Origin of the sequence: Aeromonas sp. PrichA-15, from assembly GCF_017939245.1 — a bacterium.
GTDB classification, from domain to species: Bacteria; Pseudomonadota; Gammaproteobacteria; order Enterobacterales; family Aeromonadaceae; genus Aeromonas; species Aeromonas caviae.
The window spans coordinates 18,549-75,366 of sequence record NZ_JAGKRH010000320.1; the positions used below are offsets into that span (position 1 = coordinate 18,549).

The following is a 56,818-nucleotide window of genomic DNA, read 5'->3' on the forward strand; positions in this document are numbered from 1 at the left end:
CCGGATAGGGTTGAACCATTGGCTAAATATGCACTATCATAAACAACCATCAGTAACTTACTGATGTCACCGGAAATATTTGAGCCAGGACTGTTAATGTAGCTAGCCGATCCCATATCGAGATTTTTAACAAATATACGAACCGGGCCATCAACAATGATCGATGTATCATTATTCATCTTCAATGTTTCGATCCAGTAATCGCCAGCGGCCAACTTCACCGTATAATCTCTACCACCACGCCCACTTCCCAAGTCAAGAACTTTAATGCTAATACCCGAGTTCTCGATATTTATTTGTGACTGATGAGCTGTGCTAATTGTCCCAAACTGATTGCCCTCTACGGCAGTGAGAAAACGCGTTTCGGCAAAACCAACGGAAATGTTACTACCTGCACTTAATGGGAACCGGGAAGAGGGAGCGCCAGACCAGCCATTTACCATACCTGCAGCAACACAAGCGCTATTATCACAGTTTAGACCAGATGTACCTTTTATCTGACCATTAGGACCGTATCCAAGGCGACCCCCTTGAGAACCAAATAACTGCCCTGCCGTATAATTCGTATTCCCTGAGAAGTCAATTCTGTCGCTACTTTCTCGACCTTGGGCTGGATAAGGAAAAACCTGTGTACATAAATCATCAAGTACAGGAATATCATTTTTAGGCGTGTAACGCAGGATCATATCATCCCAGCTTATATCATCCCTATCTCTGGCATTTACTGTTTCGATCCATAATTCGTAATTACCAGCAGCAAGCTCATAGTTTATATTCCAATTGACATCCCCATTGCTATTGAAGTAATAAACCAATGGTGTATATGCACTACCAACTGGACGGATGAACATGCGTGAACCGTTATTCACCCCCCAATCACGCAAGTTATATAACGTGAGTGCATTCAATTGTGACCGCTTATTAAGCGTGAATTGATACAATATATAAGTACCGTTTGGCACGGGGGGATACCAGCGAGTAGCATCAGTATTCTCACCTATATGGGAACGTTCAATAAAATGGAACGCTGTCGTAGCACCATTGGTTACCAACCTTATATCTTTGAATGAAAAGTCATCCCAGTCTCTACAATAAGGGTCATACGCCCCCCAATAGTACCCATTTGAAAAACAACCACCCCAAACAGCCATCTTGTACTCACCGGGGTTTAGCAACCATCCGCCATAACGAGATACCCTATCCCGTGAATAGTCATTAGCCCTCTCATTCAGCACTACATTTCCTAGGCTGTCCCAAATAACAAAATTAGCTCCTGCATCCAAACCAGTAGCGCTCTCCAGCCGGAGCTCGGATAAGGTCACAGGGTGACTAATATAAAAATGGATAGGGTTGACAGGTATGTAAGCCGAAAATCGAGTCGAAACCAAGGTAGTTGGACGAAGGGCATTACTTGTATTATCACCAATCAAAAACTGTCCAGGTAAAACAATATCTGCTCGAGCCAACTGAGAGACCAAAAGCAGCAGCCATAGCAAAAAACACTTCATTTTTTGGCTCATATCTGGCCTCCATCATAAGCTTCGACCATCAGGGTTCGGCTCACGGCAAAATCAGGGTTGGCACTGTTAAGGTCGGAGCTGCCACAGGTTCCGACACTCTCGAGACGATAGCCATTGGTCACAGACCCGTTATAAGTCACCGGCACCGTGGCGCAACGAACCACAGCCAGACAGTTGCTCAGCCCTGGATTGCTGGCAAAGCTCAGTGGGCTGCTTGCCAGGCAGACCGCTGGGGGAGTCGGTTGGGCAAGCGTGCGCTTGGGGAACAATCGATAGAGTGCTACTTCCAACCCGCTCTGGGCGGCCAGCAGGGCACGCACGCTGCGCACCTCCACAGTATTTTTCTCGCCGCTATCGACCAGAAAACGGCCCATGGCAGCCGCCAGCAGTGCCATCACCACAATCACAAACAGGGCGATCATCAAGGCGCTGCCTCGCATCCGTCCGAAAGCCTGTGGATCAGGGTACATTGAACACCTCTATCTTGTGGTTGAAGGTGACCGACTCCCCCTTGCGTTCGAACACAAAGCGCATACCAAACTCCCCTTCGGCGTTAAACGCCGAGGTTTCCCGATAGAAGGTGCCAATACGAAGGGAATCCGCCATCAACACGCCCTGTGCAGGTAAGGATGCACCAATGGGGGCAGTGGCACGGGTCAGCGTGTTTCCTTCCACACAGTAGCGAACCTGCTGGTTGGCAAAGTAGACACGGCTGCCTGGAGAGAGGCCCGTCAGACTCTCGGTGCTGGTATAGCGGATGGTTTGCGCTCCGGATACGGGCGTCAGCACATCCGTGACCTTGGCTACGCAGCGGCCATAATCGCAGCCTGCCGTGAGCGAACCGACTTTTTTGTCCGGCACGGGAAAGACGATCAGCTGATCATCTTTTTTGACGGCGGCGGCATCCACATCCAGCGGATTGGCAGCAGAAGCCGGGGTCGCCATCACCAGCTCAAGGGTGGACGTGCTCCCAGACATGACGCGGTTAAGCGCCAGATAGCGGCTCGAGGTGCTGATGGGCCAGAACCGCAAACAGGCACCGGTGTCGTCCCATGTCCCGCCAGTCGTCTCGATCCGCTCCGAGCCCGGCACCGCATCACGCAGTTCGCGGTTAAGTCGCTCCATGGCGAAACGGGCATCACTCATCAACTGTTCACGGCTACTGGCATCGCCATAAATCTGGGTGCCGATTCCGATAAACTGGCTGGTAAAGGTCGCCATAATCCCGAGCAGCAGGATGACCATCACCAGCTCGACCAGAGTAAAGCCACGGTTACCCCGAGGTTTGCGGTCGGTTCGATTGGCCGCCAGGCTTAATCTGGCGCCGGAGTTGGCTAGGGGCGCGGATATTCTGGTAGAGAGGCAACCCCCAACAGCAGAGCGATCCATCAGTAGTTCCCCCGATAGAAGGAGAAGTCGAGCACGCTCTGATCCGGTAGCTTGATCTGCAGATCAATACGCTTGCCCACAGAGCAGGGTGCGGCACAACTCTTGAAGGTGCCGTCGCTGAAATCGGCTCCGCTCACCGCAATTTTCACCTGATAGTTGCGATACTCCTCGCTGCTGACTCCCGTCGCAGTCTGAGTCAGGGTGTTGGCATCCACCCAGTTACCTGCGGTATCGAAATCATCCACATCGTTATAGGCATAGGATGCGGGCTCGCCATCAGGGCCATAACTGGTGGAGCAGGAAGAGATGGTCACCCCAGCCACCTGCTCGCCACAACGATAACGACCACCGTTATGATCCGAATGTTCATCAAACGACTTTTGCAAGATCTCGCCGGAGAGGCGCTGGGCCAGCTGGGCAGCGCGTACCTGCTGCACCGGGTCTACCGCCTGCGGCGCCTGATTGATAAGCAACCCCAATATGCCGGTCAAGGCCACCGCCAGCAGCACTATGCCAACGATCAGCTCAATCAGGGTGAAACCGCGTTTAAGGGATCTCATGGATAAACCCCTCGGATTCAATGTTGATACGGCTACTCTCGCGACCATCGGTGATTTGCAGCTCGCAGCCACCGACGCAGCTACCGAGCGGGCGGCCCATTTGATCAAAGCGGATAACAAAAGGAGGCGTGCCCTTGTTCGAGGAGAGGGAGATCCCGACAGACAGGGTCACCGGACGACCACGGGTGAGCTGATTAGCGTTCCAGCTCGATATAGCCGCAGGATCGCCACAAGGGGAGAGCGTGCTGTGGCCAAACTGGCCCGCGTCAACCCGCAGTGAGGTACAATGATTGGCCGGTTCGTGCATATTGACGGTCTGTACCAGCCGCAGGCGGGTCAGCAGCTCGTCACGCACGGTTTGAGTTTCAAAGCCGCCTTTGCCCAGCCATTTGGGCACGGCAAAGGCGGCCAGAATCCCGAGTAACAGGATCACGATCACCAGTTCAATCAGGGTAAAGCCCTTGGTTGCAGGCATGGGACTTCTCATCAGGGAAAAGAGAAAGCGAGGCCGAAGCCTCGCTCATCATTCAAAGTCTTAGGGCTGCACACACGTACCATTATCAGCACTCAACTTGCCAACGATGGTAGTTGCAGTTGCGGTACTTGTAGCCTGAGTATAAAGAACACACTTTGCATCTTTTTTCAGGTCGCTATCAGCTTTGAACTGATACGAGCTACCTGTTGTAGCCTCACTCCCCTTCCAGGAGCCATCGATCGTTACTGCATTTCTGATCCCAGCATCACTCGCCTTTGGATAACCATAGGCAGTATCAATCGATGTACCATCAGAACCAGTCACCGCAGCACTACTAACGCGCTCTTCGCCTTCCAATGCTGATTTGCTATAAACCAGCTGTGCAGAACTGCTAACAGCCGCCTGCACACCTTGAGCGGCAGACTTCTTGGCATTCTCCTGCAGATTCAGGAACTTGGGTGCGGCGGTGACCGCCAGAATGCCCAGAATGATGATCACGATGACCAGTTCGATCAGGGTAAAGCCCGATTGCTTTTTCATTACGTCTTTCCTCGGTTTATCAATTGATATGGGTGGTCACCTGGCCGGAGGCCGGGCGATAACTGAAACTCATGAACGCATCCGTGCTCCCTTGCGGGTCCTGATAACGTCCATCACTTCCCTTGCTCAGGCTGTTGACCAGATAGTAACGGCAGACCGAATCCAGTCCATTGTTGCTCACCGTGGCATAGAACTTCAGGTCATTGCCGCTACCGCGCACCTCGTCAAAGCGGGCAGTAGCCTTGGGAGGATTCTGCAACAACCCCTCCCAAATATTGAGGCAGCGGGCCGCCGTCAGGCTGGCCGGATCCACATCGGGCGTGCCACTTGCTGCCGTGTCCATGGGATACCCGGGAGAGAGCTCGCCATTGCTGACCTGGCTGTCGGTCGGCGTGGTCAGATAGAAACGCGAGCCGTCATAGAGCACGGTGTTGAGCCCATCCTGCCTGGCACGCCCTTCGGCCTCCCACTGGGCCCGCACCAGGGACACTCCGGTGGCGAAACCGCCGGACACCCCTTCCACGCTCGCCTTCTTCGCCTCGTCGGTCACATCGAGAAAACGGGGCAAGGCGGTGACGGCCAGGATCCCAAGGATCACGATGACGATCACCAGCTCAATCAGGGAAAAACCGGCCATCCGGCCAAGCGCCCTAACGGGTCTCACTCTCTTTGCTGCCATGCTGCCTCCGTAATGGTCCGCATTATTTCATGCGGATAGAAAAAAATCATGTCAATGAAATACTTGAAGCACCCAATCAGGGGCGGGCCACCACCCGGCCATCGGTGAAGCTGTAGTGCAGCCAGTGTCCTTCCTGGCCGAATTCACACCCGTCGCCTCCTTCGCTGACAAGGGCCTGCCAGGATGAAAGCCCCTCATCGTGCCCCAGCAGGGCGAGCCAGAGCTGACGGCAATCGGCCGATGGCGACTGGCGCGGCAGCACCGCCAGAGGCCAGCCCCGCTCATCGAACTGCCAGGCTGTGCCCTCGGCATGGAGCACCGACGGACGCCGCTCGTCGAGCCAGCGTCCGTGCAGGCGCTGGGCCCGCTGTGCGAACTGCTCACCGAGCAGGCTGGCGCTGATGGCCAGCGCCTCTTCCCTGTGATTGCGATAGCTCATGACCAGGGCCGTGACGATGACCGCCAGCAGGATAAAGACGACGACCCGCCGATACCCCCCCAGCCAGTGCTCATCCCGCTCGGACTCTCTGCTCATGCTCTTTCATACCCTGTTCTCTGTGCCCGGCACGGGCGGCATCCGGATGACCGTGAAGATACTGCCTACTGGCCGCGCACCGCTCTCATCATGTCCCACATGGGAGTGAAGATACCCAGCGCCAGCACCAGCACCATGACCGCCACTATGCCGATGAGGATGGGTTCGATGCGGGCGGTGAGGCTCTTGAGGTCATAATCCACCTCACGCTCGTAATACTCGGCCGCTTCGTGCAGCAGCTCGTCCACCTGGCCGGTCTCTTCCCCCACCGCGATCATCTGCATCACCAGAGGGGTGAAGAGGCCGCTGGCCCCGGCGGTGCGCAGCAGGCTCTCCCCCCGTTCGATACCGCCCCGCATGTCGCGGATCTGCCCCGCCATCCAGGCGTTGTCCACCGCATCGGCCACCAGGGTCAGCGCTGTGTTGAGCGGCACGCCGGCCTTGAGCATCATGGAGAAGCTGCGGGCAAAACGGGCAAGCAGGGAGCGCTCTATGATGGAGCCGACGATGGGCAGCCGCAGCTGCCATCTGTGCCAGGTCAGCCTGCCTTTGGTGGTGGCGACCCAGCGTCGCCAGCCGACGACGGCGCCCACCAGGATGGCGAGCAGCAGCCACCAGTAGTGAACGAAGAAGTGGGAGGTGGCCAGCAGGATACGGGTCGCCAGCGGCAGCTCCACCCCGAACTTGGCAAACATCCCGGCAAAGACGGGGATCACCATGATGTTGAGGATCACCATGGCGACGGCGATGGCAATCAGCACGAAGGTGGGGTAGCGCATGGCGGTCTTGATCCGCTTGCGGGTCTCCAGCTCCAGATCGAAATAGTTGGCGAGCTGCAGGAAAGCCTCCTCTAGCTGACCCGTGTTCTCCCCCACGTGGATGATGGCCACGAAGAGGCTGCTGAATACCTTCGGGTGCGACTGCATCGCGCTCGACAGCGGCCGGCCGTTGGCCAGATCCTCCCCTAGGGCGTGAAGCGCCCGCTTGAGGGGCTTGCTGTGGGCGCTCTCCTCCAGCCCCGCGATGGCGCGCAGGATAGGGATGCCTGCACGGGTCAGGGCATACATCTGGCGGCTGAAGACCACCAGCTCCTCCAGCTTGACGCTCCCTTCCAGCAGCAGCGACCAGTCGATGCTGGCAGACCTGGCCTTGCCGGCCTTCAGCTCGGTGGGCATCACCCCGCGGCGCATCAGCTGCTCGGCGGCGGCCAGCTCGCTGACCGCTTCCACCACTCCGCTGACGGCCTGGCCCTGGCTGTCACGCCCCTTGTAGGCAAAACGGTTCATGGGCGACCCCGGCAGAGTGATTCCGTACGATCCAGATGCCTCATGCGTTACCCCAGGTCCTCGGCCAGCCGAAGCACCTCGTCCACCGAGGTGATCCCCTCGCGGGCATAGTCGAGCGCCGTCAGGGCCAGGGGGCGGTAGTGCTCGTGCGCCCGTGCCGCCCGGGCAAACCCCTCGGCATCATTGCGGCGCAGGGCATCCATCATGGGTTGATCCAGCTCCAGCAACTCGTAGACTCCGATCCGGCCCGCGTAGCCGGTGAAGTTGCAGCTCTGGCAACCCCGCCCCTTGCGATAGCGATGCTGCCCCTGCGCTTCACCGGAGAGCACCGAGAGCCAGGTGGCCTGCCCCTCGTCCGGCGCCGTCTCGCAGGCGCAGTGTTCACACACCCGCCGCACCAGGCGCTGGGCCACCACGGCCCGCAGGGCGCTCGCCACCAGATAGCCGGGCGCCCCCATGTCGATGAGACGCAGGGCGCTGGTCACGGCGTCGTTGGTGTGCAAGGTGGTCAGCACCAGGTGGCCCGTGATGGCGCCGCGCAGGCCGATCTCCACCGTCTCGTTGTCCCGCATCTCCCCCACCAGCAGGATGTCCGGATCCTGGCGCAGGGTGGAGCGCAGCACCTGGGAGAACGTGAGCCCTATCTTGGGATTGACCTGCACCTGGCTGATGCGGGGCAGACGGTACTCCACCGGGTCTTCCACCGTGATGATCTTGTGGCTGGCCTGGTTGAGCTCGGAGAGGGCGCCGTAGAGCGTCGTGGTCTTGCCGCTACCGGTCGGGCCCGTCACCAGGATCATGCCGTGAGGGCGTTTGAGCTGACGGCGGAAGCGGGTCAGGATGGCGGGCGGCATCCCGGTCTCGGCGAGCGACAAGATGCCGGAGGATTGATCCAGCAGCCGCATCACCACGGATTCCCCGTACTGCACCGGCATGGTGGACATCCGCACATCCACGTCGCGGCCGCGCACCTTCATGTTGAAGCGGCCATCCTGGGGCAGACGCTTCTCAGAGATGTCGAGCCCGGCCACCAGCTTGAGGCGCAGCACCAGCGCCTGGGCAATGCGCACCTCGTTGAGGATGTTCTCATGCAGCACGCCGTCGATACGCTGGCGAATGCGCAGCACCTTCTCGTCCGGTTCGATATGGATGTCGGAGGCACCCACCTGTACCGCGTCCTCGAACAGGGAGCGCAGCAGCTTGGCCACCGTCGCCTCCCCCTCGTCAGCTGCGGCATTGAGGCTGCCGGCCCCCAGCTCGAAGCCGGTCTCCTGGTGCTCTTCGTGCAGTTGCACCGCGAAGTTCTCTATCTCCCGGGTGCGGCGATAGAGGCGGTCGAAATACTCCAGCAGCTGGCCTTCCCGGGCCACGGCCAGCACCAGCTCCCGCGGGCTGAGCAGGGCAGCGATGGCGTCGAGGGCGCTCAGATCCGCCGGATCCGACATCACCACGGTGACCTTGTCGTCGCTCAGGTTGACGGCCAGCGCCCGGTAGCGGCGCGCCTGCACCTCGGGCAACAGCGCCACGGCCGAGACGTCGATGGTGAGGTTGTTGAGATCGAAGAAGGGCACATCCAGCTGACGGGCGAGGAAGGTCAGCAGTTGCACCTCGCTGATGAAGCCGAGATCGATGAGGGTGGTCCCCAGCTTGCGGCCGGTCTGGCGCTGCTGCTGCAGGGCGAGCTGCAGCTGATCATCCGAGATGATCTGTTCCTGTACCAGCAGGTCGCCTAGGCGCATTTTCAGTCTGGGTTGTGCCATTGTTGCTCCGATCTCTGTTGCTTCACGCCCGCTGCCTGGTCCGATGGCATGGGCTCATCGAACTGCCGCTTTAATCAATGGGTCAGTTGGCCAATTCGTTGTTCGAGCCATTGGGTGGAGGCCTCCCCCAGATTGCCGTGCAACTGGGCATTGCGATAGGCATCCAGTGCCCGCTGACGGTGTCCCTGACCATCCTCCGCCACCCCCAGTCCCAGCCACCAGCGCCCCTGATCCGGCTGCTGGCGCAGCAGCCTGACGTACATCTCGGACGCCTGGACAGGCTGTCCCAGCTCCTGGGCAAGACCGGCCCAGGTGGCGTAATAATCCAGATTGCTGGCAATATCGGGCTGATAGCCGGTGAGCCAGTCCAGCGCCTTCTGCCGATCCCCACCGCTGATGGCCACTCGGGCCAGCAGCAGACGCAGGTCCGCCTGCGCGGGAGCCAGCCTCAGCCCCTCTTCCAGCACCTGGGCGGCCTCGGTCAGCCGTCCGGCGCCATAGAGCAGGCCCGCCAGCTGTTCCCGCGCCCCCTGGTTGTGGGGATCGTGGGCCAGCACTTCGTAGTAGCCATCCTGCGCCTCCTGCATCCGTCCCTTGGCCATGGCCGTGGTCGCCTTGCGCTCGGCCAGGGTGGCCAGCTCGGCGTCGGAGAGTTCCACCGTCTCGATCTTCAGGATCCCGGGTTTGCGCGGCGCGGCGGGTGCAGGCGCCTCTTCGGCGCCCTGCTCAGCAGCCAGCTCGGCATAGAGGTCCGGCTGCAGCTCCTCGTCGCTCGGGATCGTCTCGTCCCCCAGCGCTTCCTGCGGATTACCCTCATCGGCGAGCACGGCCTCATCGGCCGGAACCTGCTCGGCTACGGAGGGGGCCACTCTCGCGGCGGTCGACTCGGCACTGGCGGCGGGCACCTTTGCCACTGGCGCGGCAGAGGAGACCGCCTGCGTGGTGGCCACCACGGCCAGGGGCGAGGATGGCGCCGCCGCAGGGGCAGTGTGGAGGGCCTCGACCTGCGCCACTGGCAGGGAGGCTCGCTGGCTCTGCTGCCAGAAGATCCAGGTGCGCCAGCCGAGGATCCCCAGGGCCAGGGTACACAGCAGGGTCAGCACCAGCATCCACCAGCCTTGCTGGCGCACCGGCGCCACATAGACGGCGGCGCCCTCGGCCTCTTGCTGACGCCTATCCAGATCTTTCAGCATCTGATTGATCACGCTCATGACCAGACTCCATACGCCAAGGCGGTGCCCAGTAACAACAACAGGGGCCACCAGAGGGTGAGACGGCCACGGCGGGCATCATCGGTATCCCGGATGGCGAGCCGGACCAGGGCGCTGTCGATCCGCCGCACACCGCGGCCATAGGCCAGCATCAGGCACTTCTGCGCCAGTATGTTGATGAGGCGGGGAATGCCGCGGGATGCGCGCCACAGCCTGCGCAGGGCGCGGCCATCGAACAGGGCGGCTCCGCGATAACCGGACACCTGCAGCCGGTACTCCAGATAGGCCCGGGTCTCGTCGAGCCGCAGCGGCCGCAGGCGGTAGGAAAAACCGATGCGCTGGCGCAACTGGCGAAGACGGGGCTGCCCGAGCCTGGCATCCAGCTCGGGCTGGCCGAACAGCACGATTTGCAGCAGCTTGCTGGATTCGGTTTCCAGGTTGCCAAACAGCCGGATCGCCTCCAGGGTCTCGTCCGGCAGGGCTTGCGCCTCGTCGATCAGCACCACCACCCGGCTCCCCTGCCGATGCAGGGAGATCAGATGGCGGTGAATGCGATCCGTGAGATCCAGCTCGCTCTCCCCCGCCAGCGTCAACCCCAGCTCCAGGGCCAGGGCCGTGCGCAGCTCCCCCGGAGTGAGATGGGGGTTGGGCAGCCAGGCCAGGCGCACCGGGCAGGCCTCGGAGCCGAGCTCGCTCAGCAGCTTGCGACAGAGCAGGGTCTTGCCGGTGCCGACCTCGCCGGTCACCTTGATGAACCCCTCCCCCTGGGAAAGCGCCCAGTTGAGCACCTGCATGGCCTCCTCGTGGGGGGGCAGGCCGTAATAGAAACCGGTGTTCGGGGTCAGGCCGAAGGGGGCCTCCCGCAGTCCGAAGTGACTCAGATACATGCACCCTCCCGGCCAGAGTCCCGGGCGCGCAGCCGCAGACAGCCCCGGATCAGCGACATGGCGCCTCCGCCGTCGGGCAGGGCACAGTGGCGACAGCCGGGAGGCGCCGCCACATGGGAGAAGGAGTGCTCAACAGGCGCGTCATCCCGGATCAGCCCTTGGGGGGATACCATTTGTCGAGCAGCTCGGAGGAGCGTTGCAGCTCTTTCTGCCAGGTGTCCTTTTCCACCACGGTGGGCTTGAGCAGGATCACCAGCTCCACCTTGCGGTTGCTCTCCCGGCGATTGGTGAAGGCCTCGCCGACCCAGGGGATGTCACCCAGCAGGGGTACCTTGCTGACAATCTCCTGCCTGTCGGTCTTCATCAGACCACCGATGACGATGATGTCCCCATTGTTGGCCTGCACCACGGTATCGGACTCGCGGATGGAGCTCTTGGCCAGCGGCAACACCAGGGGATCGGCGGTGCCGACGCTGATGGTCTTGCTCTGCTCCTCGGTGTCGATGACGGAGGGGTGGATATGCAGCAATACCTTGCCCTGCTCGTCGATCTGGGGCGTCACGTCCAGGGCTATCCCCGAGAAGAAGGGGGTCAGCTCCACGTTCGGGGTGACGATGGGGGCCGAAGTCCCCGAGGTGGTGGTGGTGGTCGAGGCGTTGGTGACGAAGTATTCGTCCGTCCCCACCTTGATCACCGCTTTCTGGTTGTTGGTGGCCGTCACGCGCGGGCTGGAGAGGGTGTTCACGTCCCCCTGGGTCTTGAGCAGGCTGACCGCGACGTTGAAGTTGCCATCGGAGATGGTGAAGCCGGCGCCGCCCCCCAGAGCCCGGAAGATCTGGTTGGGGGTCGAAGCGATGGGGCTGTCCAGCAGGGAGCCGCCCCCCGTGATGCCCTTGCCGCCGTCCCAGCTTGCGGAGAGGCCGCTCCAGTCCACCCCCTGCTCGTAACCCTCGTTGAGGGACACTTCCAGGATCCGCGCTTCCAGCACCACCTGGCGCTTGAGGTGTTCGCCGGACTGGTCCAGGAACTCGCGCACCGCCTTGAGCTCCTTGGGATAGGCACGCACCGTGACCAGGCCCGCCTGGGGACTGGTGATGACGGCCCGCCCTTCCCCTGTGCCGATCAGGGTCTGCAGGGCATCCCGCAGATCGGTCCAGTAGTCGTTGTTGCTGTCCGTCTCGATGCGGGTGCCGTTGCTGTTGGTGTTGTTGTCACCGCTGGCGGTGTTGCCCTGGCTGTTGTTGTTGCCGCTGTTGTTCAGGCCGTTGTCGAAGTTGTTGTTATTGCCATTGTTGTTGTCGTTGGCCGTCACCCCGCCTGTGCTCACCGAGGTACGGGAGAGACCGCGCCGGGCCATCATCAGGTAGTTGACCGGAATGGTCTCGGTACGCAGACCGGCGGGATAGACGTGGAACACGTTGCCCTTGCGCTGTACGTCGAAGCCGTACATGTCGCCGACGGTCGCCAGCGCCTCCTGCAGGGTCACATCCTTGAGCTCTACCGAAATGACGCCCGCCACACCGGGATGGACCGCCACGCTGTAGCGGGAGCCCTTGAAAAGGGAGCCGAAGAACTCCACCGCGTCCACGTCATGGGCCGCGATGCGCATCCGCTTCTCGGGAATCGTCATCGGCTGCTGGGGACGATTGAGCTGCAACAGCTCGCTCTGCACCGAGGGCGGCAGGGAAGTCAGGGGGGCGGTCGGGCTCTGCTCGCTCATCGCCTGCTTGAGTGCATCTTTGGCCTGTACCGGCTCGGGGTGACGATAGGTAGTGCAACCCGCCACCGACAGCGCGAGGGGAAGCAGACAAAAAGGGTGTTTTTTCATGTTATTCGTGCACCTGACTCGCTATGAAACTCGACAAACCTGGCCCGCACCATCCCGTGCGACACCCACTTCACATCCGGATCTTGCTGCCAAACAGGGTCAGTGTCTGGCGTTTGCCCGCTTTTTCCAGCACCACACTGTCGGCGCTGATCCCCACCAGCCGGAATCCGTTGACCTGCTGGCCGACCCGGTAGCTTTGACCGTCGAGCACCGCCAGGGCGGGCCCGCTCCCCAGGATGACGCTCTGCAACCTGGGCAGACCGGCCTCCTTGGCGACACTCGCCGCCGAGCCGGATCCCACCAGGGGCAAGGTGGGATCCTGCAGCACCTCGGCCTGGGCCTGCAGCGCGAGCAGGCTCCCCCACAGGGCCAGCCAGCGCCAGGATGGGAAGGCAAAAATGCGGGATCCCGTCCCGCCGACATGCCGCTTAACCACGGATGAACTCCTTGCTGGTGCTGAGGGTGTAGATCTCCATCGCTACCGCCGCCTTGGGATGCTCGACCACCCGGTAGTCAAAGCCCTTCCAGTAGAAGTGGCGAGGCAGGGCTTCGAGCGCTTTCAGGTACTGGTAGACATCGAAATAGCCGCCCTCCAGCTGAAGCCGGATGCCGTGCCTGAACAGGTTCACCTTCTGCTCCCCGGCCATCAGCGGCTCGGGCTTGAGGGAGGTGAGCGCCAGCATATGCAGGTTGGCGGAGCGGGACAACAGGGCCTCCAGCACTGCGGGCATTTCGTGGGCGGGGATCAGATCCACCGTCTGAGCCAGCAGCTCGGCATCCATCTGGCGCAGAGTGGTCTCGACACTGGCGAGCTGCTCGCGTACCTGGGCATCGGGATCCCGCCCCAGCCTGGCCTGCTTGCCCTGGTTTTCCAGGGTCAGGATCTCCAGATCCCGCTGCGCCGCAGCCAGGGCCTGCCGATCCTGGCCCAGCCGGGTGTCGGCGTCATCCAGCCAGCCATAGATGCCCATGGCACCGAGCAGCACGACCCCGGTCAACAGAATGAGGATCCGCTCGCGCAGGCTGAGGGCTGCGATCTGCTGCGCCCATCCCTGCCATTGTGCCTTCATGTCCATCAGGGAGTCTCCCGCGCTATGCCACTGAGCTGGAAGGCAAGCTGGCCCTCCTTGTCCCGACTCAGGGTGAGCTCGCCAAACTGCTTGCCCGCCAGGGAGGGGGTCTGCTTGAAGCGGTTCACCCAGGCGGGCACGTCCTGACTGCGTTCGGCCACACCCGCGAGGTTGATGCGCCCGTCGCTTATCTCGATCCGTTGCAGGGAGAGGCGGGGATCCCGCAGGCGGGCAAGGTCCGCCATCACCCCCGCATAGCCCTGGGATTTTTGCAGGGAGAGGTGGCCAAGCTGCTGCATCAGCGCCTGTTTGGCTCCCAGCTCTTCCCGCTTGTCGGCCAGTTGCCGCTGCAAGTCTGCATTCGCCAGATGGCGCGCCAGCTCCGCATCGAGACGCCTGGCCTCGCCGCGCTGCACGTCGAGCTGTGCCCGCACGCCAGCCAATTCACGATCGAGGCCCTGCTGTTGCCAGCCATAGAAGAGGGTGGCCCCCAGCAGCAGCACCAGGACGCCGCCCCAGACCAACGCCATCTGGGGCAGGCTGGCCCACAGGCGTCTTGGCCGGAATTCGGCGCCATAGAGGTTGATATGGTGTTTCATCAGTCGCTCCTGCCCAGGGCCGCGCCATAGGCACTGAGGTATTCGACTCCTGCCAGTACCGCCTTGTTTGCCATGGCCGACACCGGGAAACCGAATGTCTGTTCCAGGTGACGCACCAGTACCCCCATGGCGGAGGAGGCGATGGCCAGTTGCAACTGGCCGGGCTCGGGCAGCTTGAGATGGCCGGCCAGATAATCGATGGATCGCTGGATCTCCAGCGCCAGCGCGTCGAGCTGGTCGGCATCTGGCTCATGGCTGCCGGTGAGGCTCGCAAATCCACGCAACTGGCGGGAGAAACAGAGTCCGCCCCGATGGAAGACCAGCAGTTGCAGCTCCTGCCCCCGGGGTTGCCAGAGCAGCATGCGCACCATCTGGTCCGCCTCGTAGAGGGCCGTCATGGCCAGCTCGTCACTGACGATGGCCTCCAGGGTCGCCGCGCCGTTGACCGCATCCGCCACCTGCTGCACCCGGCTCTTGGGCATGCAGACAACGTTGATGCGCGGACGCCCGGCAGGGGGCGTCGGCAGGTCCACATAATCCATGGCGAGCTGCAACACCGGCTCGTTGACGAAATCCTTGATGGCCCAGGGCAGGGCCCCCGCCATCTCGGCATCGGGAACGGCGGGCTTGTCGATCTGGATTTGCTGATAAAGGCTGGCCGCGAGGGCCACCCGCACCTTAGACTTGGCCAGACCGTGCCGGGAAAACAGCTCGGCCAGGGCCTTGGACCAGTCGTGGGGGCCGTTGACAGGCTGGCTGGCAAACACGGGAACCGGGTCCACGCAGGCCAGCAGAATGCGATCGCTGGCCAGCAGGATCCCGACCTGATGGCTGGAGGGAGAACGCCTGAACAGTGACTTCATCTGGATCTTCATTTGGCCGCGTAAAACGGACTAAACCTTAACATAAACAGGATATTAGCCTCCAACTTTATGACAAACGACGCATCGACGGCCACGCTGGCACCCGCGGGAGACGATCCCATTGCTCCCCTTCAGCTCCCCTCCCCCCTGCACCGGATCCGGCATCCTCTGCTGGCCGCCCATGACGTCACGCTCTGGTGCAAGCGGGACGATCTCATCCACCCGACCCTCTCCGGCAACAAGTGGCGAAAGCTCAAATACCATCTGCAACAGGCACAGATGCTGGGCAAGGGCCACATCCTCTCCTTTGGCGGCGCCTACTCCAATCACATCCACGCCCTGGCCGCAGCAGGACTCAGACTGGGACTGCGCACCACGGGCATCATACGCGGTGAAGGGGATACCGTCAGCAATCCCACCCTGAAAGCGGCCAAAGGCTGGGGCATGGATCTCGTTTTTGTCGACCGCCAGGACTATCGCCGGCGCCAGGATCCCGAATGGCTTGCCCGGTTCGAGGATGACGACACCCTGCTGGTACCGGAAGGAGGCAGCAGCCCGCTGGCCATCCCCGGGGTGGCCGAGCTGGTCGACGAGGTGCCCTTCTCGCCGGATCTCTGGGTGCTGCCCTGCGCCAGCGGCGGCACCCTGGCGGGGCTCATCGCGGGCAAGCGGGCGCAGGAGCAGATCCTGGCCATCGCGGTGCTCAAGGGGGCCGACTTCATCACCGGCGAGGTATGCCGGTTGCATCCGGCGGCGGCCACCATCCCGGGCTGGCGCATCGCGCTGGATCACCACGACGGCGGCTATGCCAGGTTCAGTCCGGCACTCTGGCAATGGGTGCAGGCATTCAGTGCCGAAACCGGCTTGCCGCTGGAACCCATCTACAGTGGCAAGGCGATGTGGGGGCTGTTTCGCGAACTGGCGGCAGGCCGCATTGCGCGCGGCAGCAAGATCATCTTCATCCACACAGGTGGCTTGCAGGGGCTGGCGGGCCTGCAGGAGCAGGGCCGCCTGTCACCCCGGCCGGGACGCTAGTCAGGCAGGTTGAGGGGCTCGGGGTCGGCAAACCAGGGACCTTGACCGGCATGCACGCCCAGATGTCGCAACATCTTCCACTCGTCGCCACTCTCCACCCCCACAGCGATGACCCGGGTCTGGGTATTGGCACAGCCCCCCACCAGACTGCGTACCGCCATCTGGTTGACCTGGCGCAGGTGGATCTCCCGCACCAGGCTGGGGTGCAGCTTGAGGAAGTGGATCTCGAACTCCTTGATGTACTGGGTGCTCACCACGTCCTGGCCCGCATGATCGATGGCCAGCCTGCACCCCAGCATGCGCATCGCCCTAAGTGGCCGCTTGAGGGCCTCGTAGTGGCGGGTCACCTGGGACTCCGACAACTGCAGGATCAACCCCTCGTTGGTACTGCGCGGCAACTGGAACAGCTCGAAGAAGAGCTCGCGCTGGAACTCGCGGGTGAGCAGGTTCTGGGCGCACAGAGAGAGGCTGATGGGGCAGCTCGATGCCGGTCGCTGGCGCAGCAGTCGCAAGGCTCGGGCCACCACCAGCCTGTCCAGCGGCAGCAGCAGACCGGCCTTCTCCGCCATGGGCATGAAGACCCCCGCCTGCAGCTCCCGGCCCTGTTCGTCGTGAAGGCGGATGAGCAGCTCCTGCTGCAACACCACCTGATCCCGCTCCTGCTGCACAGGCTGGACGTAGAAGTCGATGCCCTGCTCCTCGATGCGACGGCTGATCAGGGTGCGCCAGCGCACCGTTCCCTTGCTGCTCGCCTCCTCGTTGAGGGATTTCTCGAACAGGAACCAGCCGCTGTGTCCTTGCAGGCGCGCGCTCTTGAGCGCCAGCTCCGCCTCTTCCTGCACCTTGAGCAGGGAATCCTGTGCCTGATAGCAGACCGCACCGAGATAGACGGCGGTGTCGGCATTGACCGCTTCGGGCCAGTGCAGTCGTTGCAGACTCTTGAGCAACTGGCTGGCGCCGTCGACCATCTCGCTCTCTGACATGTTCGGCAGCAGCACGGCAAAGACCTGACCGGCATAGCGCGCCTGCAGGGCTCCGCTGTGCTTGCGCACGAAGGCGGCGATGGTGGCGCTCGCCTCCATCAGGAGTTCCTGGCTCGGGCGCCCGCTCAGCTCGGGATCCAGCTCCTCCAGACCGGCCAGCTCGATCAGCAGCACGCCGCCGCTGATCACGCTTGCTTCCATGATGGCGCTCTCCAGCCGGTTGTCGAAGAAGAGGCGGTTGCCGATGCCCGTCGTCTTGTCGACGAAGGCGTTGCTGCGGATGAAGTTGTCGAAGCGGCTGCGCTCCTTGCGGGCGTCGGCCAGCTCGGTCAGCAGATGGGTGAGGGCCTGACTGGCCGAAACAGGCCACTCTTCGGCAGGGTCATGGGCCAGCTTGGTCAGCTTGCCATCCAGGATCAGCTGGGCACGCTCTGCCAGCAGTTCGGCACCGCGCAACTGCTGACGGAGCCAGCGGATGGAGTACCAGAGCCCGAACACCACGATGAAGATACCCAGAGATATGCCGAACATCGCCTTCATGGAGTACTCGAACTCCTTGAACGGCCTGTCCAGCTTGAAGTCGGCCCGCATCCCGGCCTGATTGGGGATCGCCTCGCTGTAGGCGATCAGCAGGCTCTCGTCCGTCTGCTGCTGCACATCGCGAAACCAGTAGACCCGCTGCTTGTCCTGACGGATCTCCAGCTCCACCACATGGGAGGCCCGCAACAGGGAGGGCAGCCAGCGGGCAAGGGCTTGCTGGTCATCGGTCACCCCGAGCTGCTTGTCGATGATCTCCACCAGGGAGTCGACCCGGTTCTGCTGCAGCTCCATTCCCATCTGGCGGAAACTGAAGACCCCGCCGAGCATCACCATGGCCATGGCCGAGATCACGCACAGCGTAATAAAAGAGACGAGTTGAGTGGTCAGTTTCATGTGCCTTTCCGTGGCCGACAGCATCCATAGGGCATCATGGTATCAGCCCAGACCAAACGCCGCCTATGGATGAAGATCCCGCTTCTGCAAATAAGCGGGCGGATGCGTCATGCGGCGCCGTTGCGCGGGCCGCAAAAGAGGCATCAAGGGAGAGAACGAGGGGACACAGGCTGAGGAGCGGACAGAAAAATGGTCCCACAACGGGGACCAAAAGAAACACTCATATCAAAACTAACACTCTGTGCTACTGACAAAAATAGATACAGGAGTATTGAACACACGGTGAGTCAAACCGCACCGCTACTTTAGCCACTTCAGATAAGCTGGACAATTGTCATTTATGACAGGTCAGCGATTGAATCTTGTTCAGGTGTGTAGCCATATCCTTTATTTATCAATTAATTATCGTTTTTGTTCCAAGTGTGACCAACTTGGCTCAAATCGATGCAGCTAATGCTATGATGCTTGAGTCTCAATCGGGTTGTTTCATTTCAGGGAAGAAGGGTGCCCACCATGTCTGCACGATCTCCGTTATGGATTCCTATGGGCCTCTTCTGTTTGCCCCCGCTGCTGATGCTGTTGCTCACCCCCCTGTTGAGCGACAAGCTGGCTCACCACCTGTTGCAGACAAAGGAAAGGGCTCTGCTCGACTACCAGTAGGAGCGCAACCAGCTCCTGGATCACGATGTCCACGCTCAACTCGCCCACTTTGCCTTCGATTGCGGCCCCAAAGACATGGCGCTGCTGCGCTCACCCCAGTATTACAACCGCCATATTCGCCTGGCCGGCCTGCAGCTTGCCAACGGGAGCGGCTGCTCCACCCTGGGCCCCGCCCTGCCCCAGCTTGCCGACGCCGGCATACCGGTCTCCCCCGACTTTCATATTTCCAGCACGGCCCCCATGTTCGATACCGAACGCGAAACCCTGGTCTATGCGAGACGCAACGGCAATCTGGCCTATTGGGTGCTCGACAGCAGCTGGAGCCATGAGCTGCTGCGCACCCCCTGCAACGACTGTTTCTACCTGGAGTTCAACCACAAGCACCCGACCCAGTCCGGGCTCTTTTTCCCCCGTGGCAACAAGCACATTCGAGAAGAGGCAAACCCGATGCGGCTGCTCAGTTTCGACCCCCAGCATCAGGTGGAACAGACCCTCTGGGCTGGCGAGGCACTGAAACGCTACGCCCGCTCACAGATACACCGTGATGGCCTCTGGCCGGCCGGGGCGCTGGGGGTGCTGCTGGCGGCCCTCTACTGGGGCCTTAGAAACTACCGGCGATCCCTCAAAGGATTGCTGCAAAGAGGGCTGGCTCGGCGGGAGTTCATCCCCTTCTATCAGCCCATAGTGGACAGCAGAAACCGAAGGGTAGTGGGATTCGAGGCCTTGCTGCGCTGGCAGCGAGGACGGGATCTGGTGTCGCCAGGCACCTTCATCGCCTATGCGGAAGAGCAGGGGCTCATCCTGCCGATGACGGATCAACTGCTGGAGCGCATCCTGGCGGATCTCCCCGTCCTGGCCCCGCATCAGTGGGTCAGCGTCAATCTGGTGGCGGGCCATATCGAGCAACCTCGTCTGCGCACCCAGTTGCAGCGCCATGGCTGGCCCTCGCCGGCCCGCCTCACCTTCGAACTCACCGAGCGGGATCCCATCAAGCACATCCAGGGGGCCATGGCGGAGATCGCAGCTCTGCAGAAGAGGGGCTATCACTTCAAGCTGGATGACTTCGGCACCGGCTATGGCGGCTTTGCCTACCTGCAACGGCTCGGCATTCGCCAGATCAAGATCGACAAGATGTTCGTGGATACCATAGGCACGGACGACCTCAAGCGCAGCGTGCTGGATGCCACCATCGCTTTCGGCCTCAAATCGGGCATGGAGATGATCGCCGAAGGGGTCGAAACCCAGGAGCAGGTGGATTATCTGCATCGCCACGGAGTCCACCTGATCCAGGGCTACGTCTATGCCAAGCCCATGCCCCTGAGCAAACTGAAGATCTGGCTGATGGCATGGCAAGAGGGCGAGACAACCAGCCCCTCCGACCCGCACTGAGGCGGTATCTGCCCCGCCTCTCACTCTTTGCAACAAAATGATGCTCCGCATGAGGAGCATCTCCCCTTATCATGGGTCTGTGCACCCTGGGTGCACCAAGTCGCTCCATACCCCGTCGGCCGAGGCCGCCCCGAGATGAGAACCACTGCCTATGAAGTCTTTTATCCGACAAGAGATTGCTCTGCCTGCCGGTCTGCTGACCCTGCTCTTCTTCAAAACCCTGGGGAGCGACCTGCTGGCAGAGACAACCCCCCTTGCGGTCTACCTGCCGGTGTCGCTGGCCCTGCTTGCCATCGTGACCTGGGCCATCTTCTCCGTCGTGCGTCACTCTGACGCCCTCGCCATCAAGCTCGGGGAACCCTTCGGTACCCTGATCCTGACCCTCTCGGTCATCTCCCTGGAAGTGGTGATGATCTCCTCCGTCATGCTGACCGGCGATCCCAATCCCACCATGGCCCGTGACACCATGTTCGCGGTAGTGATGCTGGTCACCAACGGTCTGGTGGGCTTCACCCTGCTGTTTGGCGGCTGGCGCTATCACACCCAGAACTTCAATCTGGACGGGGTCAAATCCTATCTGGTGGCCATCATTCCCCTGGCACTGCTCTGTCTGGTCCTGCCGAACTTCACCCAGGGCGGCACCCTGGGCAGCCTCTCCAAGGCCATGTCATGGATGCTGATCATCATCTCCATCCTGCTCTATGGTGTCTTCCTGCTGATCCAGACCCGCAGCCACAGCCACTTCTTCGTCGACAGCGATCACGAGGATCTCGAGGATCACCACGGCCCGCTGCAGAGCAACGTCTATCATACCCTCTTGCTGCTCGCCTACCTGGTGGTGGTCATCCTGCTGGCCAAGACCCTGGCCATCCCCATCAACTACGGGGTGCACGTGATGGAAGCCCCGATGGCGCTGGGTGGTTTCATCGTCGCCTGTATCGTGCTGGCTCCCGAAGCGGTCGGCGCCATCAAGGCGGCCTTCAACAACCAGTTGCAGCGGGCCATGAATCTCTACTTCGGCTCCGTGCTGGCCACCATCGCCCTCACGGTACCCTCCGTGCTCTTCATCGGCTCCCTGATGGGGCAGGAAGTGCGCCTGGGCCTCTCCCCTGCCGACATGGTGCTGCTCATCACCACCCTCATGGTCTGTAAAGTGACCTTCAGCAGCGGCCGCACCCACGCCCTGCACGGCGCCACCCATCTTGTGCTGTTTGTCGTTTACCTGTTCCTGATGTTTGAACACGGATAAGGCTGCCAGCACTCACCCCGTGCAGTTCGTGGTTTATCTGTTCCGGATGTTTGAACACGGATAAGGCCGCCACCACCTGCCTGCTGCCACTCTGCGCAGCGCGCTTCCGATGGCCCCGACGCGGAGCGCGGGAGACGGAAATGAAAAGACCGCCCCATGGGCGCAATGCTGTTCACTTAAGAGAATTTGAGTTCCAGTCCACGTAGTATCAGGACAAAAAAGCGAGGGAGGCATGATGCCTCCCTCTTTCTATTGCAAGCCCCGCTGGATAAAGGCTGGAGGAAGATCGACTGGACACAGCCTTGCCCCCTCAACTCAAATCCAATTTATGAATAATCAGTCAAAAAAGTGCTTATCTGAACAGCATTGCGCCCCATGGGCGGTCTTTTTTATGGTTGCTCAAGCTCCAATTCAGAGGCTGGGCAGGGTCCCGGCCGGGATCAGGTCGTTGTAGCTGGCACGGCCCAGCAGGGCGGCGGCCGCCTCGATGTCCGGTGCAAAGTACCTGTCCTTGTCATAGAAGCTGACCTCTTCCCGCAGACGGCCCTTGGCCAGCTCGATGAGCTCGGTGGAGCGCAGGGGAGCGCGGAAGTCGAGCCCCTGGGCCGCTGCCAGCAGTTCCACCGCCAGGATGCCGCGGGTGTTCTCGGCCATGTCCGCCAGCCGGCGACCGGCGAAGGTGGCCATGGAGACGTGGTCCTCCTGGTTGGCCGAGGTGGGCAGGCTGTCCACCGAGGCCGGGTGGGCCAGGGTCTTGTTCTCGGAGGCCAGGGCCGCCGAGGTGACCTGGGCGATCATGAAGCCGGAGTTCACGCCGCCGTTGTTCACCAGGAAGGCCGGCAGGCCGGACATGCGCGAGTCGATGAGCAGCGCCATGCGCCGCTCGGACAGCGACCCGATCTCGGCGATAGCCAGGGCCAGGTTGTCGGCGGCGAAGGCCACAGGTTCTGCGTGGAAATTGCCGCCGGAGATGATCTCCTCATCCTCGGCAAACACCAGGGGATTGTCGGAGACCGCGTTCGCCTCGCACACCAGCACCTCGGCGGCCTGGCGGATCTGGGTCAGGCAGGCCCCCATCACCTGGGGCTGACAGCGCAGGGAGTAGGGATCCTGCACCTTCTCGCAGTTGTGGTGGGACATGCCGATCTCGCTGCCGTCCACCAGCAAATGGCGGTAGCAGGCGGCCGCATCAATCTGGCCGCGCTGACCGCGCACCTCGTGGATGCGGGCATCGAACGGCCGGCGGCTGCCCAGCGCCGCTTCAACGCTCATGGCACCGATGGTGATGGCACCGGCGTAGAGATCCTCGGCATGGAACAGCCCTTCCAGCGCGAAGGCGGTGCTCGCCTGGGTGCCGTTGAGCAGGGCCAGCCCCTCTTTCGGCGCCAGGGCGATGGGCTCCAGCCCGGCAATCTTCAGGGCAGTGGCGGCGTCGATCAGCTCGCCCTTGTGACGGGCCTTGCCTTCACCGATCAGCAGGCAGCTCATGTGGGCCAGGGGCGCCAGATCGCCGGAAGCGCCGACGGAGCCCTTCTTCGGCACCACGGGGTAGACCTCGGCGTTGATAAGGGTCATCAGGGCCTCGAGCACCGTCAGCCGAATGCCGGAGAAGCCACGGGCGAGCGAGTTGACCTTGAGCACCATCATCAACCGCACGGTGGCGTCATCCATGTACTCGCCAATTCCTGCCGCATGAGAGAGCACGATGGAGCGTTGCAGCTCGTCCAGCTGCTCCACCGGGATCCGGGTATTGGCCAGCAGGCCAAAGCCGGTGTTGATGCCATAGACCACCCGGTTTTGCTCGATCACCTTGGTGACCACGGCGGCGGAGGCGTGGATCCCCGCCAGGGCAGCCGGATCCAGGCTGACGTGTACGGGCTCGCGGCTGACACGGCGCAGGGTGGCGAGGCAGAGTTTGCCCGGTTGCAGATTGAGTTCGAACATCTTATTTCACCCCTTTGCCGGTGGCGTCGATCATCGGCAGATCCAGTTTCGCCTCATGGGCACAGTTGATGGCAATCTCGTAGCCGGCGTCGGCGTGACGCATCACCCCGGTGGCCGGGTCGTTGCGCAACACGCGGCCGACCCGCTTGGCGGCATCGTCGGTGCCGTCACAGACGATCACCACGCCGGAGTGCTGGGAGAAGCCCATGCCGACCCCGCCACCGTGGTGCAGGGAGACCCAGGTCGCACCGCCGGCGGTGTTGAGCAGGGCGTTGAGCAGCGGCCAGTCGGAAACGGCGTCGGAACCATCCATCATGGATTCGGTCTCGCGGTTCGGGCTCGCCACCGAGCCAGAGTCCAGATGGTCACGGCCGATGACGACCGGTGCCTTCAGCTCGCCATTCTTCACCATCTCGTTGAAGGCCAGGCCCAGGCGCACCCGATCCTTGACACCGACCCAGCAGATCCGCGCCGGCAGGCCCTGGAAGGCGATGCGCTCGCGGGCCATGTCGAGCCAGTTGTGCAGGTGGGGATCGTCCGGGATCAGCTCTTTTACCTTCTGGTCGGTCTTGTAGATGTCTTCCGGGTCGCCGGAGAGCGCCACCCAGCGGAACGGGCCAATGCCCTCGCAGAACAGCGGGCGGATGTAGGCCGGCACGAAGCCCGGGAAGTCGAAGGCATTCTTGACCCCCTCTTCCAGCGCCATCTGGCGGATGTTGTTGCCGTAATCGAGCGTGGCGGCGCCGCGGGATTGCAGGGTCAGCATGGCTTCGACCTGACGGGCCATGGAGCGGCGAGCCGCCACGTTGACCTCGTCCGGTGCGCTCTTTTGCAGATCGCGCCATTGGGCCACGCTCCAGCCCTGGGGCAGGTAGCCGTGTACCGGGTCATGGGCGGAGGTCTGGTCGGTCACCACGTCCGGCGTGATGCCGCGAGCCACCAGCTCGGCGAAGACGTCGGCGGCGTTGCCGAGCAGGCCGACGGAGACGGCGGTGCCGCTGCGTTTGGCCTCCTCGATCATGGCCAGCGCCTCATCCAGGCTGTGGGCCTTCTTGTCGACGTAGCGGGTACGCAGACGGAAATCGATACGGGTCTCGTCGCACTCCACGGCGATCATGGAGAAACCGGCCATGGTGGCGGCAAGGGGCTGGGCACCGCCCATGCCACCCAGGCCCCCGGTCAGGATCCAGCGGCCTTTGGGCTCGCCGTTGAAGTGCTGGTTCGCCACCGCGAAGAAGGTCTCGTAGGTGCCCTGCACGATGCCCTGGGTGCCGATGTAGATCCAGGAGCCAGCGGTCATCTGGCCGTACATCATCAAACCCTTTTTATCGAGCTCGTTGAAGTGCTCCCAGTTGGCCCAGTGGGGCACCAGGTTGGAGTTGGCGATGAGCACCCGCGGCGCATCCTTGTGGGTCTGGAACACCCCGACCGGCTTGCCGGATTGCACCAGCAGGGTCTGATCGTCCTCGAGCCGGGTCAGCACCTCGACGATCTTGTCATAGCAGGCCCAGTTGCGGGCGGCGCGGCCGATGCCGCCGTACACCACCAGGGACTGGGGATGCTCGGCAACATCCGGATCCAGGTTGTTCATCAGCATCCGCAGTGGCGCTTCGGTGAGCCAGCTCTTGGCTGTCAGCTGGGTGCCGTGGGGAGCACGGATCACGCGGCTCGGATCGTGGCGGGGATCCTGGTGTTGTACAGACATAGACACTCCTTGTTTAGCGATGCAATCAGGCGGCGCGGTGCGCCACTACTTGGCCAACTGGTGAACCAGGCGCGCAGCCACGCGGGCACTGCGGTTGTCCTGATCCAGGTTCGGGTTGTACTCGGCCAGATCGGCGAGCCTGAGCTTGCCGCTGGCCCGGATATGGGCGATGAGCGGTTCGATGACCGCCAGCTCCACGCCGCGAGCGGCGGGAGCGCTCACTCCCGGCATCACCGCCGCCGGCAGCACGTCGAGATCGATGGTGAGATAGAGGTGGTCGCAACGGGCGATGAAGGCATCCAGCCCGCCTAGCAAGGCTGGCAGCTCGGTCGGCGTCATCGCTTCGTCCAGCACGTGCCAGACTTCCAGCGCCTCGGCGCGGGCAAAGAGCGCCGCGGTATTGGCGGTTTCGGCCACCCCGAGACAGGCATAGTGAAAGGGGGTGCCCTGGGCAGCACACTGCTCGGCAATCTGGAAGAAGGGGGTGCCCGAGCTCGCCTGCTCCTGTTTCATGCGCAGATCGAAGTGGGCGTCGAAATTGATGATCCCGACCCGCCCTTCGCCGCCAAGATGACGGTTCAGGCCGCTCCAGCTGCCAAACGCCACCTCGTGGCCGCCTCCCAGCACCAGGGGGAAGTGCCCCTGATCCAGCGCACTCGCGACCCGCTCGGCCAAGCGCCCGTGGGCGGCATCGAGATCGCCGTCCTCACAGGCCAGATCCCCGCCGTCATAGACGGGGGCGCCCAGATGCCAGGCCGTGTTGGCCAGCAGCTTGCGCACCGCCAGCGGTGCACCGGCCGCGCCTACTCGTCCCTTGTTGCGGCGGACCCCTTCGTCACAGGCAAAGCCGAGCAGCACCACGCCGGGTTCGCGATTCTCCTGCCAGGGTTGCACCCTATCGTGCCAGCGCAGGGCCAACTCACCGTCTTCGGGATCCTGACGCCCCTGCCAGACCGACATGTCGATCCCGTTGAACTTATCCATGAAGGGTCTCCTCCCCGTTGACCACACGGCTCACCAGCTGATCGACACCGATGAGGTAGCTGAGCTCGGCCGGATGGCCGCAGTTCCAGACAAGGAAATCCGCCAGCATGCCGACCTTGAGCTGCCCCAGCCGTTCCTGCTCGCCAAGCGCCCTGGCGGCGTGGCGGGTCACCCCGGCCATGGCCTCCACCGGGGTCAGGCCAAACAGGGTGCAGGCCATGTTCATGGCCATGCGCAGGGAAACGATGGGAGCCGTGCCCGGGTTGATGTCGGAGGAGACAGCCATGGGTACCCCCGCCTTGCGCAAGGCGGCGATCGGGGGCAGCTTGGTCTCCTTGAGGAAATAGAAAGCAGTGGGCAGCAGGGTGGCGACCACGCCACGGTGGGCCAGCGCCTGGATCCCGTCCTGATCCAGATATTCCAGATGATCCACCGAGAGGGCGCCGAAGTGGGCGGCGAGCGTGCTGCCCCCCAGGTTGGAGAGCTGATCCATGTGCCCTTTCACCGCGAGGTTGTACTGATCCGCCGCCAGATAGACTTGCTCGGTCTGGGCAAGGGAGAAGCCGATGTGTTCGCAGAAGACATCCACCGCATCCGCGAGACCTGCCTCGGCCGCCGCCGGGATGATCTCCTGGCAGATGGTCTCGACCCAGGAGTCTGGATCGTCGCGATACTCCGGCGGCACCGCATGGGCCGCCAGCAGCGTGGTCTTGACCCGGATGGGCTGCGTCTCTCCCAGACGACGGGCCACCCGCAACATCTTGAGCTCGTCTTCCAGGGTGAGGCCGTAGCCGGACTTGATTTCGACTGTGGTGACCCCTTCCCGGATCAGGGACTTGATCCGCGGCAACGCCAGCTCATAGAGCCGCTCCTCGCTGGCTGCCCGGGTGGCGCGCACCGTGCTGATGATACCGCCCCCCTTGCGGGCGATCTCCGCATAGGGGACCCCCTTCTGGCGAAGCTCGAACTCTTCAGCGCGGCTGCCAGCGAAGATGAGGTGGGTGTGGCAATCGATGAGACCGGGGGTGACCAGCTTCCCCTTCATGTCCTGCCAGGAGGCGGCATAGGGGCCCTTGAGATCCTGCATGGGGACCAGAGCGTGGATCTTGCCATCCCGCACGCCAAGGGCATGGGGCTCCAGCAGGCCGTAGTCCGCCAGATCGGGGCGCAGGGTGGCGGGTGTCACGTTGAGCCAGACCCGCTCGCAGTTCAACAGTTCCTTGTTCATACCGACCTCTAAATGTATATACAATAATTTATAGCCGATCTCTGAAAAGAAAGAAAGGATCAAGTTCACATCTTGATAACAGCGGCTTTATTAGAGTGTAAGCACAAAAAAGCCCACCGAGAGGTGGGCTTTTAAATGCTTAATATGTATATACAATTATGCGAGACGCGTCTTGGAGCTCAGCTTGTAGCGGGAACCCGGCGACAACAATCTGGCATAGGAGACCAGAAAGCCGTCTGACCAGGTTCGCCGGTGCAGCAGCAGGCAGGGGGTGTCGACCCTCACTTGCAGCAGTCCGGCTTCACCAGCACTCGGCAACACGGCTTCTACCACGTGCTCCATCTCGGAGAGGGGGCAGATCTCCATCAGATAGCTGTTTGGCGTCTGCTGGGTGAAATCCTGCTCGCCATAGCCGGGCAGTCGCTCGGCATCGACGAAGCGCTCCTCCAGTTGCAGCGGCTCCCCATCGGCCTGATGGACGATGAGGCTGTGAAAGGTGGGCGCCCCGACCCGCAGGCCCAGACGTACCGCCACTTTCTCGTCGGCGGCCTGACGTTGCAGCCGAATCACCCGCGCGCTGTACTCGCTGCCCCGCTCGGCGATCTCGTCTGCAATATTGCGAATTGCCAGGAGCGGCGACTCGGTACGCCTGTCGGCCACGAAACTGCCGGATCCGGCGGTGCGCACCAGCCAGCCTTCGGCCACCAGCTCACGCAGCGCCTTGTTCACCGTCATGCGGCTCACAGCAAACTGCTCGCACAGGGCGGCCTCGGTCGGGATCCGGTCGCCCGCCTGATAGTGGCGTTCGCGGATCCCGTCCAGGATGTGCTGCTTTATCTGAAGGTAGAGCGCAGGAGCCACCGGATGGTCCTCAGCGGCGACGGTGGGGCGGACGCATGTCCGGCCAGGCGCGATAGACGTCCGGGATCTGGTCAGGGCCGCTGATGCAGAGATCGAGATCGTGCAGCAGGCCATCCTTGATGCCGTAGATCCAGCCGTGCACCGCCAGCTCCTGCCCCTTGCGCCAGGCATTCTGGATGATGGTGGTGTGGCAGACGTTGGCGACCTGCTCGGCCACGTTCAGCTCGCACAGGTAGTCGAAGCGCTCGTGCTCATCCTCGATGGCTTCGAGCTGTTCGCCGTATTTGAAGTAGACGTCCTTGATGTTGCGCAGCCAGTTGTCGATGAGACCCAGCTCCTGGTTCTGCATCGCAGCCTTGACGCCACCGCAGCCATAGTGGCCGCAGACGATGATGTGCTTCACCTTGAGCACCTCCACCGCGTATTGCAGCACCGAGAGGCAGTTGAAATCGGTGTGCACCACCAGGTTGGCGACGTTGCGGTGGACAAAGACGTCCCCCGGCAAGAGCCCCATCAGCTGGTTGGCGGGAACCCGGCTGTCGGAACAGCCGATCCAGAGGTACTCGGGTGCCTGCTGGGCGGACAGGGTAGCGAAGAAATTGGGATCCTCGGCCTTGATCCGTTCCGCCCACTCGCGATTGTTGGTAAACAAGTCGTTCAACAGTTTCACTTCTGCTCTCCCTACTGTGGCAGTGGCGGCAACATACCATACACAAGGGTAACCAAGGCAAGGCCGACCAGATCCCCGCAAAACAAAAACAGGGCCATCAGGCCCTGCTTCTTACCGGAGGAGACCGTCAGGCATCCATGGCATCTTTCAGCTTCTTGAGCGCGTTTTTCTCAAGCTGGCGCACCCGCTCGGCCGAGACGCCGTAAGTATCGGCCAGCTCCTGCAGGGTGGTCTTGCTCTCGTCATCAAGCCAGCGGGCACGAATGATGTGCTGGCTGCGCTCGTCCAGGGTCGCCATGGCCGCACTCAGACGACGGGTGGCATGGCTGTCCCAGTTATCGTTCTCGATGTTCGCGGCGAGATCGGAAGATTTGTCTTCCAGATAGTGCACCGGCGCGAAGCCACCCTCGTCTTCATCGTCACCGACCAGATCGAAAGCCTGATCGTAATTGCTCATGCGCGCTTCCATCTCGGTGACGTCGGCAGCGGATACCCCGAGGTCGGCAGCCACGGCGTGCACCTCTTCGTGGTTCAGCCAGCCCAGACGCTTCTTGGACTTGCGCAGGTTGAAGAACAGCTTGCGCTGGGCCTTGGTGGTCGCCACCTTGACCATGCGCCAGTTGCGCAACACATATTCGTGGATTTCGGCCTTGATCCAGTGCACGGCGAAGGAGACCAGACGCACGCCCACGCTCGGGTCGAAGCGTTTGACGGCTTTCATCAGGCCGATGTTGCCTTCCTGCACCAGATCGGCCTGAGGCAGGCCATAGCCGGAGTAGCTCTTGGCCACGTGAACGACAAAACGCAGGTGCGACATAACGAGCTGGCGTGCAGCTTCGAGATCGCCATCCTGCTGCAGACGCATCGCCAGTTCGCGCTCTTCCTCTGCGCTCAGCACAGGGATCGAGTTGACGGCCTGGATATAGCCTTCCAGACTACCTTGCGGAATCAGAGCCATAGTGCGTTGCAATGAAGTTCCCATGTTCTACCTCTTACTTTTCAATCGAATCAGTCTAACACCCTGAGAAGACGTGTCTACCGACCAGGTATCATTCTGCGTGCTGCATCATACATCACCCCAGCATGAACCCGGCCTATCTTAGGCTGACGGCATGAATCATAAATGAACAGTCAAAAAAAAGGGGTCACAGTAAAGGACCCCTGAAAAGTAGCATGCTAAGTCCATTGTTGCGGAGCTCGCAACCTTCACATGCTTGCCAAGTCAGACGAGCAAGGCATAGGGGCCATACCCGTATTCATTCTGCTGCAGTCAATAGACCATTGATAAATCAAAAGGTTCAGAGGATCCACATATGATCCTCGGCGCAGACACCATTCAGATTACTCTGAGAAAGTGGCCCGTGCCAGAAACGGGCCACTCTTTTACTTGATCCAGTTCGCAAAATCCAGCGCTTTAAAATGCTGACAAATTAATCAGGACGGTTCTATGTCGCGAATGTGCCTGTGCACCGAGAACCAGGAGGCGATCAACCCCAGCAGGGCGCCCAGCAGTATAAGATTGAAGCCGTCGAACGCCCCCATCCCCACCAGACGGAAGTTGCTGTTGTAGAGCCCCGCCAGCTCCTTCACCACCCCCTCGCTCCAGATCACCATCACCTCGGTCAGCCACCAGGCCAGCATGCCGCCGATGACCCCGAACCAGATGCCCGTATAGAGGAAGGGACGGTGGATGAAGGCATCGGTCGCGCCCACCAGCTTGAGCACTTCAATCTCGGAACGCTGGTTCAGGATATTCAGGCGCAGGGTGTTGCCCACGATCAGCAACACGGCGGAGAGCAGCAACACCGCGATACCTGTAATGGTGTGGCGCAGCAGGTTCATGATCCCCTGCAACCGGGTCAACCACTGCAGATCCAGCTTGCCCTGCTCGATACCGGGCTCGTTCTCCAGCTTGGCGAGCAACTCGGCGGCCCCTTCGGGATTCTGCCAGCGCGGATCCGGGATCACGCTCAGCACCGGCGGCAGCGGGTTGCTGTCCAGATAATCCAGGGCATCACCGAAACCGGAGATCTCCCGAAATTCCCTGAGCGCCTCGTCACGGTTCATATAAGTGACGGACTCCACCTCCGGATAGAGCAGGATCCGCTGCTTCATGTCGAGGATGCTCTGCTCCGGCAGATCCTTGCGCAGATAGAGAGAGATCTGGGAGCTGGTCTGCCAGCTCCCCTCTACCACTTCGGCATTCTTCAGCAATACGTGGAAACAGGAAGGCAGCGCCAGACTCACGCCAAGCACCGCCAGGGTCATCAGGGAGGCGAGCGGGTTGCGCCACAGCTCACCCAGGCTGGCAAAGGCCTGACGCACATGATCCACACCATACATCATCAAACGACGCAACGGCGGCTGTTTATGACGAACAATAGCCATCAGCGATCCTCCCCGGACGAATACATGCGACCCGCCTTGAGGGTCAGGGTGCGGTAGCGCATCCGGGCGATCAGCCCCAGATCGTGAGTGGCAATCAGCACAGAGACGCCGAAGCGGTTGAACTCCTCGAACAGACGCATGATGTCCATGGAAAGCTGGGGATCCAGGTTGCCGGTCGGCTCGTCCGCCAGCAGCAGCGGTGGTTTGTTGACGATGGCGCGGGCGATGCCGACCCGTTGCTGCTCACCACCGGAGAGCATGCGAGGCTGGTAACGCTCCTTGCCGAGCAGCCCGACCTTGTCCAGCGCCGCCGCCACCCGCTTGTTGATGTCCCCATGGCTGTAGCCATCGATCACCAGGGGCAGGGCGACGTTGTCGAACACGGTACGATCCATCAACAGGCGGTGATCCTGGAAGATCATGCCGATCTGGCGGCGCACGTAGGGGATCTGACTGCGCTGGATGTGGCTGACGTCATCGCCGTGGAAGAAGACGCGGCCGTCGGTCGGTCGTTCCATCACACTGATGAGCTTGAGGAGGGTACTCTTGCCCGCCCCCGAATGGCCGGTCAGGAAGGCCATCTCCCCCTTGCGCAGGTGAAAACTGACCTTTTGCAGCGCTTGATGACCGCCACTGTAGACCTTGCTGACCTTGTCAAAACGAATCATAACGGTTCCCTGAGATTGACAAACCCCGACCGGGATAAAGCATGGGGCGCTCACTCCCCCGTACCGGCACAACACCTGGATGACAACACCGGTCAAAACCATGCCACATGTCATCCTTGTCCGAATGAGCCATGCCTGTGCCCTCATAGTGACATACCCCGACCGGAGTCGGGGTATGGAACACATGCTTGTCACGGCCGGGCCGGCTCATGTCAGCCGGATTTATTCTTCGCGGCTGAAGAGCGCCTCGATGAAGTCGTTGGCGACGAACGGGCGCAGATCGTCGATCCCCTCGCCCACCCCGATGTAGCGGATCGGGATCTGGAACTTGTCGGCCACCGCGAAGATGACGCCACCCTTGGCGGTACCGTCCAGCTTGGTGAGGGTGATGCCGGTCAGGCCCACCGCCTCGCTGAACAGCTTGGCCTGGCTCAATGCGTTCTGGCCGGTGCCTGCGTCCAGGGTAAGCATGATCTCGTGGGGCGCCGTATCGTCCAGCTTCTTCATCACCCGCACCACCTTCTTGAGCTCCTCCATCAGGTTGCTCTTGTTCTGCAGGCGGCCGGCGGTATCGGCGATCAGCACGTCAGCCCCGCGGGAGCGGGCAGCCTCGATGGCGTCATAGATGACGGAGGCGGAGTCGGCACCGGTGTGCTGGGCAATCACCGGAATGTTGTTGCGCTGACCCCACACCTGCAGCTGCTCGACCGCAGCGGCACGGAAGGTATCGCCAGCGGCCAGCATCACGCTCTTGCCCTCGGCCTGGAACTGTTTGGCCAGCTTGCCGATGGTGGTGGTCTTGCCGACGCCGTTCACACCGACCATCAGGATGACGTAAGGCTTCTTGCTGGTGTCGATCACCAGGGGCTGCTCGACCTTGGCCAGCATCTCGCCCATGTCCTGTTTGAGCAGACCGTAGAGCGCCTCGGCATCCTTGAGCTGCTTGCGGTCCGCGTGCTGTACCAGCCCCTCGATGATGCGGGTGGTGGTGTCGACGCCAAGATCGGCGGTCAGCAGCTGGGTCTCCAGCTCTTCGAACAGATCGTCATCGATCTTCTTGCCGCTGAACAGGCCGAAGAAACCGGAACCGATATTCTCCCTGGTACGCACCAGGCTGCGCTTGAGGCGGGCAAAGAAGCCCTCCCGCTGCGGCTTCTCCTGAGTGACGTCGTCCACCTTGTCTGCCAGCGGCAGAGCGGCCAGCGCGGCGGCCTCAGCCTCCATCGCGGCGACCAGACGCAAATCTTCCGCTCGCTGGGCCTCTTTGGCGACACGGGCTTCCGCGGCACGGGCTTCGGCAGCGATGCGAGCCTCTTCTGCAGCGCGAGCCTCGGCGGCAACACGGGCCTCTTCTGCGGCGCGGGCCTCGGCAGCAATACGGGCCTCTTCTGCGGCGCGGGCTTCGGCGGCGATGCGAGCCTCTTCCGCAGCGCGGGCCTCGGCGGCAACACGGGCCTCTTCTGCGGCGCGGGCCTCGGCAGCAATACGGGCTTCTTCTGCGGCGCGGGCTTCGGTAGCGATGCGAGCCTCTTCTGCGGCGCAGGCTTCGGCGGCAATACGGGCTTCTTCTGCGGCGCGAGCCTCGGCGGCAATACGAGCCTCTTCCTCAGCGCGGGCTTCGGCGGCGACAATGGCTTCTTCTGCGACCTGAGCTTCGGTTGAGATCAAGGCCTCATTGACGATGACGGGCTCAAGCTCGCCCTCCGGCTCTTCCACAACCAGGGGGCCTTCGTCAGGGCCGCTCAGCGGCGCTTCGGGCTTGGCGGTAGGGGCATCAGCCGGGGCAACATCGGCGACAGGCGCGGGAACAGCGGCGGCCTCCGACTCGACGACCGCCGGGGTAGCGTCGGGCGCCTGCGATGGAACGGCCTCAGCCTCTTCTTTCTTGCGGCCGAAACCCAGCCAGGAAAACAAACCTTTTGCCATCTAAAAATACTCACATCAAAGGCTGACTGCTAAGATAGCCGTCCCTCGGCGGGTCGGCATAAAAATGAACCGCCTTATACTATCACTTTATTTTCTGACGACGAAACGCGATGCCCAGAGTGAAATCCAGCCGTAACAGCCCGAGCAAGAGCCCGGCCCCCCAGGGGCGAGCGGGCGTGGTACGAATCATCAGCGGCCAATGGAAGGGGCGCAAACTCCCCGTCAGGGATGTGGAAGGGCTCAGACCCACCACGGATCGCGTCAAGGAGACCATCTTCAACTGGCTGGCTCCCCACGTGCGCGGTACCCGCTGCCTGGATCTGTTCGCCGGCAGCGGCGGGCTGGGGCTGGAAGCCTTGTCCCGCTATGCCGAACAGGTCACCCTGATCGAGATGGACAGAGGCGCCGCCGACCAGCTCAAGAAGAACCTGACGACCCTGGGCAGCAGCCAGGGGCAGGTGATCCAGGCTGATGCCGTGAGCTGGCTGCAAGGCCCGGCCACGCCGTTCGATCTGGTCTTTCTGGACCCACCGTTTCGTCGCGAGCTGCTGCCCCAGGTGTGCGAGCTGCTGGAGCAACGCGGCTGGCTGGCATCCGATGCCCTCATCTATCTGGAGCGGGAAAAAGAGATGGCCGATCTGGCGCTGCCCGCCAGCTGGAAACTACTCAAGGACAAGCAGGCTGGTCAGGTCTGCTATCAGCTCTATCTGCGGGACACCAAGCATGACGCTGCTGTTTAAAGGTGAGATGGGTACAGTCCCCTTCTCCGTCAATTTGGACAACGGCTCAAGGACAAGCAGGTCGATCACATCAGGTCTGCTATCAACTCTATGTACGGGAGGTAAACGATGAAGCGGGTGTTTAATCTGTTGGCGATGGGGGTGCTGCTGTTCTTCTGGTTCGGTGTGGCACTCGCCCTGCTGGGCACCCTGCCGGGCAAACTGAACGGCTTTCTGCCGGTGTGCGGCGTCATCGTGATATTGATGCACTGGGTACAGGCCAGCATGATCAAGGCGGCATGCAAACCCTACTTCGCTGTCACTCGTCTCGAATTCACCCAGGTGCTGATCTTCGGGGTGTTCGGCATGATGGATATCCGCACCAAGCTGCAGGCCATCATAGACGCCAGGAAGCAGGGAGAGACCCCCCCCAGGGCCGATTAGGCCACCCCCGGCCCGACCCGAAGGAGTGATTCGTCACTCCTTCTGCGTTGTTCCGAGGCTGATTCCCAGCTTGATGGAGAGGGCGGCGAGCAGCAGCAGCATGGCAATGAGGGAGAAGAAGTTGCTGCCAAGCTCGGGGTACTGCACCTTGACCAGGGCAGAATGGCCGAACACGCCGATAAAGAAGCAGAGCAGGATGCAGCTGGGTGTGTTGCCCACCATGGGCTCATGGCGATAGTGCTGATAGAGCTGGCTGGCCGCCAGCAACAGGGCGATGAGGGGGTAGAAGGAGAAGGGGACGACCGACTCCATCAAGGCCGACAGGAAGGCATCGCCACAGATACCGATCAGCAGGGCCAGCACCAGGGGCTTCTTCGGAATCGCGTTCGGTTCATGCATGAGGCTGTCCATCCTTGCGTTATGTGAGAGATTCGTGGCGCTTGCGGTTCTGCACCTCGGCGCCCATGGCGATCATCCGCAGCTGGCTGATGGTGCGCTCCGACAGTGCCTTGCACTCTTCCGGGGTCATGTCGAGGGCGTCTGCACCGGCGCTGAAGACGATGGTCACCATGGCCTCCGCCTGGATATAGGCCTCTTCCCGTGGCGCCTGCGTGGTGGCTTCCAGATAATCGGTCAGCTCGGCGATGAAGTGCTGGATCTCCCGGGCCACCGCCTGACGGAATGCAGCCGAGGTGCCGGAGCGCTCGCGCAGCAGTAGCCGGAAGATGTTCGGGTTGTTTTCGACGAATTCCATGAAGGTCTGCACCGAGGTGCTGATGATGCTGCCACCACCGGCAATGCGCTGGCGAGCCTGGCGCATCAGTTGGCGCAGGGTCAGCCCTCCCTCGTCCACCAGCGTTAGCCCCAGCTCTTCCATGTCCCTAAAGTGGCGATAGAAGGAGGTCGGCGCTATGCCCGCCTCTCTGGCCACTTCCCGCAGGCTGAGGTTGGAGAAACTGCGGTTGGCGCAGAGTTGACTGAACGCCGCCTCGATCAGCGTACGCCGGGTTTTTTCTTTTTGTTGCGCGCGAATACCCACGAAAACAGTCACCTTGAGATTAGCGAGGCCAGATGATAACCCGAAGGCGGGGCCGGGATCAGGTTTGTCTCCGACTTTTTTACCATTGACCCGCATTCCGGCTCAATGGAGAATAGTGAACAGCTGTTCGCTGAAAGGAGCCGAGTGAAATGGACCGCCCCCCGATCATCATGACCAACACCCTGCTGTTCGCCCTCTCCGGGCTCACGGCACTGATAGCGGTCCCCTGGTATGGACTGAGCCAGGGCTACGACCTCTGGCAGTGGCTCTGCTTCCTGCTGCTGTTCTGCTATTGCGGCATCTCCATCACCGCCGGCTACCACAGGCTCTGGTCCCACAAGTCCTACAAGGCGCACCCGGCCCTGCAATGGATCTTCGCCATCGGAGGCGCGCTCGCCCTGCAAAACTCGGCGCTGCACTGGTCCTCGGATCATCGCCGCCACCACCGCCACGTGGATGACAACCAGAAGGATCCCTACAGTGCGGGTCGCGGCTTCTGGTACTCCCACATCGGCTGGATGCTGCGGGAATACCAGCGCGATACCTACCACGACTACAGCAATGTGCGCGACCTGCAAAACAACCCCGTGGTCGCCTTCCAGCACAGGCACTATCTCGCCCTGGCTCTGGTCACCAACATCGGCATTCCGCTGCTGCTCGGCCTCCTGCACGGGGATTTGCTCGGCATGATGCTGCTGGCCGGGGTGCTGCGCATGGTGATGACCCATCACACCACCTTCTTCATCAACTCCCTGGCCCACATCTGGGGCAGCCAGCCGTTCACGGATCGCAACAGCGCCCGGGACAACGGCATCCTGGCCTTCTTCACCTTTGGCGAGGGCTATCACAACTTCCATCACCTGTTCGAGAACGACTACCGCAACGGCATTCAGTGGTGGCAGTTCGATCCCACCAAGTGGCTGATCCGCACCGCCGCCTGGTGCGGGCTCGCCAAAGACCTGAGATCCTGCCCGGAGGAACGCATCGAGCAGGCCAGGCTGGAGATGCAACTCAAGCGCGCCCAGGCCAGAGTGCACCAGCAGGACGACAGGGAACGCTGGCAGGCACTGCTGCAGGAGGAGTACGACAAGCTGAGCCTGCAGATCCAGCACTACTATGCCAGCCGCAAGTCACTGCTGGAGCAGCGCAAGCGCACAGCCCTCGCACGCTACGACAGGCTCAGGCTGCAACTGGAGTACCGCACATTGCGAGACGGTTTCCTCGTTGCCAAGCGCAACTGGAGTCGTCTGCTGGCGGGCCTCGCCTGATCGCCGAGACATCACGCAAAAGACCGCCAGCAGGCGGTCTTTTTGATTGGGCAAGCAGACGGCGGGCATAAAAAATGGGGCAACATTCGCATGTCACCCCCTCGCAAATAGCATGTTCCATATTGGGCTCCCGCAACCACGGGGGTCTGTCTGGCATCACGGGTTTCCGCTCCCGATCCGCCTCGCCTGCCGGAGCAATCCGGTTGGCCCATTTCCCCTGTTGCCGTCACCCACACGGCAGACCAGCCGCCGTGTTTGTCCTTGCACTCGAGATACTACGCAGTTAAATAAAATAAAAAACCGTTCTACACGCACCTCTATGCAGTCGAGGCGCCTGGATTGTTACGGCGCCCTTAATATAAATCGATTAAAAACAATACGATGCAATCCAGTCCCGTTTTTGGATGGCAAACGTTATCCTCGAAGGCGCACAAGGCTTTGCGAGATCTCGCACAAGGCGGATCCCACTCACAACCAACGATGCAAAGGTAACCAATCGCTCAATTGCGCCAGCAGGCGCCGCCATGCAGAGGGGGACGCCGCCACCGGGTGCACGGCCTGCTGCAACCAGCCATCAATGAGTTGCTGCAACTCGTCGCACAACCTCGGGCTATGGAGGTGCAGCATCAACTCGGTGTTGAGCATCAGGGAGCGGGGATCCAGGTTGAAACTGCCGAGCAGCGCCTCCTCCTTCCCCATCAGGATCAGCTTGGCATGCAGACTGAACGCCTCCGTCGTCAGCTCGAACAGGGTGACCCCCTGACGCTCGAGCCAGGGGCGGTGACGTCGATAGGCGCCATAGACCAGGGGCACGTCCGTGCTGGCTAGGGAGTTGGTCAGGATCTCGATGTCGACCCCCTGCCGTCGCTGCCCCTTGAGCCGGCGACGCAGCCCCCGTGTCAGGATCAGGTAAGGGCTCACCAACCTCAGGGCCCCCTGATTGCTCGCCAGCATGCGTCCCAGCCGGGGCGCCGTGGTCGGCCGGGCGACCAGTCCCTTGCCGGGGCGATCGAACCAGCACTGCCCTCGCCCGGGATGCCAGCAAAGGGGAACGGGGCACTCATCAAACAGAGTGGCCGGCAGATCATAGGCGGCCGCCATGGCGGGGTCGGTCAGGGTCAGCAGGAAGTCATTCAGGGCCCGGGTTTCGGCTGGCAGCAAGGGGCGTCTCAACAGACGACGGACCGGGTGGCTCCAGCGACTGTGCCAGAACAGCGCGAACCCCTGCTCGGCCTGCTGACAGAGGGGGCCGCGGCAGACCAGATCCAGGTCGATGAAGTGAGGCGGCATCCCCAGCCCGAAGTAACGATCACCAATATTGCGCCCGCCGATCACCGCCTGGCTGCCATCCACCAGCAGCAGCTTGTTGTGCATCCGGTGATTGATGCGGCGAAAGCTCAGCACCCCTTCCAGCAGCAAGGTAAGGGGACGCCAGCCCCGCAACCAGAAGGGGTTGAACAGGCGTACCTCGATGCCCGGTTCCGCCGCCACCGCCTCCAGAAAGCGGTTCTCCCCGCCGTAGAGATCGTCGATGAGCAGTTGCACCACCACTCCGCGCCGGGCCGCCCGCACCAGCTCCGCCAGCAGCAGCTTGCCGCTGCCGTCCTCTTCCCAGCTGTAATACTGGGCGAGGATCCGGTGGCGAGCCTGGCGGATCAACTGGCATCGGGCTTTCAGGGCGGCGCCGGGATCGGCGAGCAAGGCAAACTCGGCGGGGATCAAGGGTCATCTCCCTGTCATCTGGTGGTGGCATAACCCAGACAACCGCCCCGATAGCCCAGTGTCAAGGAGCCGATGATGGAACTGCGCGACCACCCCTCCCTCAGTCAGAGACCTCATGCCAGCCAACCGGATCCCACCCCGGCCAGGCTGTTGATGCCCTGGTACCAGCAGCACCGGGATCTGGGCTGGGAACCCCTTGCGCAGCATCACGAGGATCCCCTCCCCGGCCAGCATTGACAGGCTCAGGGCTGCACCGCCTCGATGGCCTCTGACTTGCCCTCCAGCTGGGGCAGGCTGAAACGGTAGGCCACGTAGTATTTGTAGATGGTGCCAACGTAGTTGATGGGCCCCTGGCCCACGTCGTTGGCCACCAGCTGCTCCACATTGCCGAACCAGACGTTCGGATCCAGCCCCTTGTCGGCCGCCTTGGCCTGCAATGCATGGACCCGGTTCGGACCCGCATTGTAGGCGGCCAGGGCGAACAGATGGCGATTGAGCCTGTCCATCCCGGGATCATTGAAGTAGGTGTCCAGGATGAGCCGCATGTAGCGACAGGCAGCTTCCACATTGCCCTCCAGACTGGTGAGTCTGGCGCCTCGGATCCCCACCTCCTTGCCGGTGCTCGGCAGCAATTGCATGATACCGACGGCCCCCCGGTGAGAGCCGACATTGGGATTGAGCCCCGACTCCTTGTAAGCCAGCGCGGCCAGCATCAGCCAGTCCAGCTGATACTTGTCCGCCTGGGCCTCCAGTACCTTGCGAATGGTCGACAGGCGCCCCAGCGGGTCCGGCGCCAGTATGTTGCTCATGCGGTCGCTCTGCGCCAGCAGGCGGCGCAATGTCATGTCACTGTAGAGGGTCCGCTTGCTCGACTCCGAGATGTAGGCGTTCACCGCCTTGAGCAGCTCCGGGCTGTTGTTGCGCAGGGCCCAGGCGCTGCGCCCCTTGTCCCGCAGCGGTATCAGCCTGTGGGCCTTGAGGCCGCCAATCATGTCGAGCCAGATCCGCCCCTTGAAGCTGTCGGTGACCGTCAGCGGAATGATCCCGGCTGACACCATCTCCAGCAGGTCCCCATCCTGCAGGTATTCGGGAACCGTCTCGATGTAGACCGGGGGCAACCCCAGCTCCCGAAACAGCCAGTTGAGCTGGTGCAGGCTCTCGAAATAACTGGAGCTGGCTCGCACCCAGACCCGCCGGCCGGACAGCTGGGTGATGCGATTGAAGGCAGGGAGATCCCGCTGGCTCACCACCCACTCCTCGATGGGGGCGATCAGCGGCTGGGAGAAGGTCACCTGCTCACGCCGGGTGGGGGTGACCGTCAGGTTGGCGGCCACCAGATCCCCGCGCCCCTCGGCGAGGTAGTCCAGCAGCTTGTCCTGGCGCACCGGGATATAAATGATCTTGAGCTTGAGCTTCTCCTTGGCCAGGTAGGTCTGGTTCAACCAGCGCTCGAATCCCTGAAGCTGATTGACCAGGATGCCGTACTGGGCTCCCTTGTCGAAAAAGAAAAACCCCCGCTCATAGACCACCAGGGCCCTGAGCTCTTTTTTTTGCAGGATGTGTTCGAGATCACCGGCCTGGGGCAGCAACTGCGGCTTGAGATCCGCCGCCAGCAGAGGGAGAGAGCAGAGAGCCAGCAGGGCCCAGATCCATCGCCGCATCATGATGTAACCACCTCGCTGTGGGCCGGTGCGCACCGTCGGGTCTGTCAGAGAAGGCGCCTGCGCCAAGTCATGGGGCGTCGCGGGATCTTCTGCCGATCGGCGCATGCCGGACGGAAAACGGATCGTCCGTGGGATAACTCACTATACAACGCAAAGGGAGGGAAAAAGCGAGGGGCAGAGCAAGACGGCAGGCAAGCCTGCCGTGTCATCACGATCTCAAAGGGAGCGGGCGCGCATCTCGAAGATCAGCTTCTCGGCGGTGCAGGTGAATTGCAGGCGGGCCTTCAGGATCACGCCATCCGGGCCCTGGCTCAGCTCGCTGCTGCTTTTGGCTTCGGCAGTGACCTGCTTGGCCAGCGCCTCGTAGGCAGCCAGCTTGGCACGAGCGTCGGCTTCTGCTGCGGCCTCGATCACCAGTTCCATCACATCGTCACCTTCGCCGATGATGGTGCCGATTTCGGCAAAACAGCCACAACTGTCACAGGTCTCGTTCAGTTCTACTTTCTCGTCTACAGACATACGTTCACTCCTACTTATTCCTGATATTGTCATCGTCGCGCAAGGCGTTGCGAAAATCCCTGATGGCAGTGCCCAGATCCTCACCGGCGCCAGCCAGGCGTTTGCTGCCAAACACCACGACGACGACCACGAGCAGGATCAGCAGATGCCAGATATGAATGCCACCCAGTCCCATAGGGAGACTCCTGACTGTTAGATACCTGGAGGTTGTATCAAAAGAAAGCGTATCGATTGTTGGGCAAAATCAAGGCAGGTGCAAGTTGGCGAAAAAATCGCGCAAAAACGGCGACGAGGCGCAAAAAAATACGGCGACCATGGGCCGCCGTATGAGTCGGTGCTACTTGTCCCCTCAACCGCTACATCCTGTACCAGCCGCCACCAGGGCGAGAGACCCGTCGAGCATAGGATCGCCAAGATATGAAAACAAATGGTATATATTCATCTAGGAGTTGAAGAGGATTCATATCATGTTGCTGGAACAGCTTGCACGCATAGACCTTAATTTGTTGATAATCCTGCAAGTCTTGCTGGAAGAGCGCAACGGCAGCCGGGCTGCACGCCGTTTGCACCTGAGCCAGTCCGCCGTCAGCAAGGCCCTTGGACGGTTGCGGGAGACCTTTGACGATCCCCTGTTCGTGCGCTCGGCCTACGGGATGGATCCCACTCCCCGCGCCCTGGATCTCCAGCAGCAACTGCAGCCCATACTGCTCTCCCTGGACAACCTGATCCAGCCGCCGGACTTCGATCCCGCCAGCACGGAGCGGGAGTTCGTCATCGCCAGCATGGACAGCGCCTTCACCCTGTTTGCCCCCCTCTACCTGAGCGAACTGAAGCGTCAGGCCCCTGGCATCCGCCTGCGCTACGAGGAGTGGACCGAACACAGCCTGACCGAGATGAGCCAGGGCCAGGTGGATATCGCCTTCACGGTGCGGGAGAACTGCATCAATTCGGATTTTCGCCTCGACACCCTGCCCAACGCCATCTGTCAGCGGTTGCTCACCATCGACGATCTCACCTGCCTGGTGCAGCGGGATCACCCTGCCTTGCAGGAGCCCGAGTGGGATCTCGCCCGTTACCTCGCCTACCCCCATGTGCAGACCTACTGCGAAGGGCGGGATCGCTGGATGCTGGATCACAAGCTGGCAGAGCAGGATCTCTATCGCCGGATCGAGGCGACCGTCCCCTCCTTCGAGGCGGCCCTGCGCATGGGCATGCACTCGGACATGATAGTGACCCTCTCCCGCCTCTACGCCCGCCACGCCACCCAGGTCTATCCCCTGGTGCCGCTGCCGCTGCCCATCGCCCTGGACAGCATCTCCCACCTGCTCATCTGGCATCAGCGCCACGAGGAGGATCCGGGCCATCGCTGGCTGCGGGAGACCCTGCTCGCCCTCATCATGGGCAAGCTGGAAACCTCGGTGGACGACCCGGCCGCTGCCGCCTGACGCGCAAAAAAAACGGGGCTCAAGAAGCCCCGTTTCACGTTGACATCAGCATTCGCCCCGTCAGTTCTGACCCGTCACCGCCAGATAGTGGTGTACCCCGTCCAGCAGCATCTGCACCGAGATCATCACCAGCAGCATGCCCATCAGCCGCTCCACCGCGGTGAGTCCTCGCTCACCCAGCAGCTTGTTGAACAGCTCGTAGAACATCAGGATCACGGCGCTGGCCCCCCAGGCCATCAGCAGGGCCAATGACCAGTCCACCATCCGGGTCGGCTCCTGGTTGGCCAGAAGCAGCAGGGAAGCCAGGATGGAGGGGCCCGCAATCATGGGGATGGCCATGGGCACCAGGAAGGGCTCCTCCCCCGCCGCCAGCCCGGTCACGCCACCGGGGCTCGGGAAGATCATCTTGATGGCGATGAGGAAGAGGATGATGCCCCCCGCGATGCTGACCGCCTCCTGACGCAGGTTGAGGAAGCTCAGGATCTGCTGACCGGCGAACAGGAAGCCCATCATGATCACCAGTGAAAACAACAGCTCCCGCAGCATTACCTTGCGTCGACGCTTGGGGTCGACATGGCGCAGGATGGAGAGGAAGACCGGCAGGTTGCCCAGCGGATCCATGATCAGAAACAGCATGACGGCAGCGGAGAATGTGTCCATAGAGCGCCCGTGCAGAACCTTTCAACAAGAGGGGAAGGAGGGCGAAATATAACAAAGGTGGCGGGATTCGGCGAGCGCCCCACCGCGCTCGCCACTGGCGATCATCCGTGGTTGCAGATCTTGTCGGCGCGGGTCTGGAACCCTGACTCCGAGTCGATGAACTTGCCGCGCCTGGCCAGGAAGTCGATCAGGGCGTCGGCGTCCATCTCGCTGGCGCTGCAGGTGTGGAACCGGGCCTCGGCACCGAAGCGCGAGGCGATCGCCGCCCTGAGGCTGGCCCGGGTAAACGGACTCTCCTGCTCCAGCATCATCTCCATCACTTCGTGACCGTGTATCGATTGGGGCATCTCGAACCTCTTTAATCATCATGTCAGATGACAATTAAAGCCGGAAGCCCGGAGAGGGTTCTTGATATAGGCCAACAAAACGCCTTTTTTAACGCCAGCGGGCTGGTCGTGAGCGCCGCTTTGTCGATAATGTGGCAACCTGACGGGGGGATGGCTACACTGTCGCCCCTTTTTGCCACCGCAGACAGAAAATAAGGACATTGGCGTCATGCTGTTCCATGGATTGGTCTTCAAACCCTGGCGGATCTGGACCCGTCGCCCGCTCTGGTTGAAGACTCTGCTCGGCATGCTGACCGGGATAGGTCTGGGACTCTGCTTCAGCGAGCAGGCCCTGCTGCTCAAGCCCATCGGCGTCCTGTTCGTCAACACCATCCAGATGCTGATGGTGCCCCTCATCTTCTGTTCCGTCCTGGCAGGCCTCACCGCCCTGCTCAAGGGCAAGCGGCTCGACCGCATCGCCGGCAAGGCCATCGGCTTCTATCTCTGCTCCACCGCCGTCGCCATCTGCATCGGCCTGATGATGGGCTGGCTGCTGGAACCGGGCATGGGCGCCAACATGGGCCCTTATGAACGGGGCGCCATGGCGCAGCAACCTACTCTGGCCAGCGTGCTGAGCCACCTAGTGCCGCGCAACCCGGTGCAGGCCATGGGCGATGGCAAGATATTGCAGGTGATCGTGTTCGCCGTGGCCCTCGCTCTCGCCCTCAACGCCACCGGACGACGCGGCCGCCCCGCCATCCTGTTCTTTACCTCCCTGGCAGAGGGAATGTTCAAGCTGACCCAGATGGTGATGGCCCTGGCCCCCTATGGCGTCTGCGCCCTGATGGCCTGGATGACCGGCAAGTACGGCGTCAGCCTGCTGTTGCCGCTGCTCAAGGTGATCGGCGCCGTCTACCTCGGCTGCCTGCTCCACGTGCTTGGCGTCTACAGCAGCCTGCTGCTCCTGATGGCGCGCCTCAACCCGTTGCACTACTTCAAGAGCATCGTCGATGCCCAGGCGGTGGCCTTCACCAGCAGTTCAAGCAGCAGCACCCTGCCCATCAGCCTGGCCTGCGCCGAACGCAGGCTCGGGGTCTCCCCCGCCATCACCGCCAAGGTGCTGCCCATCGGCGCCACCATCAACATGGATGGCACCGCCCTCTATCAGGGGGTCACCGCCCTGTTCGTGGCCCAGGCCTTCGGGGTGGATCTGCATCTGGTGGACTACCTGACCATCATCAGCATCGTCACGCTGGCCAGCATCGGCACGGCGGGCACACCCGGTACCGGGCTGATGCTGCTGACCCTGACCCTCACTGCCGTGGGACTGCCGCTGGAAGGGGTGGCACTCATCGCAGGCATAGACCGGCTCCTCGACATGGCGCGCACCACGGTCAATGTCTCCGGCGACATCCTGGTCTCCGTGCTCATCGCCCGCAGCGAGAAGGAGCTGGATCTCGCCACCTACCACGATGCCCATGCGGGGGATGACATCGACTTCACCCTGCGCTGAGGGCGCGAGGGGCGTTCAATGATCCTGGGGATCGTGATGGCAGCGCCAGCAGATATCAAAGTTGGCGCCGTTCTCCTCCCCGCACTGGCCGCACAGCCAGCCGTTGCCCTGGCGCTGCTGGTAGCGCTCGATGATCCGGCCCGCCCGCTGACGATCCCGCTCGTTCACCATCAGGGTCACTTGCAGCAGATCCACCGGCAGCTCCCCGAGCGCGCCGGAGAGCCCTTCGCCGCTGAGGCGCACCCTGACTCCCTCTACCTCCAAGGCCCCTTTCAGGGCATGCGCCTCCAGGGAGTGAGAGGCGCGATACAAGTTAATCCACTGATCCATACGTTGTCCTCGAAACCCTTGCCAGTGCCATCATCACCAGCACTACCATCATTCCAGGCCGAGCATCTTCCGGGAGCGAGATGCCCGATACAGATTCATCCACTGATCCATACGTTGTCCTCGAAACCCTTGCCAGTGCCGTCATCACCAGCACTACCATCATTCCAGGGCGAGCATCTTCCGGGAGTGAGATGCCCGATACAGATTCATCCACCGCTCCATACGTTGTCCTCGAACCCCTTACAGCAGCTTGTCGATGCCGTAAGCCGGGCCGTTGGCCACCAGAAAATCGATGAATGCCCTCAGCTTGCGCGGCATCAGGCGCCGCTCGGGAAACAGCAGGTAGATGGGTACCCTGGGTTGCTGCCACTCCGGCAGCAAGGAGACAAGCGTCCCGTTCGCCAGCTCATCATGGCACAGCATGGCGGGCAGGGAAGCCAGCCCCAGCCCCGCCTTCGCCGCCTCCCTGGCACAGGTGATGTTGTTGACCTGGAAGCGGGACGGGGGATCCACCAGCACTTCGCGATCATCCAGCTCGAAACACCAGTGCGAGGCGAGGAACCCCGTGCTGACCGCGATCCGCTCGTGATGCACCAGATCGGCGGGCCTCTGGATCACCGGGTGGCGCGCCAGATAGTCCGGGCTGGCGCACAGCAGCCGCTCGGTGCTCCAGAGACGCCGCGCAGCCAGGTTGGAGTCGCTCATGTCGCCGACCCGCACGATGGCATCCAACCCCTCGCTGATGGGATCCACGATGCGGTTGGTCAGCTCCAGCTCCACCTTCATGCCCGGATAGGCTTGCAGGAAGTTCGCCACCAGCCTGCCCACCACCAGCTGTCCCGTCTCGATGGGCACCGCCAGCTTGAGGGTCCCCGTCACCTCCTGCTGGCTGGCACTGAGCATCAGCTCGGCCTGGGCCAGCTCCTCCACCGCCTTGCTGCAGCGTAGATAATATTGTTCACCGGCTTCCGTCAGGGTGAGCTGCCGGGTGGAGCGATAGAGCAGCCGCGCGCCGAGACGCTGCTCCAGCTCGGCGATGCGGCGGCTCACCGTCGCCTTGGTCATGCCCAGCTCCTGGGCAGCGGCGGTAAAGGAGCCCTTGTCGACGATACGAACGAGGATTAAGGCAGCATTCAGGTCCATTGTTTCACCAGTGAAACTGTATATCTCATGAATGGATACTAATCGAAACAGTTGCACGATGTTAGCCTGCCCGCCACAGTTCAGGAAAACCAATATCATGAGTCAACACAAGAAGATCCCCCTGCTGGCCGCCCTGGTGCTGGCCCTGCTCGGCCTGCTGTTTGCCGGTTACTGGTATCTGCATGGCCGCTACTTCGAGAGCACCGACAACGCCTACCTGCAAAGCGAGGTGACCGGCATCGGTTCCAAGCTCTCCGGCTACATCAGCGAAGTACTGGTGACCGACAACCAGGCGGTGAAGGCCGGCCAGCTCATCGCCCGGCTCGACGACCGCGAATACAGAACCAAGGTGGAGGAGGCCGAGGCCGATCTGCACCTCAACCAGGCGACGGCGGATAACCTCGCCGCCACCCGTATCCAGCAGTTGAGCCTCATCCGCCAGGCCGAGGCAAAAGTCAGCTCGGCCAACGCCGAGCAGGTCCGGGCCCAGCAGCAGGTGCGCCGGGTCAGCCAGCTCAATGAGCGTCACTACAGCTCCCAGGACAGCCTGGACGAGGTACGTGCCGGCTTGCAGGTCAACCAGGCCCAGGCACTGGAGGCCAAAGCCGCCTTGCAGGCCGCCCGCGAGCGGCTGCTGGTGCTGGATGCCGAAGCCAAGCAGAACCAGGCCAGGCTGGCATTGAGCGAGGCCCAGCTTGAACAAGCCAGGCTGGAACTCGGCTACACCGAGCTGCGAGCCCCGGCTGACGGCATCATCGGCAAGCGCAGCCTGCGGGAAGGGCTCTACGTCCAGTCCGGTATGCAGGTGGCCAGCCTGGTGCCCCTGAGCCAGGTGTGGGTCGAGGCCAACTTCAAAGAGACCCAGTTGCAGCACATGCAGCCGGGCCAGAAGGTGGAGGTGATCCTGGATGCCTATCCGGATCAACCGGTCGAGGGGATCATCGACAGCCTCTCTCCGGCCACCGGCGCCAAGTTCGCCCTGCTGCCGCCGGAGAACGCCACCGGCAACTTCACCAAAATCGTGCAGCGGGTGCCGGTCAAGATCAGCATCCCGGATCCGGGCGCCCTGGTGGGCAAGCTGCTGCCCGGCCTCTCCACCGAGGTGATCGTCGACACCCGCACCCCTGATCCCGTGGTGGCCGCCCACTGATGGACGCCATACCACGCCGCAACTGGATCGCGGTCATGGGGGGCCTCATCGGCGCCTTCATGGCCATCCTCGACATCCAGATCACCAACGCCTCCCTGAAAGACATTCAGGGGGCACTCTCGGCCACCCTGAGCGAGAGCTCCTGGATCTCCACCTCCTATCTGGTGGCGGAGATGATCGCCATACCGCTGAGCGGCTGGCTGAGCCGGGGACTGAGCGTGCGGCGCTACCTGCTGTGGACCACGGGCGCCTTCATCGTCGCCTCCGTGCTCTGCTCGTTCAGCTGGAACCTCACCAGCATGATCGTCTTTCGGACGCTACAGGGCTTTACCGGCGGGGCCCTGATCCCCATGGCCTTCTCCCTCATCGTCAGCCTGCTGCCGCTGCACAAGCGAGCCACCGGCATGGCGCTGTTCGGCCTGTGCGCCACCTTCGCCCCCGCCATCGGCCCGACCCTGGGGGGCTGGCTGACGGAGCAGATGTCCTGGCACTACATCTTCTATCTGAACGTGCCGCCCGGTCTGCTGGTCATGGCCATGCTGGCCCACGGGCTGGACAGGAAGCCGGTGGACTGGGAGGTGATCAAGCGGGTGGATCTCATTGGTATCCTCACCATGGCGGTGGGTCTCGGCCTCCTGGAGGTGGTGCTGGAGGAGGGCAACCGGGAGGACTGGTTCGGCTCGAGCTTCATCGTGCGGCTCACCGTCATCTCGGTGGTGGCCCTGGTGTTCTTCGTCATCAGCCAGTTGCTGCGCCACCACCCCCTGGTCAACCTGCGGCTGCTGCACAACCCGCGCTTCGCCCTGGCCTGCTTCGCCTACCTGGTGCTCGGTATGGGGTTGATGGGCTCCATCTATGTGCTGCCCCTCTACATGACCCAGATCCACAATTACAACGCCCTGGAAATCGGTGAAGTACTGATGTGGATGGGGTTACCCCAGTTGCTGGTGCTCCCCCTGGTCCCCAAGCTGACCCACAAGATAGATCCGCGCTATCTGGTGAGCTTCGGCTTTCTGGTCTTCGCCATCAGCTGCTTCATGAACGTGAACATGAATGCCGACTACGCCGGGCCCCAGCTGATCCAGTCCCTCATCGTGCGGGCCCTGGGGCAGCCCTTCATCATGGTGCCCCTCTCCCTGGTGGCGACCGCCAGCCTGACACCGGACGAGATCCCCTCTTCCTCGACCCTGCTCAACGTGCTGCGCAACCTGGGGGGGGCCTTCGGCATCGCCATCATCGCCACCCTGATCGACAACGACACCCGGACTCATGTCAGCCAGATCGGCAGCACCCTGGCCGCCACCAGCATCGAGGGGCAGGCCTATCTGATGCAGTTGGCCCAGACCATGATGGCCCAGGGAGCCGGGCCGGAGCAGGCCCAGTTGCAGGCCCGGGCCATGCTGTCGAACACCATCAGCCGCGAGGCGGCCATCATGGCCTACAACCAGGTGTTCTACGTGATGGGTATCTTCCTGCTCGTCGCCAGCGCCCTGATGCTGCTGCTCAAGCAGCCTGCCCCGAGGGCCCCTGACGCAGAACCGGTCGAGGCGTGAAAGGTGGGGCTCACATAGCAAAACGGGCCAGAAGGCCCGTTTTTCATGGCTGCCCGCCGGTCAGCCCGCCAGGGAGGCGGCGATCAGGAACTGGGCCGCGAAGTAGCTGCTCATGATCCAGGCCGTGGCATGGGGGAAGGGGCGGCGGAATCTGTCCAGCGCCAGCATGCTGTCGGAGAAGAGGAACATCAGCGCCCCCACCAGGGCGGCGGCGCTGCCGGCAGTGAGAGAGGCATGCCAGGCACCGGCGGCCACCCAGGCCATGGCGATGATCACCAGCATGTAGCAGAAGACGGGGATCCTCATCTCGCCGAGCTGGCCCCACAGGAGCCCGAACACCATGCCGGCCACCAACAGCAGCAGCAGGCCGTCCACCAGCTTGAGCACCAGGGGCCCCTGGGCGAACCCGACGATGTAGCAGAGGTGAGCGACAAGAAATGCCGCCAGCCCCTGGATGAAACGATCCCGTGGCAGCATCAGCAGCACGTCACCCGCCAGCGACAGGCAGAGACCGAGCAGGATCCAGGCGTGGGAGCCGTTGTGATCGTCGCTCTGGTAGCCAAACGCCAGGGCGATGATGAACAGCATGGTCAGGGGTTTGCTGATGTAGAACTGACGGGAGTCTGAGCCGTAAGCCGCGCGGATGTGCCACCAGCCCGATGCGATGATCAAGAAACTCAATAACATGCCCTGCTCCTCACCGGCTGCTCGCCCTGGGGCGGCAACCTCTTTAGTGCCCGCAAGAGTAGCAAATTCCCCTGGCCAGTGGCAGAGGCTGAAGCAGATGGCACCCTACACCTAAAGTCTAATTGCCCCCATCCCCGCCCTCGGGCATAAGAGACAGTTCTGGAGGATCACCATGGAAGACGCTATGACCAACTACCTGCCCGCTATCGACATCATGATGTGCCATCTTGGCATCAGCTTTGAACAGGCCTGCGAGCAGCTTGGCCTCAGCCCGCAGGAGCAGCAGACCCTCGACCAACTGCAAAAACAGAAGCAGACCCAGTCCAACTGATGCCCTGGACTGATGGCCCGAAGCGGCCGGCATCACAGCCCAGCATAAAAAACGGCGCCCGAAGGCGCCGTTTTTTATTGGGTGATGATCAGGGTCGAGCGACCCGGCGGCGTTGCAGCCAGACCACGGCCCCGAACAGCAAGAAGCCCGGCAGCCACATCAGCTCCTTGGGCCAGCGCTCGGTGGGCGCCTTGACGCTCAGGATCTGCTGATCCATCTCCAGCCCCAGATCGGCGGCCTGGCTGCCGAAGGTGACGGTGTCGATCAGGATCTTGCCGTCCTGCTCATAAGTCTGGATCCCCAGCTTGGCCAGACGGTCCTCACCAGTGACGCCCGAAGGCACCGGCAACAACACGGTGAAGCGGCGCAACTTGCCCACCGCATCTTCCCCTTCCATGCGCAGGCGCAGGGTGCTCTCGGCCTCCACCTGCCCCATGGTCTGGACCAGCTCGGCCGGGGCGGTGTCGCGATACGGGTCGTGCAGCAGATCCATCCAGAAGCCAGGACGGAACAGGGTGAAGGCCACCAGCAGCAGCAGCACGCTCTCGTACCAGCGGCTCTTCACCAGGAAGAAGCCCTGGGTGGCGGCAGCGAAGATCAGCATGGCGATGGTGGCCACGAAGAAGATCAGTACGCCGTGGGCGAAGTCCACGTTGATCAGCAGCAGATCGGTGTTGAAGATGAACAGGAAGGGCAGCGCCGCGGTACGCAGGCTGTAGTAGAACGCCGTGATCCCGGTCTTGATGGGGTCGCCCTTGGAGACGGCGGCCGCGGCGAACGAGGCCAGCCCCACCGGCGGGGTCACGTCCGCCATGATGCCGAAGTAGAAGACGAACAGGTGCACCGCGATGAGCGGCACGATGAGGCCGTTCTGCTGGCCCAGGGTGACGATCACCGGCGCCAGCAGGCTCGATACCACGATGTAGTTGGCAGTGGTCGGCAGTCCCATGCCGAGGATGAGGCTCAGCAGGGCGGTGAGGATCAGCATGAGCAGCAGGTTGCCCATGGAGAGGAACTCCACCAGATCCGCCAGCACCAGGCCGACGCCGGTCTGGGAGACGGCCCCGACGATGATGCCGGCAGTGGCGGTGGCAATGCCGATGCCGATCATGTTGCGAGCACCGGCAATCAGCCCCTCGCGCAGGTCCACCACGCCATCGGTGAAGGAGCCGTAGTCATGCTTGCCGTCGGTGCGCAGCCAGTTCAGCAGCGGTCGCTGGGTCAGCAGGATGATGATCAGCATCACCGAACCCCAGAAGGCCGACAGGCCGGGGGAGAGGCGCTCCACCATCAGACACCACACCAGCACCACCACGGGCAGCAGGAAGTGCAGGCCGGAGAGCAGCACGGCGCGGGTCTCGGGCAGCTCGTCCAGCGGCTTGTCCGGGTCTTCCGCCGGCAGCGGCGCGTTGCTGGCGGCGATCTTCAGCAGTCCCAGGTAGGCGACGGCCAGCAACACGCTGATCCCCGGCAGGGCATAGTCACCCAGCACCGGCTTGAGCCAGCCCAGACCGTAGTAGACCGCCATGGAGAGGCCGCTGATGAGGGCGGCACCGAAGGCGAAGCCGGTCAGGCGACGCAGCCAGGGGCGCGGCTGACGGTTGCCGATGGGCTGCATCCCGAGCTTGAGCGCCTCGAGGTGCACGATGTAGAGCAGGGCGATGTAGGAGATGGCCGCCGGCAGGAAGGCGTGCTTGATGATCTCCACATAGGGGATGCCCACGTACTCCACCATCAGGAAGGCCGCAGCCCCCATGACCGGCGGCATGATCTGGCCGTTGACCGAAGAGGCCACTTCCACCGCGCCGGCCTTCTCCTTGGAGAAACCGACCCGTTTCATCATGGGGATGGTGAAGGTGCCCGTGGTCACCACGTTGGCGATGGAGGAGCCGGAGATGACGCCGGTCAGGGCCGAGGCGACCACGGCCGCCTTGGCCGGGCCGCCGCGCAGGTGACCCAGCAGGCTGAAGGCGAGCTGGATGAAGTAGTGGCCCGCACCGGCGCGCTCGAGCAGGGCGCCAAACAGCACGAACAGGAAGACGAAGCTGGTGGAGACCCCAAGGGCGATGCCGAACACCCCTTCGGTGGTGATCCACTGGTGGTTGGCCAGCGCATGCAGGCTCACCCCGCGGTGGGCCAGCAGGGAAGGCATCCAGGGACCGGCCAGGCTGTAGGCCAGGAAGACGATGGCGATGACCGCCAGGGCCGGGCCCAGGGCGCGGCGGGCCGCTTCCAGCAGGAGCGGGATGCCGACGCAGGCCACCGCGAAGTCCATGGTGGTCAGGTTGCCGGGACGCTGGGCAAGCTCCTGGTACATCACGAACAGATAGCTGGCGACGGCGGCACCGACGAGGCCGAGGGCGATGTCGGCAAGGGGAACCCTGTCTCGCGGTGAGCTGCGCATGGCCGGGAACACCAGGTAGGCGAGCAGGATGGCGAAGGCCAGGTGAATCGAGCGTGTTTCAGTGTCGTTGAGGACGCCGATGCCGAGGGAGAAGGGCAGCGGCGAGGCGATCCAGAGCTGGAACAGGGACCAGATCAGCGCAAGACCTGCGATGATCCAGCTCATGGGGCCGACGGGCAGCCTGGCGCCGACGTCCTGGGCGATCAGCTCCTCGGCCGAGAGCGCCTCTTGTTGTTGTGTTTGCTGCATAGTGTGACTCTGTAGGTACTGCAATAAATGAGACTCGCTCCCCCGAAGGAGGAGCGAGTCCGGGGCACATCCGAAGACGCAGCCGGATTACATCCAGCCACGTTCCTTGTAGTAACGCACAGCGCCTTCATGCAGCGGAGCGGAGAGACCCACCTTGATCATGTCGGCTTCCTTCAGATCCGCGAAGGCCGGGTGCAGGCGCTTGAAGCGGTCCAGGTTGTCGAACACGGACTTGACCAGCTGGTAGACCACTTCCGGATCGGCCTTGGCGCTGGTGGAGAGCACAGCCTTGCCACCGATGGACGGAGTCGGGTTCGGGCTGCCCTTGTAGAGACCACCCGGGATCTCGGCCTTGCTGTAGTAGCTCTTCTCGGCCAGCAGCTTGTCGATCTCGGGGCCGGTGACCGGCACCAGCACGGTGTCCGTGGTGGTGGAGGCTTCCTGGATGGCGCCGTTCGGGTGGCCGACGAAGTAGCTCATGGCGTCGATGTTGTTGTCACCCAGGGCAGAGGCCTGCTCGGCGGGTTTCAGTTCGGAGACCAGGCTGAAGGCGGATTTGTCCCAGCCCTTCACGGTCATGATCTCTTCAAAGGTGTCACGCTGACCGGAACCCGGGTTGCCGATGTTGACGCGCTTGCCCTTCAGGTCGTCGAAGCTGGCAATCTTGGCGTCCTTGCGGGCCAGAATGGTGAACACTTCGCTCTGCAGGGAGAAGACGGCGCGGATGTCATCCATCGGACCTTCGGCCTTGAACGGCTCGACGCCCTTCATCGCCTTGTACTGGTGGTCGGACTGCATGATGCCGAAGTTGAATTCGCCGGAGCGGATGCCGTTGACGTTGGCAACACCGCCGCCACTGGCCGGGGCGTTGCACTTGATCTGGTGATCGGCGGCGCCGCGGTTGAGGAAGCGGCAGATGGACTGGCCCGCCACGTAGTAGACGCCGGTCTGACCGCCGGTGCCTATGGTCACGAAGCGCTCCTGCGCTTGCACCGGACCACCAAACGACACACCGACCAGAGCCGCCGACAAGGCGCACGCCAAGGATAATCCTTTCATGTTCTTCATCCTTTTCATTGATTTATTTCACCCGTTTCCCGGGAGAATATGAGACAGACCCGCACCAAGACTGGGTTCGCCTATACGACCTCGTACGAGGAAATGGTCGAGCGGCACGCGCCCTTCCAGAAGCCACCATCATCCTGCGGTGAGATAATCAGCGTCATGCCGATCGGAGGTGATCTGACCAGAAACGGGTCAGTTCAAAAGCATTAACGCTCCGATTAAGCACATAACACCAACATAAATCAAACAAAACAGCAAAATGGCGGATTTAAATAGCGAGAAGTTTGAAGCGGATCATTCATTTCTCAAGGGCAGATTAATTACATGAACTATCAAAGGGAAGCAATAAAAAGCACGCCCAGATTCTTTCGCAACCCTGGACTGGCAAGGATTAGAATCCTGGTCCGTTATATTGCGAAGTGCTTACTGAACAGCATAAACACGACGTTAATGACGCTTTTGTCGCCAAGATGCAAAAACCCCGATCCGGGGCTGCCGGAACGGGGTTTGGTAACAAGCTGATTTCATTTGGGCCCGGCCATCACGCCTTGCTGCCAGCCAGCTCCAGAATGAAGGCGAACTCCAGGGCGATGTCCTCATAGGCCTTGAAACGGCCCGACTTGCCGCCATGACCGGCCTCCATGTCGGTGCTGAGCAGCAACTGGTTGTCGTCCGTCTTCAGCTCACGCAGCTTGGCCACCCACTTGGCCGGCTCCCAGTACTGCACCTGGGAGTCGTGCAGCCCCGTGGTCACCAGCAGATTCGGGTAGGCCTGGGCCTTGACCTGATCGTAGGGGCTGTAGGCCTTCATGTAGTCGTAGTAGCGCTTCTTGTTCGGGTTGCCCCACTCGTCATACTCCCCTGTGGTGAGGGGAATGGACTCGTCCAGCATGGTGGTGACCACGTCGACGAAGGGCACCTGGGCCACCACGCCGCGATAGAGCTGGGGCGCCTGGTTGATGACGGCCCCCATCAGCAGGCCGCCGGCGCTGCCTCCCATGGCATAGACCTGATCCCTGGCGCCGTAGCCTTGCGCCACCAACGCCTCGGTCACGTCGATGAAGTCGTTGAAGGTGTTCTGCTTCTTGAGCAGCTTGCCCTCTTCATACCAGGTGCGGCCCAGCTCCTCGCCACCCCGGATATGGGCGATGGCGTAGACGAAGCCCCGGTCCAGCAGGCTCAGGCGTGAGCTGCTGAAGTCCGGGTCCATGCTGGCGCCGTAGGAGCCATAGCCGTAGACCAGCAGGGGATTGGTGCCTGCACCACCCCCTGCCTTCTTGAACTTGTCCTTGCGATAGACCAGCGACACCGGCACGGCTACGCCGTCACGGGCGGTGATCCAAAGCCGCTCGCTGGCATATTGCGCAGGCACGAAGCCCGCCACCGGCTGCTGCTTGAGCAGAGTCCGCTTGCCGCTGTCCATGTCCAGCTCATAGGTGGAGGACGGCGTGGTCATGGAGGAGTAGCCATAGCGCAGGGCGCTGGTGTCCGGCTCCGGGTTGTAGGAAAGCCAGGTGACATAGGCGGGATCGTCGAAGGCGATCTCCTTCTGTTCGCCACTCTGCCAGTTGACCTGACGCAACCGGGTCAACCCCTGACTGCGCTCCTCCAGCACCAGCCAGTCCCTGAACAGGGCATAGCTCTCCAGCAGCACGTCCGGATTGGGGGCGATCACCGCCTTCCAGCGATCCACCGGGCTCTCCTTGGTCTCATAGAGGCCGAAGTTATTGCCGTCCTTGTTGGAGCGCACATAGAAGCGACCGCGGTAGTGATCCAGGCTGTATTCGTGATCCACCTGACGGGGCAGGAACAGGCGTGGCGTCTGGCCCGGCACATTGGCATCGATGAGGCGCGCCTCGCTGGTGGTGGTGCTGGAGAGGGAGATGACGATGAAATCTTCCGAGGTGGTGGCGTAGAGGCTCACATAGAAGGAGTCGTCCTTCTCCTCGTAGACCAGGGTATCCTTCGCGGGATCCGTGCCCAGCTCGTGGCGATAGACCTGGTAGGGCAGCAGGGTCTTGGGGTGCTTGCGCACGTAGAAGACCGTCTTGCTGTCGTTGGCCCACACCAGGTTGCCGGAGGTGTTCTCGAGGGTGTCGGCGGCCCAGGCGCCGCTCTCCAGATCGAGGAACTGGATCCTGTATTGACGGCGGGAGAGATAATCTTCCGCCACCGCCAGCCAGCGGTTGTTGCGGCTCACCTCGAGCGCCCCCAGGGCATAGAACTCGTGGCCTTCGGCGCGCTGGTTGCCATCCAGCAGCAGGGTGGGCGCCCCGTCCCCTTCCACCTTGCTGCGGGAGTAGATGGCGTACTCCTTGCCCGGCTCGTAACGGGTCTGATAGCGGTAGCCGTTCTTCACATAGGGGACAGACTCGTCCTGCTGGGGAATACGGGCCACCATCTCCTTGTAGAGCTGCTCGCGCAGCGGCTTGATCGGTGCGAGCATGGCCTCGGTGTAGGCATTCTCGGCCTTGAGATAGTCCAGCACCTCGGGCTTCTGCCGCTCGTCGTCACGCAGCCAGTAGTAGTTGTCGACGCGCGTGTCCCCGTGTTTTTTCAGGGTATGGGGGTGCTTGGCAGCCACCGGGGGGACAATGACAGGCTGGGTGGAAGTATCGCTTGTAGGCATGGCGGACTCTTCGTTGGCATGGGAACAGGGCGCAGCAAGCAGGCAAGCCAGCAGCAACCCCCGGGAAAAGGTGAACATGTCGCATCCTTTGCGCTGTCACAGGGCAGCCCCTCCCGCTGGTGCTGCACGCATC

The 56,818-nt window shown here is 62.1% G+C and carries 53 protein-coding genes and 1 pseudogene; 12 read left to right on the plus strand and 42 right to left on the minus strand.

From position 1 onward, the window contains the following. The 17 genes from J9889_RS22525 to J9889_RS22605 all read right to left on the minus strand — a co-directional run. A partial coding sequence (locus J9889_RS22525; protein WP_210558285.1) for a hypothetical protein occupies window positions 1–1,520 on the minus strand: 1,520 nt, incomplete at its 3' end. Further along, complete coding sequence (locus J9889_RS22530; protein ID WP_210558287.1) at window positions 1,517–1,990, minus strand: MSHA biogenesis protein MshP; 474 nt, start codon at window positions 1,988–1,990, stop codon at window positions 1,517–1,519. The genes J9889_RS22525 and J9889_RS22530, both read right to left, overlap by 4 nt. After that, complete coding sequence (locus tag J9889_RS22535) at window positions 1,980–2,909, minus strand: type II secretion system protein (RefSeq protein WP_210558289.1); 930 nt, start codon at window positions 2,907–2,909, stop codon at window positions 1,980–1,982. Before J9889_RS22535 ends, J9889_RS22530 begins: the two co-directional genes overlap by 11 nt. Then, complete coding sequence (locus tag J9889_RS22540) at window positions 2,909–3,469, minus strand: prepilin-type N-terminal cleavage/methylation domain-containing protein (RefSeq protein ID WP_180907135.1); 561 nt, start codon at window positions 3,467–3,469, stop codon at window positions 2,909–2,911. The genes J9889_RS22535 and J9889_RS22540 overlap by 1 nt, the downstream gene beginning before the upstream one ends. Then, window positions 3,456–3,944 carry a prepilin-type N-terminal cleavage/methylation domain-containing protein gene (locus J9889_RS22545; RefSeq protein ID WP_210558291.1) on the minus strand — a complete coding sequence of 163 codons (489 nt, stop codon included), beginning with the start codon at window positions 3,942–3,944 and terminating at the stop codon, window positions 3,456–3,458. The genes J9889_RS22540 and J9889_RS22545 overlap by 14 nt, the downstream gene beginning before the upstream one ends. A 60-nt stretch (window positions 3,945–4,004) precedes the next feature. Further along, window positions 4,005–4,484, minus strand: coding sequence for a prepilin-type N-terminal cleavage/methylation domain-containing protein (locus tag J9889_RS22550; RefSeq protein WP_210558293.1), 480 nt, complete (start codon window positions 4,482–4,484; stop codon window positions 4,005–4,007). Window positions 4,485–4,503: 19 nt separating this feature from the next. Continuing rightward, window positions 4,504–5,163, minus strand: coding sequence for a prepilin-type N-terminal cleavage/methylation domain-containing protein (locus J9889_RS22555; protein WP_041212210.1), 660 nt, complete (start codon window positions 5,161–5,163; stop codon window positions 4,504–4,506). A 76-nt stretch (window positions 5,164–5,239) separates the two neighbouring features. After that, complete coding sequence (locus J9889_RS22560) at window positions 5,240–5,698, minus strand: hypothetical protein (RefSeq protein WP_103244112.1); 459 nt, start codon at window positions 5,696–5,698, stop codon at window positions 5,240–5,242. Window positions 5,699–5,763: 65 nt separating this feature from the next. Then, window positions 5,764–6,984 carry a type II secretion system F family protein gene (locus J9889_RS22565; protein WP_043154386.1) on the minus strand — a complete coding sequence of 407 codons (1,221 nt, stop codon included), beginning with the start codon at window positions 6,982–6,984 and terminating at the stop codon, window positions 5,764–5,766. Window positions 6,985–7,031: 47 nt separating this feature from the next. After that, entirely contained in the window at window positions 7,032–8,744 is a 1,713-nt protein-coding gene (gene mshE, locus J9889_RS22570; RefSeq protein WP_210558295.1) for an MSHA fimbrial ATPase MshE, read from the minus strand. Window positions 8,745–8,818: 74 nt separating this feature from the next. Continuing rightward, window positions 8,819–9,955 carry a tetratricopeptide repeat protein gene (locus tag J9889_RS22575; RefSeq protein WP_210558297.1) on the minus strand — a complete coding sequence of 379 codons (1,137 nt, stop codon included), beginning with the start codon at window positions 9,953–9,955 and terminating at the stop codon, window positions 8,819–8,821. After that, the gene (locus J9889_RS22580; protein ID WP_010672622.1) at window positions 9,952–10,842 is read right to left on the minus strand and encodes an AAA family ATPase; all 891 of its coding nucleotides are present in this window, start codon (window positions 10,840–10,842) and stop codon (window positions 9,952–9,954) included. The genes J9889_RS22575 and J9889_RS22580 overlap by 4 nt, the downstream gene beginning before the upstream one ends. Before the next feature lie 151 nt (window positions 10,843–10,993). Beyond that, on the minus strand, window positions 10,994–12,670 hold the full coding sequence (mshL, locus tag J9889_RS22585; RefSeq protein WP_210558301.1) for a pilus (MSHA type) biogenesis protein MshL: 1,677 nt from the start codon (window positions 12,668–12,670) through the stop codon (window positions 10,994–10,996). Window positions 12,671–12,740: 70 nt separating this feature from the next. Then, on the minus strand, window positions 12,741–13,070 hold the full coding sequence (locus J9889_RS22590; protein ID WP_210558327.1) for an MSHA biogenesis protein MshK: 330 nt from the start codon (window positions 13,068–13,070) through the stop codon (window positions 12,741–12,743). A gap of 28 nt (window positions 13,071–13,098) precedes the next feature. Next, a complete protein-coding gene (locus tag J9889_RS22595; RefSeq protein ID WP_039040419.1) occupies window positions 13,099–13,746 on the minus strand; it encodes an MSHA biogenesis protein MshJ in 648 nt (215 codons plus the stop codon). Continuing rightward, window positions 13,746–14,339, minus strand: a complete 594-nt coding sequence (locus tag J9889_RS22600) for a PilN domain-containing protein (protein WP_010672617.1) — start codon at window positions 14,337–14,339, stop codon at window positions 13,746–13,748. The genes J9889_RS22595 and J9889_RS22600 overlap by 1 nt, the downstream gene beginning before the upstream one ends. Further along, window positions 14,339–15,202, minus strand: a complete 864-nt coding sequence (locus J9889_RS22605) for a hypothetical protein (protein ID WP_041214302.1) — start codon at window positions 15,200–15,202, stop codon at window positions 14,339–14,341. Before J9889_RS22605 ends, J9889_RS22600 begins: the two co-directional genes overlap by 1 nt. Before the next feature lie 69 nt (window positions 15,203–15,271). Here J9889_RS22605 and J9889_RS22610 point away from each other — a divergent pair, with 69 nt between their 5' ends. Beyond that, entirely contained in the window at window positions 15,272–16,237 is a 966-nt protein-coding gene (locus tag J9889_RS22610; protein ID WP_210558303.1) for a pyridoxal-phosphate dependent enzyme, read from the plus strand. Here the strand turns inward: J9889_RS22610 and J9889_RS22615 are convergent. After that, window positions 16,234–18,153 carry an EAL domain-containing protein gene (locus J9889_RS22615; protein WP_069652323.1) on the minus strand — a complete coding sequence of 640 codons (1,920 nt, stop codon included), beginning with the start codon at window positions 18,151–18,153 and terminating at the stop codon, window positions 16,234–16,236. The two genes, J9889_RS22610 and J9889_RS22615, sit on opposite strands and share 4 nt — an antisense overlap. A gap of 513 nt (window positions 18,154–18,666) precedes the next feature. Between J9889_RS22615 and J9889_RS22620 the strand changes: the two are divergent. Both J9889_RS22620 and J9889_RS22625 read left to right on the plus strand, forming a co-directional pair. Further along, window positions 18,667–20,202 (plus strand): annotated as a pseudogene (locus tag J9889_RS22620) (EAL domain-containing protein). 151 nt (window positions 20,203–20,353) lie between these two features. Next, complete coding sequence (locus tag J9889_RS22625) at window positions 20,354–21,451, plus strand: calcium:proton antiporter (RefSeq protein ID WP_010672612.1); 1,098 nt, start codon at window positions 20,354–20,356, stop codon at window positions 21,449–21,451. A gap of 411 nt (window positions 21,452–21,862) precedes the next feature. Here J9889_RS22625 and hutH read toward each other — a convergent pair whose 3' ends face one another. The 10 genes from hutH to ftsY form a co-directional block, all read right to left on the minus strand. Next, entirely contained in the window at window positions 21,863–23,395 is a 1,533-nt protein-coding gene (hutH, locus tag J9889_RS22630; protein ID WP_010672611.1) for a histidine ammonia-lyase, read from the minus strand. 1 nt (window position 23,396) lies between these two features. Next, window positions 23,397–25,100, minus strand: a complete 1,704-nt coding sequence (gene hutU, locus J9889_RS22635) for a urocanate hydratase (RefSeq protein ID WP_042015303.1) — start codon at window positions 25,098–25,100, stop codon at window positions 23,397–23,399. Between the two features lie 45 nt (window positions 25,101–25,145). Continuing rightward, a complete protein-coding gene (hutG, locus tag J9889_RS22640) occupies window positions 25,146–26,084 on the minus strand; it encodes a formimidoylglutamase (RefSeq protein WP_210558305.1) in 939 nt (312 codons plus the stop codon). Continuing rightward, window positions 26,077–27,312: an imidazolonepropionase gene (hutI, locus tag J9889_RS22645; RefSeq protein ID WP_010672608.1), complete on the minus strand. Its 1,236-nt coding sequence runs from the start codon at window positions 27,310–27,312 to the stop codon at window positions 26,077–26,079. Before hutI ends, hutG begins: the two co-directional genes overlap by 8 nt. Before the next feature lie 156 nt (window positions 27,313–27,468). After that, window positions 27,469–28,173: a histidine utilization repressor gene (gene hutC / locus J9889_RS22650; RefSeq protein ID WP_010672607.1), complete on the minus strand. Its 705-nt coding sequence runs from the start codon at window positions 28,171–28,173 to the stop codon at window positions 27,469–27,471. A gap of 10 nt (window positions 28,174–28,183) precedes the next feature. Further along, the gene (gene can / locus J9889_RS22655) at window positions 28,184–28,843 is read right to left on the minus strand and encodes a carbonate dehydratase (protein WP_010672606.1); all 660 of its coding nucleotides are present in this window, start codon (window positions 28,841–28,843) and stop codon (window positions 28,184–28,186) included. Window positions 28,844–28,970: 127 nt separating this feature from the next. Continuing rightward, the gene (gene rpoH / locus J9889_RS22660) at window positions 28,971–29,825 is read right to left on the minus strand and encodes an RNA polymerase sigma factor RpoH (RefSeq protein WP_210558307.1); all 855 of its coding nucleotides are present in this window, start codon (window positions 29,823–29,825) and stop codon (window positions 28,971–28,973) included. Between the two features lie 452 nt (window positions 29,826–30,277). Then, entirely contained in the window at window positions 30,278–31,231 is a 954-nt protein-coding gene (gene ftsX / locus J9889_RS22665) for a permease-like cell division protein FtsX (RefSeq protein ID WP_029313524.1), read from the minus strand. Continuing rightward, window positions 31,231–31,899 carry a cell division ATP-binding protein FtsE gene (gene ftsE, locus J9889_RS22670; RefSeq protein WP_010672603.1) on the minus strand — a complete coding sequence of 223 codons (669 nt, stop codon included), beginning with the start codon at window positions 31,897–31,899 and terminating at the stop codon, window positions 31,231–31,233. Before ftsE ends, ftsX begins: the two co-directional genes overlap by 1 nt. Window positions 31,900–32,121: 222 nt before the next feature. Further along, window positions 32,122–33,825 (minus strand): signal recognition particle-docking protein FtsY, encoded by a 1,704-nt coding sequence (gene ftsY, locus J9889_RS22675; RefSeq protein ID WP_210558309.1) that lies wholly within the window; start codon window positions 33,823–33,825, stop codon window positions 32,122–32,124. Window positions 33,826–33,935: 110 nt separating this feature from the next. Between ftsY and rsmD the strand changes: the two genes are divergently transcribed. Beyond that, the gene (gene rsmD / locus J9889_RS22680; protein WP_029313522.1) at window positions 33,936–34,565 is read left to right on the plus strand and encodes a 16S rRNA (guanine(966)-N(2))-methyltransferase RsmD; all 630 of its coding nucleotides are present in this window, start codon (window positions 33,936–33,938) and stop codon (window positions 34,563–34,565) included. 108 nt (window positions 34,566–34,673) lie between these two features. After that, window positions 34,674–34,988, plus strand: coding sequence for a DUF1145 domain-containing protein (locus J9889_RS22685; protein ID WP_109111829.1), 315 nt, complete (start codon window positions 34,674–34,676; stop codon window positions 34,986–34,988). Window positions 34,989–35,021: 33 nt separating this feature from the next. Here the strand turns inward: J9889_RS22685 and J9889_RS22690 are convergent, their stop codons facing one another. After that, window positions 35,022–35,387: a YijD family membrane protein gene (locus J9889_RS22690; protein ID WP_162540499.1), complete on the minus strand. Its 366-nt coding sequence runs from the start codon at window positions 35,385–35,387 to the stop codon at window positions 35,022–35,024. 19 nt (window positions 35,388–35,406) lie between these two features. Continuing rightward, window positions 35,407–36,027, minus strand: a complete 621-nt coding sequence (gene fabR, locus J9889_RS22695) for an HTH-type transcriptional repressor FabR (RefSeq protein WP_210558311.1) — start codon at window positions 36,025–36,027, stop codon at window positions 35,407–35,409. Between the two features lie 149 nt (window positions 36,028–36,176). Between fabR and J9889_RS22700 the strand changes: the two genes are divergently transcribed. Next, window positions 36,177–37,295 (plus strand): fatty acid desaturase, encoded by a 1,119-nt coding sequence (locus J9889_RS22700; RefSeq protein WP_160838421.1) that lies wholly within the window; start codon window positions 36,177–36,179, stop codon window positions 37,293–37,295. Between the two features lie 468 nt (window positions 37,296–37,763). Here the strand turns inward: J9889_RS22700 and J9889_RS22705 are convergent, their stop codons facing one another. Then, the gene (locus tag J9889_RS22705; protein WP_210558313.1) at window positions 37,764–39,017 is read right to left on the minus strand and encodes a phospholipase D family protein; all 1,254 of its coding nucleotides are present in this window, start codon (window positions 39,015–39,017) and stop codon (window positions 37,764–37,766) included. 75 nt (window positions 39,018–39,092) lie between these two features. Here J9889_RS22705 and J9889_RS22710 point away from each other — a divergent pair, with 75 nt between their 5' ends. Continuing rightward, window positions 39,093–39,254 (plus strand): hypothetical protein, encoded by a 162-nt coding sequence (locus J9889_RS22710; RefSeq protein ID WP_010672595.1) that lies wholly within the window; start codon window positions 39,093–39,095, stop codon window positions 39,252–39,254. 5 nt (window positions 39,255–39,259) lie between these two features. On the opposite strand, the gene J9889_RS22715 is transcribed toward J9889_RS22710, so the two are convergent. The 3 genes from J9889_RS22715 to tatA all read right to left on the minus strand — a co-directional run bounded on the left by J9889_RS22715 (window position 39,260) and on the right by tatA (window position 41,375). Continuing rightward, window positions 39,260–40,681, minus strand: coding sequence for a lytic transglycosylase F (locus J9889_RS22715; protein WP_210558315.1), 1,422 nt, complete (start codon window positions 40,679–40,681; stop codon window positions 39,260–39,262). Window positions 40,682–40,897: 216 nt separating this feature from the next. After that, window positions 40,898–41,200, minus strand: coding sequence for a YfcZ/YiiS family protein (locus J9889_RS22720; RefSeq protein WP_210558317.1), 303 nt, complete (start codon window positions 41,198–41,200; stop codon window positions 40,898–40,900). A 10-nt stretch (window positions 41,201–41,210) separates the two neighbouring features. Then, window positions 41,211–41,375 (minus strand): twin-arginine translocase TatA/TatE family subunit, encoded by a 165-nt coding sequence (gene tatA, locus J9889_RS22725; protein WP_010672592.1) that lies wholly within the window; start codon window positions 41,373–41,375, stop codon window positions 41,211–41,213. Between the two features lie 292 nt (window positions 41,376–41,667). On the opposite strand from tatA, the gene J9889_RS22730 reads away from it, so the two are divergent. Then, window positions 41,668–42,645: a LysR substrate-binding domain-containing protein gene (locus tag J9889_RS22730; RefSeq protein WP_041214292.1), complete on the plus strand. Its 978-nt coding sequence runs from the start codon at window positions 41,668–41,670 to the stop codon at window positions 42,643–42,645. A 60-nt stretch (window positions 42,646–42,705) separates the two neighbouring features. On the opposite strand, the gene J9889_RS22735 is transcribed toward J9889_RS22730, so the two are convergent. Together J9889_RS22735 and J9889_RS22740 are read right to left on the minus strand one after the other, a co-directional pair. Next, a complete protein-coding gene (locus J9889_RS22735; protein ID WP_010672590.1) occupies window positions 42,706–43,305 on the minus strand; it encodes a YhgN family NAAT transporter in 600 nt (199 codons plus the stop codon). A gap of 101 nt (window positions 43,306–43,406) precedes the next feature. Further along, a complete protein-coding gene (locus J9889_RS22740; RefSeq protein ID WP_045522984.1) occupies window positions 43,407–43,652 on the minus strand; it encodes a YecH family metal-binding protein in 246 nt (81 codons plus the stop codon). A gap of 208 nt (window positions 43,653–43,860) precedes the next feature. Between J9889_RS22740 and J9889_RS22745 the strand changes: the two genes are divergently transcribed. After that, window positions 43,861–45,144 carry a dicarboxylate/amino acid:cation symporter gene (locus tag J9889_RS22745; RefSeq protein WP_162540587.1) on the plus strand — a complete coding sequence of 428 codons (1,284 nt, stop codon included), beginning with the start codon at window positions 43,861–43,863 and terminating at the stop codon, window positions 45,142–45,144. Window positions 45,145–45,159: 15 nt separating this feature from the next. Here J9889_RS22745 and J9889_RS22750 read toward each other — a convergent pair whose 3' ends face one another. Together J9889_RS22750 and J9889_RS22755 are read right to left on the minus strand one after the other, a co-directional pair. Continuing rightward, window positions 45,160–45,474: a DUF2007 domain-containing protein gene (locus tag J9889_RS22750; protein WP_010672587.1), complete on the minus strand. Its 315-nt coding sequence runs from the start codon at window positions 45,472–45,474 to the stop codon at window positions 45,160–45,162. A gap of 240 nt (window positions 45,475–45,714) precedes the next feature. Further along, window positions 45,715–46,617, minus strand: a complete 903-nt coding sequence (locus J9889_RS22755) for a LysR family transcriptional regulator (protein ID WP_010672586.1) — start codon at window positions 46,615–46,617, stop codon at window positions 45,715–45,717. A 97-nt stretch (window positions 46,618–46,714) separates the two neighbouring features. On the opposite strand from J9889_RS22755, the gene J9889_RS22760 reads away from it, so the two are divergent. After that, the gene (locus J9889_RS22760) at window positions 46,715–47,767 is read left to right on the plus strand and encodes an HlyD family secretion protein (RefSeq protein ID WP_109112604.1); all 1,053 of its coding nucleotides are present in this window, start codon (window positions 46,715–46,717) and stop codon (window positions 47,765–47,767) included. Further along, window positions 47,767–49,320, plus strand: coding sequence for a DHA2 family efflux MFS transporter permease subunit (locus J9889_RS22765; protein ID WP_210558319.1), 1,554 nt, complete (start codon window positions 47,767–47,769; stop codon window positions 49,318–49,320). The genes J9889_RS22760 and J9889_RS22765 overlap by 1 nt, the downstream gene beginning before the upstream one ends. Before the next feature lie 60 nt (window positions 49,321–49,380). Here J9889_RS22765 and J9889_RS22770 read toward each other — a convergent pair whose 3' ends face one another. Next, complete coding sequence (locus tag J9889_RS22770) at window positions 49,381–50,007, minus strand: lysoplasmalogenase (RefSeq protein ID WP_042864577.1); 627 nt, start codon at window positions 50,005–50,007, stop codon at window positions 49,381–49,383. Between the two features lie 172 nt (window positions 50,008–50,179). On the opposite strand from J9889_RS22770, the gene J9889_RS22775 reads away from it, so the two are divergent. After that, window positions 50,180–50,338 carry a hypothetical protein gene (locus J9889_RS22775; RefSeq protein ID WP_005332188.1) on the plus strand — a complete coding sequence of 53 codons (159 nt, stop codon included), beginning with the start codon at window positions 50,180–50,182 and terminating at the stop codon, window positions 50,336–50,338. Window positions 50,339–50,426: 88 nt separating this feature from the next. Here the strand turns inward: J9889_RS22775 and J9889_RS22780 are convergent, their stop codons facing one another. The 3 genes from J9889_RS22780 to J9889_RS22790 form a co-directional block, all read right to left on the minus strand. After that, complete coding sequence (locus J9889_RS22780; RefSeq protein WP_210558321.1) at window positions 50,427–52,991, minus strand: TRAP transporter permease; 2,565 nt, start codon at window positions 52,989–52,991, stop codon at window positions 50,427–50,429. A gap of 87 nt (window positions 52,992–53,078) precedes the next feature. After that, the gene (locus J9889_RS22785) at window positions 53,079–54,050 is read right to left on the minus strand and encodes a TAXI family TRAP transporter solute-binding subunit (RefSeq protein WP_042865391.1); all 972 of its coding nucleotides are present in this window, start codon (window positions 54,048–54,050) and stop codon (window positions 53,079–53,081) included. 547 nt (window positions 54,051–54,597) lie between these two features. Next, on the minus strand, window positions 54,598–56,763 hold the full coding sequence (locus J9889_RS22790; RefSeq protein ID WP_210558323.1) for a S9 family peptidase: 2,166 nt from the start codon (window positions 56,761–56,763) through the stop codon (window positions 54,598–54,600). Window positions 56,764–56,818 lie beyond the last annotated feature (55 nt).

Bases quoted from the DNA above. Each gene is read 5' to 3' on its own strand.
- J9889_RS22530 (WP_210558287.1), bottom strand. From the start codon at position 1,990: ATGTACCCTGATCCACAGGCTTTCGGACGGATGCGAGGCAGCGCCTTG.
- J9889_RS22535 (WP_210558289.1), bottom strand. From the start codon at position 2,909: ATGGATCGCTCTGCTGTTGGGGGTTGCCTCTCTACCAGAATATCCGCG.
- J9889_RS22540 (WP_180907135.1), bottom strand. From the start codon at position 3,469: ATGAGATCCCTTAAACGCGGTTTCACCCTGATTGAGCTGATCGTTGGC.
- J9889_RS22545 (WP_210558291.1), bottom strand. From the start codon at position 3,944: ATGCCTGCAACCAAGGGCTTTACCCTGATTGAACTGGTGATCGTGATC.
- J9889_RS22550 (WP_210558293.1), bottom strand. From the start codon at position 4,484: ATGAAAAAGCAATCGGGCTTTACCCTGATCGAACTGGTCATCGTGATC.
- J9889_RS22555 (WP_041212210.1), bottom strand. From the start codon at position 5,163: ATGGCAGCAAAGAGAGTGAGACCCGTTAGGGCGCTTGGCCGGATGGCC.
- J9889_RS22560 (WP_103244112.1), bottom strand. From the start codon at position 5,698: ATGAGCAGAGAGTCCGAGCGGGATGAGCACTGGCTGGGGGGGTATCGG.
- J9889_RS22565 (WP_043154386.1), bottom strand. From the start codon at position 6,984: ATGAACCGTTTTGCCTACAAGGGGCGTGACAGCCAGGGCCAGGCCGTC.
- mshE (WP_210558295.1), bottom strand. From the start codon at position 8,744: ATGGCACAACCCAGACTGAAAATGCGCCTAGGCGACCTGCTGGTACAG.
- J9889_RS22575 (WP_210558297.1), bottom strand. From the start codon at position 9,955: ATGAGCGTGATCAATCAGATGCTGAAAGATCTGGATAGGCGTCAGCAA.
- J9889_RS22580 (WP_010672622.1), bottom strand. From the start codon at position 10,842: ATGTATCTGAGTCACTTCGGACTGCGGGAGGCCCCCTTCGGCCTGACC.
- mshL (WP_210558301.1), bottom strand. From the start codon at position 12,670: ATGAAAAAACACCCTTTTTGTCTGCTTCCCCTCGCGCTGTCGGTGGCG.
- J9889_RS22595 (WP_039040419.1), bottom strand. From the start codon at position 13,746: ATGGACATGAAGGCACAATGGCAGGGATGGGCGCAGCAGATCGCAGCC.
- J9889_RS22600 (WP_010672617.1), bottom strand. From the start codon at position 14,339: ATGAAACACCATATCAACCTCTATGGCGCCGAATTCCGGCCAAGACGC.
- J9889_RS22605 (WP_041214302.1), bottom strand. From the start codon at position 15,202: ATGAAGTCACTGTTCAGGCGTTCTCCCTCCAGCCATCAGGTCGGGATC.
- J9889_RS22610 (WP_210558303.1), top strand. From the start codon at position 15,272: ATGACAAACGACGCATCGACGGCCACGCTGGCACCCGCGGGAGACGAT.
- J9889_RS22615 (WP_069652323.1), bottom strand. From the start codon at position 18,153: ATGAAACTGACCACTCAACTCGTCTCTTTTATTACGCTGTGCGTGATC.
- J9889_RS22625 (WP_010672612.1), top strand. From the start codon at position 20,354: ATGAAGTCTTTTATCCGACAAGAGATTGCTCTGCCTGCCGGTCTGCTG.
- hutH (WP_010672611.1), bottom strand. From the start codon at position 23,395: ATGTTCGAACTCAATCTGCAACCGGGCAAACTCTGCCTCGCCACCCTG.
- hutU (WP_042015303.1), bottom strand. From the start codon at position 25,100: ATGTCTGTACAACACCAGGATCCCCGCCACGATCCGAGCCGCGTGATC.
- hutG (WP_210558305.1), bottom strand. From the start codon at position 26,084: ATGGATAAGTTCAACGGGATCGACATGTCGGTCTGGCAGGGGCGTCAG.
- hutI (WP_010672608.1), bottom strand. From the start codon at position 27,312: ATGAACAAGGAACTGTTGAACTGCGAGCGGGTCTGGCTCAACGTGACA.
- rpoH (WP_210558307.1), bottom strand. From the start codon at position 29,825: ATGGGAACTTCATTGCAACGCACTATGGCTCTGATTCCGCAAGGTAGT.
- ftsX (WP_029313524.1), bottom strand. From the start codon at position 31,231: ATGGCTATTGTTCGTCATAAACAGCCGCCGTTGCGTCGTTTGATGATG.
- ftsE (WP_010672603.1), bottom strand. From the start codon at position 31,899: ATGATTCGTTTTGACAAGGTCAGCAAGGTCTACAGTGGCGGTCATCAA.
- ftsY (WP_210558309.1), bottom strand. From the start codon at position 33,825: ATGGCAAAAGGTTTGTTTTCCTGGCTGGGTTTCGGCCGCAAGAAAGAA.
- rsmD (WP_029313522.1), top strand. From the start codon at position 33,936: ATGCCCAGAGTGAAATCCAGCCGTAACAGCCCGAGCAAGAGCCCGGCC.
- J9889_RS22685 (WP_109111829.1), top strand. From the start codon at position 34,674: ATGAAGCGGGTGTTTAATCTGTTGGCGATGGGGGTGCTGCTGTTCTTC.
- J9889_RS22690 (WP_162540499.1), bottom strand. From the start codon at position 35,387: ATGCATGAACCGAACGCGATTCCGAAGAAGCCCCTGGTGCTGGCCCTG.
- J9889_RS22700 (WP_160838421.1), top strand. From the start codon at position 36,177: ATGGACCGCCCCCCGATCATCATGACCAACACCCTGCTGTTCGCCCTC.
- J9889_RS22710 (WP_010672595.1), top strand. From the start codon at position 39,093: ATGGAACTGCGCGACCACCCCTCCCTCAGTCAGAGACCTCATGCCAGC.
- J9889_RS22715 (WP_210558315.1), bottom strand. From the start codon at position 40,681: ATGATGCGGCGATGGATCTGGGCCCTGCTGGCTCTCTGCTCTCTCCCT.
- J9889_RS22720 (WP_210558317.1), bottom strand. From the start codon at position 41,200: ATGTCTGTAGACGAGAAAGTAGAACTGAACGAGACCTGTGACAGTTGT.
- tatA (WP_010672592.1), bottom strand. From the start codon at position 41,375: ATGGGACTGGGTGGCATTCATATCTGGCATCTGCTGATCCTGCTCGTG.
- J9889_RS22730 (WP_041214292.1), top strand. From the start codon at position 41,668: ATGTTGCTGGAACAGCTTGCACGCATAGACCTTAATTTGTTGATAATC.
- J9889_RS22735 (WP_010672590.1), bottom strand. From the start codon at position 43,305: ATGGACACATTCTCCGCTGCCGTCATGCTGTTTCTGATCATGGATCCG.
- J9889_RS22740 (WP_045522984.1), bottom strand. From the start codon at position 43,652: ATGCCCCAATCGATACACGGTCACGAAGTGATGGAGATGATGCTGGAG.
- J9889_RS22745 (WP_162540587.1), top strand. From the start codon at position 43,861: ATGCTGTTCCATGGATTGGTCTTCAAACCCTGGCGGATCTGGACCCGT.
- J9889_RS22750 (WP_010672587.1), bottom strand. From the start codon at position 45,474: ATGGATCAGTGGATTAACTTGTATCGCGCCTCTCACTCCCTGGAGGCG.
- J9889_RS22755 (WP_010672586.1), bottom strand. From the start codon at position 46,617: ATGGACCTGAATGCTGCCTTAATCCTCGTTCGTATCGTCGACAAGGGC.
- J9889_RS22760 (WP_109112604.1), top strand. From the start codon at position 46,715: ATGAGTCAACACAAGAAGATCCCCCTGCTGGCCGCCCTGGTGCTGGCC.
- J9889_RS22765 (WP_210558319.1), top strand. From the start codon at position 47,767: ATGGACGCCATACCACGCCGCAACTGGATCGCGGTCATGGGGGGCCTC.
- J9889_RS22770 (WP_042864577.1), bottom strand. From the start codon at position 50,007: ATGTTATTGAGTTTCTTGATCATCGCATCGGGCTGGTGGCACATCCGC.
- J9889_RS22775 (WP_005332188.1), top strand. From the start codon at position 50,180: ATGGAAGACGCTATGACCAACTACCTGCCCGCTATCGACATCATGATG.
- J9889_RS22780 (WP_210558321.1), bottom strand. From the start codon at position 52,991: ATGCAGCAAACACAACAACAAGAGGCGCTCTCGGCCGAGGAGCTGATC.
- J9889_RS22785 (WP_042865391.1), bottom strand. From the start codon at position 54,050: ATGAAAGGATTATCCTTGGCGTGCGCCTTGTCGGCGGCTCTGGTCGGT.
- J9889_RS22790 (WP_210558323.1), bottom strand. From the start codon at position 56,763: ATGTTCACCTTTTCCCGGGGGTTGCTGCTGGCTTGCCTGCTTGCTGCG.